At 73.1% G+C, this 57,022-nt stretch carries 49 protein-coding genes and 3 tRNA genes (1 of these 52 cut by a window edge); 25 read left to right on the forward strand and 27 right to left on the reverse strand.

The window, feature by feature from the left end:
- Positions 1-585: 585 nt before the first annotated feature.
- From ACZ514_RS23020 to ACZ514_RS23050, 7 genes are read right to left on the reverse strand one after another with little or no spacing between them, the layout of a single operon-like run.
- On the reverse strand, positions 586-1,398 hold the full coding sequence (locus ACZ514_RS23020) for an HpcH/HpaI aldolase/citrate lyase family protein (RefSeq protein ID WP_468166992.1): 813 nt from the start codon (positions 1,396-1,398) through the stop codon (positions 586-588).
- Complete coding sequence (locus ACZ514_RS23025; RefSeq protein ID WP_468166994.1) at positions 1,395-2,639, reverse strand: CaiB/BaiF CoA transferase family protein; 1,245 nt, start codon at positions 2,637-2,639, stop codon at positions 1,395-1,397. The genes ACZ514_RS23020 and ACZ514_RS23025 overlap by 4 nt, the downstream gene beginning before the upstream one ends.
- Positions 2,636-3,577, reverse strand: a complete 942-nt coding sequence (gene rbsK, locus ACZ514_RS23030) for a ribokinase (protein WP_469125536.1) — start codon at positions 3,575-3,577, stop codon at positions 2,636-2,638. Before rbsK ends, ACZ514_RS23025 begins: the two co-directional genes overlap by 4 nt.
- Positions 3,574-5,115 (reverse strand): ADP-ribosylglycohydrolase family protein, encoded by a 1,542-nt coding sequence (locus ACZ514_RS23035; RefSeq protein WP_469125537.1) that lies wholly within the window; start codon positions 5,113-5,115, stop codon positions 3,574-3,576. The genes rbsK and ACZ514_RS23035 overlap by 4 nt, the downstream gene beginning before the upstream one ends.
- On the reverse strand, positions 5,112-6,257 hold the full coding sequence (locus tag ACZ514_RS23040) for an ADP-ribosylglycohydrolase family protein (RefSeq protein ID WP_468167000.1): 1,146 nt from the start codon (positions 6,255-6,257) through the stop codon (positions 5,112-5,114). Before ACZ514_RS23040 ends, ACZ514_RS23035 begins: the two co-directional genes overlap by 4 nt.
- A 7-nt stretch (positions 6,258-6,264) precedes the next feature.
- Positions 6,265-7,944, reverse strand: coding sequence for an ADP-ribosylglycohydrolase family protein (locus ACZ514_RS23045; protein WP_469125538.1), 1,680 nt, complete (start codon positions 7,942-7,944; stop codon positions 6,265-6,267).
- On the reverse strand, positions 7,941-8,927 hold the full coding sequence (locus ACZ514_RS23050) for an ADP-ribosylglycohydrolase family protein (RefSeq protein ID WP_468167002.1): 987 nt from the start codon (positions 8,925-8,927) through the stop codon (positions 7,941-7,943). Before ACZ514_RS23050 ends, ACZ514_RS23045 begins: the two co-directional genes overlap by 4 nt.
- A gap of 282 nt (positions 8,928-9,209) precedes the next feature.
- Here ACZ514_RS23050 and ACZ514_RS23055 point away from each other — a divergent pair, with 282 nt between their 5' ends.
- The 3 genes from ACZ514_RS23055 (at position 9,210) to ACZ514_RS23065 (ending at position 16,387) form a co-directional block, all read left to right on the forward strand.
- A complete protein-coding gene (locus ACZ514_RS23055) occupies positions 9,210-9,941 on the forward strand; it encodes a VIT1/CCC1 transporter family protein (protein ID WP_468697744.1) in 732 nt (243 codons plus the stop codon).
- Between the two features lie 427 nt (positions 9,942-10,368).
- Complete coding sequence (gene gltB, locus ACZ514_RS23060; RefSeq protein ID WP_469125618.1) at positions 10,369-14,934, forward strand: glutamate synthase large subunit; 4,566 nt, start codon at positions 10,369-10,371, stop codon at positions 14,932-14,934.
- Positions 14,927-16,387 (forward strand): glutamate synthase subunit beta, encoded by a 1,461-nt coding sequence (locus ACZ514_RS23065; RefSeq protein WP_468167008.1) that lies wholly within the window; start codon positions 14,927-14,929, stop codon positions 16,385-16,387. Before gltB ends, ACZ514_RS23065 begins: the two co-directional genes overlap by 8 nt.
- Positions 16,388-16,609: 222 nt before the next feature.
- Here the strand turns inward: ACZ514_RS23065 and ACZ514_RS23070 are convergent, their stop codons facing one another.
- The 3 genes from ACZ514_RS23070 to ACZ514_RS23080 all read right to left on the reverse strand — a co-directional run bounded on the left by ACZ514_RS23070 (position 16,610) and on the right by ACZ514_RS23080 (position 18,194).
- Positions 16,610-16,840 (reverse strand): hypothetical protein, encoded by a 231-nt coding sequence (locus tag ACZ514_RS23070; protein WP_469125539.1) that lies wholly within the window; start codon positions 16,838-16,840, stop codon positions 16,610-16,612.
- A 72-nt stretch (positions 16,841-16,912) separates the two neighbouring features.
- Positions 16,913-17,425, reverse strand: coding sequence for a pyridoxamine 5'-phosphate oxidase family protein (locus ACZ514_RS23075; protein ID WP_468167012.1), 513 nt, complete (start codon positions 17,423-17,425; stop codon positions 16,913-16,915).
- A gap of 130 nt (positions 17,426-17,555) precedes the next feature.
- Positions 17,556-18,194 (reverse strand): PadR family transcriptional regulator, encoded by a 639-nt coding sequence (locus ACZ514_RS23080; protein ID WP_469125540.1) that lies wholly within the window; start codon positions 18,192-18,194, stop codon positions 17,556-17,558.
- Positions 18,195-18,321: 127 nt separating this feature from the next.
- Here ACZ514_RS23080 and ACZ514_RS23085 point away from each other — a divergent pair, with 127 nt between their 5' ends.
- A complete protein-coding gene (locus tag ACZ514_RS23085; protein WP_469125541.1) occupies positions 18,322-18,495 on the forward strand; it encodes a hypothetical protein in 174 nt (57 codons plus the stop codon).
- Between the two features lie 8 nt (positions 18,496-18,503).
- On the opposite strand, the gene ACZ514_RS23090 is transcribed toward ACZ514_RS23085, so the two are convergent.
- Positions 18,504-18,578 (reverse strand) — tRNA-Ala (locus ACZ514_RS23090).
- A 65-nt stretch (positions 18,579-18,643) separates the two neighbouring features.
- Here ACZ514_RS23090 and ACZ514_RS23095 point away from each other — a divergent pair.
- Both ACZ514_RS23095 and ACZ514_RS23100 read left to right on the forward strand, forming a co-directional pair.
- Positions 18,644-19,015 carry a hypothetical protein gene (locus tag ACZ514_RS23095; RefSeq protein ID WP_468167018.1) on the forward strand — a complete coding sequence of 124 codons (372 nt, stop codon included), beginning with the start codon at positions 18,644-18,646 and terminating at the stop codon, positions 19,013-19,015.
- Between the two features lie 51 nt (positions 19,016-19,066).
- Positions 19,067-19,140, forward strand: a tRNA-Lys gene (locus ACZ514_RS23100).
- 78 nt (positions 19,141-19,218) lie between these two features.
- Here the strand turns inward: ACZ514_RS23100 and ACZ514_RS23105 are convergent.
- Together ACZ514_RS23105 and ACZ514_RS23110 are read right to left on the reverse strand one after the other, a co-directional pair.
- Positions 19,219-20,190 (reverse strand): acyl-CoA dehydrogenase family protein, encoded by a 972-nt coding sequence (locus tag ACZ514_RS23105; RefSeq protein WP_468167020.1) that lies wholly within the window; start codon positions 20,188-20,190, stop codon positions 19,219-19,221.
- Complete coding sequence (locus tag ACZ514_RS23110; protein ID WP_468167022.1) at positions 20,190-21,332, reverse strand: acyl-CoA dehydrogenase family protein; 1,143 nt, start codon at positions 21,330-21,332, stop codon at positions 20,190-20,192. The genes ACZ514_RS23105 and ACZ514_RS23110 overlap by 1 nt, the downstream gene beginning before the upstream one ends.
- A 154-nt stretch (positions 21,333-21,486) precedes the next feature.
- Here ACZ514_RS23110 and ACZ514_RS23115 point away from each other — a divergent pair, with 154 nt between their 5' ends.
- From ACZ514_RS23115 to ACZ514_RS23135, 5 genes are all read left to right on the forward strand, one after another.
- Complete coding sequence (locus ACZ514_RS23115) at positions 21,487-22,269, forward strand: SDR family oxidoreductase (RefSeq protein WP_468167024.1); 783 nt, start codon at positions 21,487-21,489, stop codon at positions 22,267-22,269.
- Between the two features lie 11 nt (positions 22,270-22,280).
- On the forward strand, positions 22,281-22,931 hold the full coding sequence (locus ACZ514_RS23120) for a TetR/AcrR family transcriptional regulator (RefSeq protein ID WP_468167026.1): 651 nt from the start codon (positions 22,281-22,283) through the stop codon (positions 22,929-22,931).
- A 16-nt stretch (positions 22,932-22,947) separates the two neighbouring features.
- The gene (locus tag ACZ514_RS23125; protein WP_468167028.1) at positions 22,948-24,105 is read left to right on the forward strand and encodes an acetyl-CoA C-acetyltransferase; all 1,158 of its coding nucleotides are present in this window, start codon (positions 22,948-22,950) and stop codon (positions 24,103-24,105) included.
- A gap of 267 nt (positions 24,106-24,372) precedes the next feature.
- Positions 24,373-24,576: a cold-shock protein gene (locus tag ACZ514_RS23130; RefSeq protein ID WP_007263537.1), complete on the forward strand. Its 204-nt coding sequence runs from the start codon at positions 24,373-24,375 to the stop codon at positions 24,574-24,576.
- Positions 24,577-24,678: 102 nt separating this feature from the next.
- Positions 24,679-26,352 carry a DEAD/DEAH box helicase gene (locus ACZ514_RS23135; protein ID WP_469125542.1) on the forward strand — a complete coding sequence of 558 codons (1,674 nt, stop codon included), beginning with the start codon at positions 24,679-24,681 and terminating at the stop codon, positions 26,350-26,352.
- 108 nt (positions 26,353-26,460) lie between these two features.
- Here ACZ514_RS23135 and ACZ514_RS23140 read toward each other — a convergent pair whose 3' ends face one another.
- The 5 genes from ACZ514_RS23140 to ACZ514_RS23160 form a co-directional block, all read right to left on the reverse strand.
- Entirely contained in the window at positions 26,461-27,411 is a 951-nt protein-coding gene (locus tag ACZ514_RS23140) for a tyrosine-protein phosphatase (RefSeq protein WP_468697729.1), read from the reverse strand.
- Positions 27,412-27,440: 29 nt separating this feature from the next.
- The gene (locus ACZ514_RS23145; RefSeq protein WP_469125619.1) at positions 27,441-28,508 is read right to left on the reverse strand and encodes an NAD(P)H-dependent flavin oxidoreductase; all 1,068 of its coding nucleotides are present in this window, start codon (positions 28,506-28,508) and stop codon (positions 27,441-27,443) included.
- Between the two features lie 79 nt (positions 28,509-28,587).
- Positions 28,588-29,322 carry a CoA-transferase subunit beta gene (locus ACZ514_RS23150; RefSeq protein ID WP_469125543.1) on the reverse strand — a complete coding sequence of 245 codons (735 nt, stop codon included), beginning with the start codon at positions 29,320-29,322 and terminating at the stop codon, positions 28,588-28,590.
- On the reverse strand, positions 29,319-30,170 hold the full coding sequence (locus tag ACZ514_RS23155) for a CoA transferase subunit A (RefSeq protein WP_468697725.1): 852 nt from the start codon (positions 30,168-30,170) through the stop codon (positions 29,319-29,321). Before ACZ514_RS23155 ends, ACZ514_RS23150 begins: the two co-directional genes overlap by 4 nt.
- Positions 30,167-30,940 (reverse strand): enoyl-CoA hydratase family protein, encoded by a 774-nt coding sequence (locus ACZ514_RS23160; protein WP_468167038.1) that lies wholly within the window; start codon positions 30,938-30,940, stop codon positions 30,167-30,169. The genes ACZ514_RS23155 and ACZ514_RS23160 overlap by 4 nt, the downstream gene beginning before the upstream one ends.
- Before the next feature lie 56 nt (positions 30,941-30,996).
- On the opposite strand from ACZ514_RS23160, the gene ACZ514_RS23165 reads away from it, so the two are divergent.
- The 4 genes from ACZ514_RS23165 to ACZ514_RS23180 all read left to right on the forward strand — a co-directional run bounded on the left by ACZ514_RS23165 (position 30,997) and on the right by ACZ514_RS23180 (position 35,048).
- The gene (locus ACZ514_RS23165) at positions 30,997-31,800 is read left to right on the forward strand and encodes an SDR family oxidoreductase (RefSeq protein WP_469125544.1); all 804 of its coding nucleotides are present in this window, start codon (positions 30,997-30,999) and stop codon (positions 31,798-31,800) included.
- A 1-nt stretch (position 31,801) separates the two neighbouring features.
- Positions 31,802-32,710, forward strand: a complete 909-nt coding sequence (locus tag ACZ514_RS23170; RefSeq protein WP_469125545.1) for an SDR family oxidoreductase — start codon at positions 31,802-31,804, stop codon at positions 32,708-32,710.
- Between the two features lie 922 nt (positions 32,711-33,632).
- Entirely contained in the window at positions 33,633-34,286 is a 654-nt protein-coding gene (locus ACZ514_RS23175) for a DUF4360 domain-containing protein (protein WP_468167044.1), read from the forward strand.
- 42 nt (positions 34,287-34,328) lie between these two features.
- Complete coding sequence (locus tag ACZ514_RS23180) at positions 34,329-35,048, forward strand: DUF4360 domain-containing protein (RefSeq protein ID WP_469125546.1); 720 nt, start codon at positions 34,329-34,331, stop codon at positions 35,046-35,048.
- A 200-nt stretch (positions 35,049-35,248) separates the two neighbouring features.
- Here ACZ514_RS23180 and ACZ514_RS23185 read toward each other — a convergent pair whose 3' ends face one another.
- Entirely contained in the window at positions 35,249-35,917 is a 669-nt protein-coding gene (locus ACZ514_RS23185; protein ID WP_468167048.1) for an HAD family acid phosphatase, read from the reverse strand.
- 205 nt (positions 35,918-36,122) lie between these two features.
- On the opposite strand from ACZ514_RS23185, the gene ACZ514_RS23190 reads away from it, so the two are divergent.
- From ACZ514_RS23190 to ACZ514_RS23220, 7 genes are all read left to right on the forward strand, one after another.
- Positions 36,123-36,941: a serine protease gene (locus ACZ514_RS23190; protein ID WP_468167050.1), complete on the forward strand. Its 819-nt coding sequence runs from the start codon at positions 36,123-36,125 to the stop codon at positions 36,939-36,941.
- 260 nt (positions 36,942-37,201) lie between these two features.
- Positions 37,202-37,522 carry a chorismate mutase gene (locus ACZ514_RS23195; RefSeq protein ID WP_125817182.1) on the forward strand — a complete coding sequence of 107 codons (321 nt, stop codon included), beginning with the start codon at positions 37,202-37,204 and terminating at the stop codon, positions 37,520-37,522.
- Between the two features lie 153 nt (positions 37,523-37,675).
- The gene (gene pepN / locus ACZ514_RS23200) at positions 37,676-40,189 is read left to right on the forward strand and encodes an aminopeptidase N (RefSeq protein ID WP_469125547.1); all 2,514 of its coding nucleotides are present in this window, start codon (positions 37,676-37,678) and stop codon (positions 40,187-40,189) included.
- A gap of 78 nt (positions 40,190-40,267) precedes the next feature.
- Positions 40,268-41,224: a GlxA family transcriptional regulator gene (locus ACZ514_RS23205; RefSeq protein ID WP_469125548.1), complete on the forward strand. Its 957-nt coding sequence runs from the start codon at positions 40,268-40,270 to the stop codon at positions 41,222-41,224.
- A 122-nt stretch (positions 41,225-41,346) separates the two neighbouring features.
- Entirely contained in the window at positions 41,347-42,345 is a 999-nt protein-coding gene (gap, locus tag ACZ514_RS23210; protein WP_469125549.1) for a type I glyceraldehyde-3-phosphate dehydrogenase, read from the forward strand.
- Between the two features lie 424 nt (positions 42,346-42,769).
- The gene (locus ACZ514_RS23215; RefSeq protein ID WP_469125550.1) at positions 42,770-44,167 is read left to right on the forward strand and encodes a pyridoxal phosphate-dependent decarboxylase family protein; all 1,398 of its coding nucleotides are present in this window, start codon (positions 42,770-42,772) and stop codon (positions 44,165-44,167) included.
- A complete protein-coding gene (locus tag ACZ514_RS23220) occupies positions 44,164-45,567 on the forward strand; it encodes a lysine N(6)-hydroxylase/L-ornithine N(5)-oxygenase family protein (protein WP_468167060.1) in 1,404 nt (467 codons plus the stop codon). The genes ACZ514_RS23215 and ACZ514_RS23220 overlap by 4 nt, the downstream gene beginning before the upstream one ends.
- A 64-nt stretch (positions 45,568-45,631) precedes the next feature.
- On the opposite strand, the gene ACZ514_RS23225 is transcribed toward ACZ514_RS23220, so the two are convergent.
- Positions 45,632-47,428: a bifunctional metallophosphatase/5'-nucleotidase gene (locus ACZ514_RS23225; protein ID WP_469125551.1), complete on the reverse strand. Its 1,797-nt coding sequence runs from the start codon at positions 47,426-47,428 to the stop codon at positions 45,632-45,634.
- A 141-nt stretch (positions 47,429-47,569) separates the two neighbouring features.
- Here ACZ514_RS23225 and ACZ514_RS23230 point away from each other — a divergent pair, with 141 nt between their 5' ends.
- Entirely contained in the window at positions 47,570-48,280 is a 711-nt protein-coding gene (locus ACZ514_RS23230) for an SIMPL domain-containing protein (protein ID WP_468167064.1), read from the forward strand.
- Positions 48,281-48,414: 134 nt separating this feature from the next.
- Positions 48,415-49,842 carry a pyruvate kinase gene (gene pyk / locus ACZ514_RS23235; protein ID WP_468167066.1) on the forward strand — a complete coding sequence of 476 codons (1,428 nt, stop codon included), beginning with the start codon at positions 48,415-48,417 and terminating at the stop codon, positions 49,840-49,842.
- A gap of 193 nt (positions 49,843-50,035) precedes the next feature.
- On the opposite strand, the gene ACZ514_RS23240 is transcribed toward pyk, so the two are convergent.
- Both ACZ514_RS23240 and ACZ514_RS23245 read right to left on the reverse strand, forming a co-directional pair.
- Entirely contained in the window at positions 50,036-50,785 is a 750-nt protein-coding gene (locus ACZ514_RS23240) for a helix-turn-helix domain-containing protein (protein WP_469125552.1), read from the reverse strand.
- 110 nt (positions 50,786-50,895) lie between these two features.
- Positions 50,896-50,970: transfer RNA gene (locus ACZ514_RS23245), tRNA-Leu, on the reverse strand.
- A 99-nt stretch (positions 50,971-51,069) separates the two neighbouring features.
- Here ACZ514_RS23245 and ACZ514_RS23250 point away from each other — a divergent pair.
- On the forward strand, positions 51,070-51,723 hold the full coding sequence (locus ACZ514_RS23250) for an ANTAR domain-containing response regulator (protein ID WP_467888238.1): 654 nt from the start codon (positions 51,070-51,072) through the stop codon (positions 51,721-51,723).
- An 85-nt stretch (positions 51,724-51,808) separates the two neighbouring features.
- Here ACZ514_RS23250 and ACZ514_RS23255 read toward each other — a convergent pair whose 3' ends face one another.
- From ACZ514_RS23255 to ACZ514_RS23275, 5 genes are all read right to left on the reverse strand, one after another.
- Complete coding sequence (locus tag ACZ514_RS23255) at positions 51,809-52,525, reverse strand: ABC transporter ATP-binding protein (protein WP_468167070.1); 717 nt, start codon at positions 52,523-52,525, stop codon at positions 51,809-51,811.
- Complete coding sequence (locus ACZ514_RS23260) at positions 52,522-53,457, reverse strand: ABC transporter ATP-binding protein (RefSeq protein WP_468697697.1); 936 nt, start codon at positions 53,455-53,457, stop codon at positions 52,522-52,524. Before ACZ514_RS23260 ends, ACZ514_RS23255 begins: the two co-directional genes overlap by 4 nt.
- 3 nt (positions 53,458-53,460) lie before the next feature.
- A complete protein-coding gene (locus ACZ514_RS23265) occupies positions 53,461-55,275 on the reverse strand; it encodes a branched-chain amino acid ABC transporter permease (protein ID WP_468697695.1) in 1,815 nt (604 codons plus the stop codon).
- A gap of 5 nt (positions 55,276-55,280) precedes the next feature.
- Positions 55,281-56,210: a branched-chain amino acid ABC transporter permease gene (locus ACZ514_RS23270; RefSeq protein ID WP_468167076.1), complete on the reverse strand. Its 930-nt coding sequence runs from the start codon at positions 56,208-56,210 to the stop codon at positions 55,281-55,283.
- A gap of 107 nt (positions 56,211-56,317) precedes the next feature.
- Positions 56,318-57,022 carry the 3' portion of a branched-chain amino acid ABC transporter substrate-binding protein gene (locus ACZ514_RS23275; RefSeq protein ID WP_468697691.1) on the reverse strand. The gene runs 528 nt beyond the window's last position, so only the last 705 of its 1,233 coding nucleotides appear in the window; its start codon lies off the right edge, out of view — the gene reads right to left on this strand; it ends in the stop codon at positions 56,318-56,320.

Consider the following 57,022-nt stretch of genomic DNA (forward strand, 5'->3'; position numbering starts at 1 on the left):
TCGCCACCCGCTACGACAAACGCGCCTACGTTTTCCACGGCACCATCACCACCGCAGCCATCAGACTCTGGCTCCGCGAATGATCCGCCGGACACAACCTAGTGACCTGAGTCGGAGATCCACCAGCAGATCTCCGACTCAGGTCACTAGGCCCCGGACCCCGCGCCCCGAACGCCGGCGGGGCTGGACGTGCCGACACGCACCCGCCAACCCCGTACGCTGCCCCGCACCCGCGGCGCGCCGTGCGGCAGCCCGCGCTGTGTGGTGGCCCGCGCTCGCGGTGTCCCGGCGGTGCCCCGCGCCTGAGGTGGTCGGGGTCGGTGGGGGCCGCGCTGGGCGGTGTCCCGCGCTTGCGGTGGCTCGCGTCGGTAGTGGGACGTGCCTGCGGTAAGCCGCGCCTGCGGTGAGGGGTGCTGGGCGGTGGCTTGCGCCTGAGTGGGCCGCGTCGGGGGTGGGGCGCGGCGGCGGCTGAGGCGGGGACGGGTGAAAGGGCGGGGTGGGGCGGGCTCCGTGCGGCGGCGCGCGTGGTGCGTCTGGAGGGGCGTGGCCGCAGGCGTGGGTCCCGTCACGGGTTCCGTGGCCGTGTCAGGAAGGGGTGCGCTGGGACAGCGCCAGGGTCCGGTGGGCGGCGGCCACCACTGCCGGGTCCACGAAGCGGCCGTCCGGGAGGGCCAGGGCACCCGGCGTGGCGCGGGCGGCGGTGACGACCTCCTCGGCGGCGGTGACCTCCTCCGGCCCGGGGAGGTAGGCCCGCTCGATCACCGGGAGCTGGCGGGGGTGGATGGCCGCCCGGCCGAGGAAACCCAGCGCCCGGCCCCGCGCGCACGACGCGGCCAGCGCCTCCAGGTCCCGGATGTCCGGGAACACCGACTGCGCGGGCGGCGCCAGCCCCGCCGCGCGGGCCGCGACGACCACCCGGGAGCGCGGCCAGTCGAGCCCGCTCTCCGCGCGGACGCCGAGGTCGGCGCAGAGGTCCGCCTCGCCCAGCGTCAGCCCGTGCAGGCAGGGGTGGGCGCGGGCGATCTCGTACGCCCTCTCCACCCCCAGCGCGGACTCCAGCAGCGCGTACAGCGCCACCCCTCCGGTGCGCTCCGCGACCCGGGTGACCTGTTCCGGCGCGTCGATCTTCGGCAGCCGCAGCCCCGCGAGCCCGGGCAGCCCGGCCAGCGCGGTGAGGTCGGCGCCCGACCAGGGCGAGCCGAGGGCGTTGACGCGGACGTGGACGGGGAGCGGCGGCCGTTCCGTCAGGAGTTCGGCGGTGGCCGCGCGGGCGTACTCCTTGCGCGAGGCCGATACCGAGTCCTCCAGGTCGACGATGACGGCGTCGGCCCCGCTGCGCAGGGCCTTCGCCACCACCTGGGGGCGGTCTCCGGGCGCGTACAGCCAGGTCAGGATCACAGGGCCCCCTCCAGGCGGAGAGCGGAGATCTCAGCCCCGGTGAGGCCGAGCTCCGTCAGGACGGATTCGGTGTCGGCGCCGTGCGGGCGGCCGGCCCAGCGGATCCCGCCGGGGGTCCCGGACAGCCGGAAGAGGACGTTCTGCATGCGGAGCGGGCCGAGTTCGGGGTCCTCGACGCCGGTGACCGTGCCGAGGGCCGCGAACTGCGGATCGGCCATCACGTCCCGGACGTCGTACACCAGGGCGACGGCGGCCTCGGCCTCCTCGAACGCGGCGACGACGTCGTCGGCCTTGTGGCGGGCGACCCAGCCGCCGACCGCCCCGTCGATGACCTCGGTGTGGGCGGCCCGCCCGGAACCGGTCGCGAACCACGGCTCGGTGATCAGCTCCGGGCGGCCGACGAGCCGCATCACGCGCTCGGCGACCGACTGGGCCGAGGCGGACACCGCCAGCCAGCGGCCGTCCGCGCTGCGGTAGGTGTTGCGGGGGGCGTTGTGGGCGGAACGGTTGCCGGTGCGGGGCTGGACGTAGCCCAGCTGGTCGTACCAGAGCGGGTGCGGGCCCAGCACGGTGAGGATCGGTTCGACGATCGCGAGGTCGACGACCTGCCCCCGCCCCGTGCGGTCCCGCCCCGCGAGGGCGGTCATCACCGCGTACGCACAGGTCAGGGCGGCGATGGAGTCCGCGAGGCCGAATGGCGGCAGGGTCGGCGGCCCGTCCGGCTCCCCGGTGATCGCGGCGAACCCGCTCATGGCCTCGGCGAGGGTGCCGAAGCCCGGGCGGTGGGCGTACGGGCCGTGCTGGCCGAAGGCCGTGACGCGGGCCAGGACGAGGCGGGGGTTGGCGGCGGACAGGGCCTCCCAGCCCAGGCCCCACCGCTCCAGGGTGCCGGGGCGGAAGTTCTCCACGACCACGTCGGCGGTGGCGGCCAGCCGCAGCAGGGTGTCCCGGCCGCCGGGCGCGGACAGGTCGAGGGTCATCGTCCGCTTGTTCCGCCCGAGCAGCTTCCACCACAGCCCGACGCCGTCCTTGGCCGGCCCGTGTCCGCGCGAGGGGTCGGGCCGCCGCGGGTGCTCGACCTTGACCACCTCGGCGCCGAAGTCCCCGAGCAGGGTCGCCGCCAGCGGCCCGGCGAACAGGGTGGCCAGGTCCAGCACCCGCAGCCCGGCCAGCGGGCCGCCGCCGGGCGCGGGGCCCGCGTCCGCGTGCGGTGTCCGGGGCTCCGTGCCGGGGGGCGTCATGCGCCGGCCCCGTCGAGCGGCGCGGCCGGCGGGCCGGGCTCCGGTGCGGCCGCGGCGAAGGCGTCCGTCTCCGCCCGCGTGGGCATGGAGTCCTGCGCACCGGGCCGCTGGACGGACAGCGCCGCCGCCCCGCAGGCCCAGCGCAGCGCCTCCGGCATGGCGCGGCCCTCCCCGAGGGCCACCGCGAGCGCCCCGACGAAGGTGTCCCCGGCGGCGGTGGTGTCCACCGCCCGGACCCGGGGGGCCGCCACCACGAGGGGCTCGCACCCCCGGGCCGCGTACAGGCAGCCGGCTCCGCCCAGGGTGACCACCACCTCCGGGACCTCGCGCAGCAGCGCCTCGGCGGCCCGGTGCGGGTCGGTGAGCCCGGTCAGGGCGGCGGCCTCGTGCTCGTTCGGGACGAGCAGGTCGGTGGCGGCGAGCAGCCCCGCCGGGAGCGGCTGGGCGGGGGCCGGGGTGAGGACCGTACGGACCCCCTGCGCGCGGGCGGCCCGCGCCCCGGCGAGGACGGCTTCCAGGGGCAGTTCCAGCTGGAGCAGCAGGCAGTCGGCGGCGCCGATCCGCGACGCGTCGCCCGCCTCCAGGCCGGTGACGCGGGCGTTGGCGCCGGGGATGACGATGATGCTGTTGCCGCCCTCGTCGTCGACGGTGATGTGCGCGGTGCCACTGGCGCCCTCGACGGTGCGCAGGGCCGCGGTCTCGACCCCGGCCGAGGCGAGTGCGGCCCGCAGCCGTACGCCGAACTGGTCCGCCCCGACCGCGCCGATCATCACCACCTCCCCGCCGAGGCGGGCGGCGGCCACCGCCTGGTTGGCGCCCTTGCCGCCGGGGACCGTGCGGAACTCCCGCCCGGTGACGGTCTCCCCGAGGCGGGGGGCCTTGGGCACGTAGGCGACGAGGTCCATGTTGGTACTGCCGAGCACGGCGATGGCCGTCATGGTCGGGATGCCTCCTGGGCGGTGAGGTGGGCGAGGGTGTCGAAGCCGACGCCGTCGAAGCCGGCGACGGTGGTGGCGAGACGGTTCTTGAGCGGGGCGGTCCAGCGTTCCGGGATCCGGTCGGGGGATCCGGCCAGGAGTCCGGCGACCGACCCGGCGGTGGCGCCGTTGGAGTCGGTGTCCCAGCCGCCGGACACCGCCCGGCACACGGAGTGCGTGAAGTCCCCGTCGGCATGGGTGAGGGCGGCGGCGATCAGGGCGGTGTTGGGGACGGCGTGCACCCAGTGGTAGTGGCCGTAGCGGGCGTGCAGCCGGTCCACGACCCGGTCGAAGCGGGCCTCCTCGCCGGCCGCGCGGATACCGAAGCGGACGGCCTCGGCGAGGCGCGAGCTGGGGGGTACGACGGCCAGCCCGGCCCGGAGCGCGGCGTGCACGTCGGCCCGGCCGCCGGCGGCCTCGGCGATGGCGGCGGCGGCGAAGAGGGCGGCGTAGACCCCGTTGGCGGTGTGGGTGAGCGTGGCGTCCCGCCAGGCCTGCTCGGCCGCGGCGGCCGGGTCGCCGGGATGGGTCCAGCCGTGGACGTCGGCGCGGATGAGGGCCCCGATCCACTCCCGGAAGGGGTTGTGGTGGGTGGCGGTGAGCGGGGGTTCCAGCCCCTGGAGGAGGTTGCGGTAGGCGACGCGCTCGGCGGTGAAGGTGCGGCCGGCGGGGAGCTCGTCGAGCCACAGGCGGGCCAGGTCGGCGGTGGCGAAGCCCTTGCCGTGGCGCTGGAGCAGCAGCAGGCCGAGGAGGGGGTGGTCGAGGTCGTCGTCCTCGGGCGTGCCGTCGATGTTCTCGGCGAGGGAGGTGGCGGCGGAGCGGCGGTTCCACGGGTACGCGGCCAGCAGCCCGGCGGGGACGCCGCGTGCGGTGAACCAGTCGTCCAGCGGCCAGTTCCCGGCGGCGCGGGCGAGGGCCCGGATCCCGTCCAGGGGGAGCTTCTCCACGGGTTTGCCGAGCACGCAGCCGACGGCCCGGCCGGTCCAGGCGGCCTCCAGCCTGCGCCGCAGCCCGGGGTCCACGGGGCCGGGCGCGGTGGTCGGGCCGGCCGGTCCGCGGGTGTCCGGGCCGGGGTGCGGCCCGCCGGCCGGGGTCCGGCTGCCCGAGGCCGTCGCGGGCGCCCGCCGCGTCTCCCGGGCCGCGGCCGCGGGCTCCCGGCCCGCGGCTCGCGGCGGCGGTGCGGGCCAGGTGGCGCGCAGGGCCGGCCAGGCGGTGGGCTCCGCGGCCGCGGAGGGGACGGGGAGGTCCGCGAGCCCGGCCAGCAGGCGGGTGGCGAGCGCGCGCAGCTCCGGCGCGGCCGGGGCGGGGGAGGCCCCGGCCCGGGCGGGGGCGGGACGGCCGCCCGCCGCGAGCCAGGCGCGCCGGGCCGGGCCGGGGTCCCGGCCGTCCTCCTCGGCCTGGCGCAGCTCGTGGCCGACCAGGTCCTCGGGCTGGACCCAGGTGAGCCGTACGCGGTCCGGGGCGGCGGGCTCCGGGCCTGCGGCGCGGGGGCCCGTCACCGCGGGGAGGCCATCGCGGCGAAGGCGTCCTCGTGGGCGCGCCGGCGGGACAGGTCCCGGTCGAAGACCTCCCGGGCCACGGCGGCCAGCGCGGCCGCCGGGGCGCGCAGGTCGAGCCGGCTGGCCTCCGCGACCCGCTTCGCCCACTCGGCCGGCACGGCGGACTCCCCGCCCAGGGCGCCCGCGACCGCCCCGGCCATGGTGGCGATGGAGTCGCAGTCACGGCCGTAGTTGACGGCGCCGAGCACCGAGGTCTCGTACCGGCCGTCCGCGACCAGCAGCATCCCGAGGGCGATCGGGAGTTCCTCGACGGAGTGCAGGCGCGAGGGGCGGCGGGCGCCGAGCGAGGGCGCCCGGTAGTCCGGTCCGACCGAGTCGTACGGGGCCACGGCGGCCCGCAGCGGCGCGAGCGCGGATTCGAAGTCCCGGTGCCGCAGGGCGGCTTCGCGGACCGCCGCGATGGCCGCGCGGGTGCCGTCCTTGGCCAGGGCCAGCGCGCTGTCCACCACCGACGCGGCCGTGGCCCCCGGAGCACACGCCGCCGCGACCGCGGCCGCGAAGACCCCGGCCGCCTCCCGCCCGTACGAGGACTGGTGCGCGCCCGCGACGTCCAGCGCCTCGGCGTACGCGGCGGCCGGGTTGCCCGCGTTGACGAGGCCGACGGGTGCCATGTACATCGCCGCACCGCAGTTGACGATGTTGCCGGTGCCCGCCTCGCGCGGGTCCGCGTGCGCGTAGTGCAGCCGGGTCACGATCCACTTCTCGGCGAGGAAGATCCGCTGGAGGGGCAGCGCCTCGGCCTCCAGCTCCGGGATCCAGCGGGGGGTGCCCATCAGGTCCGGCACGAGGTGCTCGGCGACCGCGTACGCGTCCAGGTGGTCGCGTACGGCGGTGTAGACGCGTACCAGCGCGTGCGTCATGAGGGTGTCGTCGGTGACGTGCCCGTCGCCCTTGTGGTACGGCGCGATGGGGCGGGCGGTCCGCCAGTCCTCGTACCAGGGGCCGACGATGCCGTGCACGCGGCCGCCGTGCCGCTCGGCGATCTGCTCCGGGGACCAGCCCTCCACCGGGCCGCCGAGGGCGTCGCCCACGGCGGCGCCGACGAGGGCGCCCGAGAACCGGTCCTCCAGTGTGAGGGTCATGCCCGAATCATCCCTTCGGTGAGGTGAGTTCCGTACGCGAGAGCAGCGCGGCGAGTTCGACGAGGTCGGTTCCGGCCAGCCGGGGCAGGGCGCAGCCGGAGAGGGTGCGGCAGGCCTCGCGCCAGGCGGCGGGCAGGGAACCGCCGCCGCCGAGGGCGCCGGTGAGGGCGCCCGCGAGGGCGGGGGCCGAGTCGGCGACGCGGGAGAGGCAGGCGGCGGCCGGGACGGCCCCGCAGACGTCGCCGCGGGCGGCGGTGGTGAGGGCGAGGGCCACCGGGACGGTCTCGGCGGCGGCGATGCCGTAGCTGTAGACGTGGTCGACGATCTGGTGCTCCAGCAGGGGCACGAGGGCGAAGGCCCCTTCCCCCTCCGCGCCTTGACGGGCCCGGGCCAGTCCGACGGCGTGCCGGGCGTTGCGGCCGATCTCGGTGGCGGCGGGCAGCTGGGCCAGCGCGGCGTCGACGGCGGTGTCGGCGTCCGCCCCGGCGAGGGCAGCGGCGACGGCGGCGGCCATGGCCCGGGCGCCGTGGACCCCGTCGCCGTCCTGGGTGTAGCGGGCGTCGAACTCGGCGAGGTCCGCGGCCGCCCGGGGGTCGCCGGGGTGCACGACGGCGAGGACGCAGGCACGGACGCAGGCGGCGTCGTCGAAGTAGTGCGGGTTGTCGTGGCCGGTGGCGGGCGGGCGCAGGCCCGCGGCCAGGTTGCCGAGCCCGGCGCGTACGGAGATCCGGGCGCGCATCGGCAGCACCGCGGACTCGACCTCGGGGGCGCGTTCGGCGGCGGCGGCGACCTCGCTCGCCAGGGCGTTCCAGGCGAGGTCGATGGCGGCGCGCATGCGGCGGGACCGGGACAGGTCGCTGAGCAGGGCCCCGGCGGCGGTGAGTACGGACTCGGCGGCGAAGGCGGCCCACTCGGCGTCGTCGGAGGGGCCGAGGCGCAGGGGCTCGGGCGGCTGGTTGAGGGCGATGGGCACGGGGAGGGTGGTGGTGGCGTTCTGCTCCGCGAAGGTGTCGAGCTCGCGGGTGAGGCGGCGGGTCCACTCCGGCATGCGGCTCGCCCGGTGCCGGGCGGCGGGCCAGCCGGCGGCGTCGCCCGCCGCGAGCCCGAGGAGCAGCCCCTCGATCCGCCGGCCCGCTTCTGCCGGCGGGGCGGGAGTACGGGGCTCCGCGCGGGGCGTGGGCCACGGCCTTCCGGGGACGCGGCCCGGGCCGGGGGTTTCCCCCGCCGCGCCCCTCCCCGCAGCCCGGGGCGGCCTCCCGGCCCCCGGGGCCGCGTCCCGGCCCGGGCCGGCCGGGACGGGCGCGGTGGTGGCCCCGCCCGGCGGGGCGGTGAGCACGGCCGCCGGTCCGGGTACGCCGGCCGGGGGCGGCCCGCCGGGTCCGGCGGCCGGACCCCGGGCCGGTGCTGTGGCTCCCGGCCAGGGGTGCGCGGTCCAGGTCACCGCCGGGGCGGCGGGTCCGGGCGCGGGCCCGCCGGCGGGGGCCGGGTCCCCCGCGGCGGCGGCCGTGCCCCCGCGGGCGGTCCCGGCTCCCGGGCCGGGCTCCCGGCCCGGCGGGGGAGGGGACCCCGGGGCGGCCGGGCCGTCGGGGACCGAGGGAGCGGGGGGTGCCGGGGTGGTGGCCCGGGGGAGGTCCGGTGCGGGGGCGCGGTCCGGCGCGGCGCGGCCGGTGAGGGAGTCGGGGGTCATCGGGCGGGCTCGGTTTCGGGGGTGAGGAGGTCCGCGACGTCCAGGACGTGGTAGCCGCGCATCGAGGGGAGGCAGCTGCCCCGGACCGGGCCGATCGCCGAGGCCCAGGCGGCGGGGATGGCCGCGGCCCCCGACAGGGCGCCGGCCAGGGCGCCCGCCACCGCCGCGGTGGTGTCGGCGTCCCGGCCCATGTTGACGGCGGTCAGGACGGAGCCGGGGAAGTCGCCCGCGCAGGCGGCGAAGGCACCGAACGCCAGGCCCACCGCCTCCGGCGCCAGATCCGTCCAGGGATAGCCGCCGATGACCACCGCCGAGCGCACCGCCCGCTCCCCGCGCGGGGCGGCGGTCACCGCGCGGCGCAGCGAGCGCGCCGTCCAGGAGTCGGACGGGATCACGGACAGCGCCGCCGAGACCACCGAGACGGGCGAGCCGCCGGCCATGGCGGCGGCGACGCCGGCCGCCACCGCCTGGCCGCCGTAGATGCCCTCCCCGTCATGGCTGACGGAGCCGTCGATCGCGACCAGGCGGGCCGCCTCCGCCGGCCGGCCGGCGGCGAAGACCCCGAACGGGGCCGCGCGCATCGCCAGGCCGTCCGACCAGGCGTGCCGGTGCTGCGCGGAGATGGGCGCCGCCAGGCCCCGGCGGAGGTTCTCCAGCGTTCCGCGCTCCGAGAAGCCCGCACCGCGGAAGGGCCCCTCGTCCAGGTCCGCGATCCAGTGGTGCCAGGCCCGTTCCACGTGCGCGACGGTGAGGGCGGAGCCGTGCCGGGCCAGCAGCAGGCCCGAGAAGATCGCGTACTCCGTGTCGTCCGTGCCCGCCGGGTCGTCCGAGACGAAGCCCTCGATCCGGCCCCACTTCGCCCGGATCTCCGACGGCTTCATGTTCTCCGCGGGGGCGCCCAGCGCGTCACCCACCGCGAGGCCGAGAAGTGCGCCCCTGGCCCGTTCGAGGAGGACCTGCGGACCGCATGTGGTCAGCTCCATGGCGCGCCTCTCCACTTGGTGGGGGGCTCATCATGAGCCCTTGGGGGATTTGTGCCACGGCATGAGGTTTGCCGGTCGCCGCGAAACGCCCCACGCGCACCCCCGTCACCCGGTCGCCGACCCGCGAAAGCCCAGGTAAGTACGGCCTTCCTTGCTGGCGGGAGCCCGAAATCGTGCGTACTTTCGAGGTGTTGAGGGGGAGTGTCCCGTGCCGGGGCACAGCTGCGCGTCGCTCGCGCGTACCCACCCGTACCCACTCGCACAGAAGGGGAGATACGCCGCATGTCCATCATCGACGTCGAAGCGCCGCTGCACACCGCGCACCGCGACAACCACACCCACCGCGACGTCAACGGCGGCTGGCTGCGGCCGGCCGTCTTCGGTGCCATGGACGGGCTCGTCTCCAACCTCGCCCTGATGACCGGCGTGGCCGGCGGCGCCGTCGCCCCGCACACCGTCGTGATCACCGGTCTCGCCGGTCTCGCGGCCGGCGCGTTCTCGATGGCGGCCGGCGAGTACACCTCCGTCGCCTCGCAGCGCGAGCTGGTCCTCGCCGAGCTGGACGTGGAGCGCCAGCAGCTGCGCAAGCACCCCGTCGACGAGATGGAGGAGCTGGCCGAGCTCTACGTCTCGCGCGGCGTCGAGCCCGCCCTGGCCCGCGAGGTCGCGATGCAGCTCTCGCGCGACCCCGACCAGGCGCTGGAGATCCACGCCCGCGAGGAGCTCGGGATCGACCCCGACGACCTGCCCTCGCCGCTCGTCGCCGCGGTGTCGTCCTTCGGCAGCTTCGCGCTGGGCGCGCTGCTGCCCGTACTGCCCTACCTGCTCGGCGCGACCGCCCTGTGGCCGGCCGTGCTGCTGGCGCTCGCCGGGCTCTTCGCCTGCGGTGCGGTGGTCGCGCGGGTCACGGCCCGGTCCTGGTGGTACAGCGGCCTGCGCCAGCTCGCCCTGGGTGGCGCCGCCGCGGGTGTGACGTACATCCTGGGAACCTGGCTGGGCAGCGCCATAGGCTAACGGCCGCGGGAGTGAGACACTATGCAGAGCGCAACATAAGTAGTCCGTTACCCGGTGGTTTCGATTCCGAGACCGCTGGGCATCACCCCAGGGCGCCGGGCAACGATGCCCGTTTCGCGCGCCGGGACCTTCGCCCCGTGCCGTACCCAGCGGAAGCCTCCGCGGACGTCCCTGCAGAGCCGCAGCAGTCCTCGTAGAAGCCTCCGCGACACCTTGAAGGTCCCTTCTTCTGCCTCGCGCAGTGTCCGCATGCTGGAATGTGATATCCGGTTCTCGGGATTGCCGTCATCATGTAACCTGCACGAAATTTCGCAGAGGGCCAACGTCGTCCCTCGGCCAGCACATTGCCACGACGACGACGGGAGAGCCGATGCGTTCCGCATCCACGCACTCCGCGACCGGCCCCAGCAACACCGCCTGGTCGCCCATGGACGGTCGCCCCGCCCAGCAGGGCATGTACGACCCCCGCAACGAGAAGGACGCCTGTGGCGTCGGATTCGTGGCGAACCTCACCGGCGAGGCCACCCACACTCTCGTTGAGCAGGCCCTGACCGTCCTGCGGAACCTCGAGCACCGCGGCGCCACCGGCTCCGAGCCGGACTCCGGCGACGGCGCGGGCATCCTGTCCCAGGTGCCGGACGCCTTCCTGCGCGAGGTCGCGGGCTTCGAGCTGCCCGAGGCCGGCGCGTACGCCGTCGGCATCGCCTTCCTCCCCGCCGACGGCACCGCACAGGCCGTCGCGGCGGAGCGGATCGAGGCCATCGCCGCCGAGGAGGACCTCACGGTCCTCGGCTGGCGCGAGGTCCCGGTCACCCCCGACCTGCTCGGCAACGGCGCGCGCGCCACCATGCCGGCCTTCCGCCAGCTCTTCGTGAGTGGGGGCATCTCCCGGACGGAGTCCGGGGCAGGACGCAGCGGGATCGAGCTGGACCGCAGGGCGTTCGTGCTGCGCAAGCGCGCCGAGCGCGAGGCCGGCGTCTACTTCCCGTCGCTCTCCGCCCGCACCATCGTCTACAAGGGCATGCTGACCACCGGCCAGCTCGAGCCCTTCTTCCCGGACCTCTCCGACCGCCGCTTCGCCTCGGCGCTGGCGCTGGTCCACTCCCGGTTCTCGACGAACACCTTCCCGTCCTGGCCGCTCGCCCACCCGTACCGCTTCGTCGCGCACAACGGCGAGATCAACACGGTCAAGGGCAACCGGAACTGGATGAAGGCCCGCGAGTCCCAGCTGGCGACCAGCGCCTTCGGCGAGGGCGCCCTGGACCGCATCTTCCCGATCTGCACCCCGGACGCCTCCGACTCGGCCTCCTTCGACGAGGTCCTCGAGCTGCTCCACCTCGGCGGCCGGTCGCTGCCGCACAGCGTGCTGATGATGATCCCCGAGGCGTGGGAGAACCACGCCTCCATGGACCCGGCCCGCCGCGCGTTCTACCAGTACCACTCCACGCTGATGGAGCCCTGGGACGGCCCGGCCTGCGTCACCTTCACCGACGGCACCCAGGTCGGCGCGGTCCTCGACCGCAACGGCCTGCGCCCCGGCCGCTACTGGGTCACCGACGACGGCCTCGTCGTCCTCGGCTCCGAGGTCGGCGTCCTCGACATCGACCCGGCCAAGGTCGTCCGCAAGGGCCGCCTCCAGCCCGGCAAGATGTTCCTCGTCGACACCGCCCAGAAGCGGATCGTCGAGGACGACGAGATCAAGGACGAGCTGGCCGCCGCCGCCCCCTACGCCGAATGGCTGGAGACGGGCGAGATCGAGCTGACGGACCTCCCCGAGCGCGAGCACATCGTCCACACCCACGCCTCGGTCACCCGCCGCCAGCAGACCTTCGGCTACACCGAGGAAGAGCTGCGCGTCATCCTCGCGCCCATGGCCCGCACCGGCGGCGAGGCCCTCGGCTCCATGGGCACGGACTCGCCCATCGCGGCCCTGTCCGAGCGCCCCCGGCTGCTCTTCGACTACTTCACCCAGCTCTTCGCGCAGGTCACTAACCCGCCGCTGGACGCCATCCGCGAGGAGCTCGTCACCTCGCTGCTGTCCTCGATCGGCCCGCAGTCCAACCTGCTGGAGCCGACCGCCGCGTCCTGCCGCAGCGTCACCCTTCCCTTCCCGGTGATCGACAACGACGAGCTGGCCAAGCTCATCCACATCAACGCCGACGGCGACATGCCCGGCATGAAGGCCGCGACCCTCTCCGGCCTCTACCGGGTCTCCGGCGGCGGCGAGGCCCTCGCCGCCCGGATCGAGGAGATCCGCGCCGAGGCCGACGCGGCCATCGCGGCCGGCGCCCGCCTGATCGTCCTCTCCGACCGCCACTCGGACGCCGAGCACGCGCCGATCCCGTCGCTGCTGCTCACCTCCGCCGTGCACCACCACCTCATCGCCACCAAGCAGCGCACCCAGGTGGGCCTGCTCGTCGAGGCCGGCGACGTCCGCGAGGTCCACCACGTCGCCCTGCTCATCGGCTACGGCGCGGCGGCCGTCAACCCGTACCTGGCCATGGAGTCCGTCGAGGACCTGCTGCGCGCCGGCACCTTCCTGTCCGGCCTGGAGCCGGAGCAGGCCATCAGGAACCTGATCTACGCCCTCGGCAAGGGCGTCCTGAAGGTCATGTCGAAGATGGGCATCTCCACCGTCGCCTCCTACCGCGGCGCCCAGGTCTTCGAGGCCGTCGGCCTGAACGAGGAGTTCGTCGGCACGTACTTCGCCGGCACCGCCACCAAGATCGGCGGCGCCGGCCTGGACGTCATCGCCACGGAGGTGGCCGCCCGCCACGCCAAGGCGTACCCCGCCACCGGCATCGCCGCCACGCACCGCGCGCTGGAGATCGGCGGCGAATACCAGTGGCGCCGCGAGGGCGAGCCGCACCTGTTCGACCCGGAGACGGTCTTCCGCCTCCAGCACGCGACCCGCAACCGCCGGTACGACATCTTCCGCACGTACACGGACCGCGTGAACGAGCAGTCCGAGCGCCTGATGACGCTCCGCGGCCTGTTCGGCTTCAGGTCCGACCGCCCCTCGATCCCCCTCGACGAGGTCGAGCCGGTCTCCGAGATCGTCAAGCGCTTCTCCACCGGCGCCATGTCGTACGGCTCCATCTCCAAGGAGGCGCACGAGACCCTCGCCATCGCCATGAACCAGCTGGGCGCCAAGTCCAACACCGGTGAGGGCGGCGAGGACCCGGACCGCCTGTACGACCCGGCGCGCCGCTCCTCCATCAAGCAGGTCGCCTCCGGCCGCTTCGGCGTCACGAGCGAGTACCTGGTCAACGCGGACGACATCCAGATCAAGATGGCGCAGGGCGCCAAGCCCGGCGAGGGCGGCCAGCTGCCCGGCCACAAGGTCTACCCGTGGGTCGCCAAGACCCGGCACTCCACCCCGGGCGTCGGTCTGATCTCCCCGCCGCCGCACCACGACATCTACTCCATCGAGGACCTGGCCCAGCTGATCCACGACCTCAAGAACGCCAACCCGGCGGCCCGCATCCACGTGAAGCTGGTCTCCGAGGTCGGCGTCGGCACGGTCGCGGCCGGTGTCTCCAAGGCCCACGCGGACGTCGTCCTCATCTCCGGCCACGACGGCGGAACGGGCGCCTCCCCGCTCACCTCGCTCAAGCACGCGGGCGGCCCCTGGGAGCTCGGCCTCGCCGAGACCCAGCAGACCCTGCTGCTCAACGGCCTGCGCGACCGCATCGTGGTCCAGACGGACGGCCAGCTCAAGACCGGCCGCGACGTGGTCATCGCCGCGCTGCTCGGCGCCGAGGAGTTCGGTTTCGCGACCGCGCCGCTCGTCGTCTCCGGCTGCGTCATGATGCGCGTCTGCCACCTGGACACCTGCCCCGTCGGCATCGCCACCCAGAACCCGGTCCTGCGCGACCGCTTCTCCGGCAAGCCCGAATTCGTCGTCAACTTCTTCGAGTTCATCGCGGAGGAGGTGCGCGAGATCCTCGCCGAGCTGGGCTTCCGCACGATCGAGGAGGCCGTCGGCCACGCCGAACTCCTCGACACCAGCAAGGCCGTCACGCACTGGAAGGCACAGGGCCTCGACCTCGAGCCCCTCTTCCACGTGCCTGAACTGCCCGAGGGCGCGGTCCGCCACGCCCTGATCGAGCAGGACCACGGTCTGGAGAAGGCCCTCGACAACGAGCTCATCGAGCTCGCGGCCGACGCGCTGAACGCCGAATCCGCCGAGAGCGCCCAGCCGGTCCGGGCCCAGGTCGCGATCCGCAACATCAACCGGACCGTCGGCACCATGCTCGGCCACCACGTCACCAAGAAGTTCGGCGGCGCGGGCCTGCCCGACAACACGATCGACCTGACCTTCACCGGTTCGGCCGGCCAGTCCTTCGGCGCGTTCCTGCCCCGCGGCGTGACCCTGCGCCTGGAGGGCGACGCCAACGACTACGTCGGCAAGGGCCTCTCCGGCGGCCGGATCGTGGTCCGCCCGGACCGCGCCGCCGACCACCTCGCCGAGTACTCCACCATCGCCGGCAACACCATCGGCTACGGAGCCACCGGCGGCGAGATGTTCCTGCGCGGCCGCACCGGCGAACGCTTCTGCGTCCGCAACTCCGGCGCCCTGGTCGTCTCGGAGGGCGTGGGCGACCACGGCTGCGAGTACATGACCGGCGGAACGGCCGTCGTCCTCGGCGAGACCGGCCGCAACTTCGCGGCCGGCATGTCGGGCGGTGTCGCGTACGTCATCGACCTCGACCCCCGCCAGGTCAACGTCGGCAACAAGGAGGCCATCGAGGCCCCCTCCGAGGCCGACAAGCTGTGGCTGCACGATGTGGTGCGCCGCCACGAGGAGGAGACCGGCTCGACGGTGGCCGCGAAGCTCCTGGCTGACTGGGACGCCGCCGCGGCCCGCTTCAGCAAGATCATCCCGACCACGTACAAGGCAGTGCTCGCCGCCAAGGACGCCGCTGAGCTGGCCGGACTCTCCGAGTCCGAGACCACCGAGAAGATGATGGAGGCGGCGACCCATGGCTGACCCGAAGGGCTTCCTCACCACCCCGCGCGAGACCGCCTGCACCCGTCCCGTCGCCGAACGCGTCAAGGACTGGAACGAGGTCTACGTCCCGGGCTCGCTGCTCCCGATCATCAGCAAGCAGGCCGGCCGCTGCATGGACTGCGGCATCCCGTTCTGCCACAACGGCTGCCCCCTCGGGAACCTGATCCCGGAGTGGAACGACTACGCGTACCGCGAGGACTGGACGGCGGCGTCGGAGCGCCTCCACGCCACGAACAACTTCCCGGAGTTCACCGGCCGCCTCTGCCCCGCCCCGTGCGAGTCGGCGTGCGTCCTCGGCATCAACCAGCCGGCCGTCACGATCAAGAACGTCGAAGTCTCGATCATCGACCAGGCCTGGGACAACGGCGACGTCACCCCGCAGCCGCCCGAGCGCCTGTCCGGCAAGACCGTGGCCGTCATCGGCTCCGGCCCGGCCGGCCTGGCCGCCGCCCAGCAGCTGACCCGGGCCGGCCACACCGTGGTGGTGTACGAGCGCGCCGACCGCATCGGCGGCCTGCTGCGCTACGGCATCCCCGAGTTCAAGATGGAGAAGGTGCACATCAACCGCCGCATCGAGCAGATGCGCGCGGAGGGCACCAAGTTCCGCACCGGCATCGAGGTCGGCCGCGACATCACGGCCACCGACCTGCGCAAGCGCTTCGACGCGGTCGTCGTCGCCGCCGGCGCCACGGTCTCCCGCGACCTGCCGGTCCCGGGGCGCGACCTCAAGGGCATCCACTTCGCGATGGAGTACCTGCCCCTCGCGAACAAGGTCCAGGAGGGCGACTTCCTGGCCCCGCCGATCACCGCCGAGGGCAAGCACGTCGTCGTCATCGGCGGCGGCGACACCGGCGCGGACTGCGTCGGCACCGCCCACCGCCAGGGCGCCCTCTCGGTGACCCAGCTGGAGATCATGCCGCGCCCGTCGGAGGACCGCCCCGCGTCCATGCCGTGGCCGACCTTCCCGATGCTGTACAAGGTCACCTCGGCCCACGAGGAGGGCGGCGAGCGGATCTACTCCGTCTCCACCACCCACTTCGAGGGCGACGAGGACGGCAACGTGCAGTCCCTGCACCTGGTCGAGGTCGAGTTCGTCGACGGCAAGCTGGTGCAGAAGCCGGGCACCGAGCGGGTCATCCCGGCCCAGCTGGTCACCCTGGCGATGGGCTTCACCGGCACGGACCAGGCCAACGGTCTGGTCGAGCAGTTCGGCGTGGAGCTGGACGAGCGGGGCAACATCGCCCGCGACGCCTCGTACGCCACCAACGCCGACGGCGTCTTCGTCGCCGGTGACGCGGGCCGCGGCCAGTCGCTCATCGTGTGGGCCATCGCGGAAGGCCGCTCGGCCGCCCGCGGCGTGGACCGCTACCTGACGGGCACCAGCACCCTCCCGTACCCGGTCAAGCCGACGGACCGCTCGCTGATGGTGTAGCGCCGGGGCGGTACCCCTCCCCCGGGAGGACCCCTCATACGGTCCGTACAACGGCGTACGGAAACCCGACGCAGCGCCCGCCACGGCTCCTTTGGGATGCCGGGCTCGCACCGCTCGGCCGCAGGCGGTCTCCCGGGCTTCGCCCGGCTGCGCCGGCCTCCGGCCGTCGGTGCACGGCCCGTGTCCCCGGTAGTACCCCCGCCGTGTGAACGGTGGGTCCCCTCATACGGTCCGTACAACGGCGTACGGAAACCCGACGCAGCGCCCGCCATGTCCCCGACCAGGGATGGCGGGCGCTGTGGCGTGCTGGAGTCGTACCGCCTGGATGGCGCGGTCCGCCGCGTCGTACGTGGTGCGGGCGAGTTGCCGTACCGGTTCGTCCGCGCCGAGGCGCACCTGCTCGCGTTCACCGTCGTCGGCCGCCCGGGCGGTCACGTCCTCGACGATCCGCACACCGGTGTGCCCGCTGCGATGTCCGCCGGGTAGTAGCGTCCGTCAACTCGGTGGGCCCGCCGGGTTCCCGCTTCAGCCGACCGGGTCCTCGCGCGGGGGTTCGTCGTCGTTGCCGCGGCGGAGGGTGCGTGTTCCGTGGGACGGGGTCCAGGAGCGGATCACCAGGTCGTCGCCGTCGACGGCGATGTGGACCACCTCGGTCAGGTCGGCGTGGAAGAGGTGGAAGGGGTGCGCCGGGGCGTCGGTCTCCTCCGCGTACCGGTGCAGTTCCGGCGGCTCCACGACCTCCACCGCGCGCCCCGAGACGCGTACGTCGCCGTCGGGCATGGTGTCGTCCCCGCCCGGGTTGGTGTGCAGGGCGAAGCGCGGGTCGCGCTGGAGGTCCCTGGCCTTCATCGAGCCCGCCATCATGCCGAGCCACAGTTCCCCGCCCCGGAACTCGACGTTGATCCCCGCCACCCGGGGCGACCCGTCCTTGCGCAGGGTGGCCAGGACGTGGTGCGGGTACCGGGCGAAGCGGGCCCGCACGGCCGCCGCGAATTCCGGCTCCGCCTTCTCGAACGCCGCCCAGTTGTTCGTCGTCATCTCGGTCTCCTCGCGTGATGTCGCAGGCCGGGCCCCCTCGTGGGGCGTGGGGACATCTTCCGTGAAGCGGGCGCTCGGATTTCGCTTCTGGGCCGCGGAGGCGCGGACGCGCGGCGGGGGCCCGGTACCCCTACGGGCGTTCGTCCGCGCCTTCGGAGGCGGCGCGCGCCGCCTCCAGGGTGTCGATGTCCTCCAGCATCGCGGCCGCCAGGTCCCGCTCGGAGGTGTAGTACCGCTCGGCCCACCGGAGGGTGAGCGCCGGGTACGCCCAGGCGGCCTCCGCCTGGGCGCCCTCCGCGTCGGCCTCCGCGCGGCGGCGCATGCCCTCCGCGAACTCCTGGTGGGCGAGGAGCACTTCGCGCATTTGCCGCGGCTCCAGCAGATGACCCAGCCACAGCCGCAGCATCGGTCCGTGCTTGAGGACCGGAGGGTCGACCGGCGCCTCGCGCGCCCACGCGCGTACGGCGGCCATGCCCTCGTCGGTGATGCGGTACACGCGCTTGTCCCGGGTGCCGGACTCCTGGGAGATCATCCGCGAGGTCGCGTAGCCGGCCTTCTCCAGGCGCTTCAGCTCGCTGTAGATCTGGCTGAAGGAGGGGCTCCAGTAGAAGAAGCGCAGCGACAGGTCCGACCACTTCTTCAGGTCGTAGCCGGAGAGCTCCTCGCCGAAGGAGAGCAGTCCGAGGACCGCCCAGCTGGTCGCGGGGAGGGTGCGCGGCCGCGCTCCCGCCGACGTGTCGTCTGCCGTCTCGGCCGTGTCGTCTGCCACGCAGCGCAGTCTACGACCGGTCGTGCGAGACCCTTCCCGTGCTGCGTATGACTGCTAGAAGTATTTCTGTTCGTCATGTCGCCGTGCTCACGCGTCTTTTGCCGATCCCCCGTCGGAGGGACCTGCCGTGAAGTTCCAGGAAACGCCCGACGTCCGCGAGGAGGAGGGCAGGGCCGTCGCCGCCGAGCTGGGCGCCGGCCGGGGCCTGGCCGGGGTCTTCCACGGCTTCCTGGGCCTGCCGCTGCCGGCCGCGGAGGCGGCCGTCGCGGGAGCGGCGGCCTGGCCGGCGGGCACCGGCTGAGGGAGAGGGGCGGGGCGGCCGGATTCGAACCGGCGTCCTCCTCCATGCTGTGTAGGCGCACTGCCTCTGTGCTACGACCCCGCTTGCGAGTGATCTTAGCCGCCGCCGTACGGGCCCCGCACCCGGGTATTCCCGACATGATGTGTCCATGCCTGGTTTCCTGCTGCGCGCCTGCCTGCTCCTCGCCGTGGAGGCCGGAGCCGCCGCGCTGCTGCGCGGTCCCGGGACGCCGTGGATCCCCGTACTGCTGGCGGTGTTCGTGGCCGGTTCGGCGGTACCGCACGGTACCGAGGCGGAGTTCGCGGGCCGCTTCCTCGTCGCGCTCACGGCGGTGGGCGCCGCCCGGCTGGGGGCCACGGTCTGGGAGGCGCACGGCCCGCCGGCCGCGGTGGGCCTCGGGGCGCTGCTGCTCCTCCAGACGGTCATGCTGCTGCGGCTGTCGCTGCGCGGGCGCCGCCGCACGGGGGGCCGGCGCACCGGGGGCCGGCGCGCCCCGGCGGGCGGCCGCGGGCGCCGGTGACCCCGGACGATTTGGCGCACCGGGGCGGACCGGGTATTTTCCTGTCGGAAGGCGCCGCTAGCTCAGTTGGTTAGAGCAGCTGACTCTTAATCAGCGGGTCCGGGGTTCGAGTCCCTGGCGGCGCACCTGATCTTCGGGCGGTTCCCGGTTCACCGGGAACCGCCCGAAGTGCATTCCGGCCCGGCCCTGACCGCCGGCCACCCCTACGCCAGCACCTCCGCCCGGCACCGCGACGGGCCGCCCCACGCGTCGCGCAGCGGGCGGGCCTTCAGCAGCCACAGCGACAGGTCCAGCTCCCGGGTGTAGCCGACCGCCCCGTGCAGCTGGAGGGCGGTGAGCGCGGCCCCGTACGCCGCCTCCCCGGCGCTCAGCTTCGCCGCCGCCACGTCCCGGCGCGACAGGGACAGCGCGGCCGCCCACACCAGCGGCCGGGCGAACTCCAGCGCCAGCAGGGTGTCCGCCAGCCGGTGCTTGACCGCCTGGAAACCGCCGATCGGCATCCCGAACTGGGTGCGCCCCTTCGCGTACTCCACCGTCCGCGCCAGCAGCGCCTCGCCGACGCCCAGGCACTGGGCCGCCGTCAGCAGCCGCGCCCAGCGCAGGGCCGCCCCGGCCGCCGCCGTCACCGCGGGGCCCGCCGCCAGCAGCTCCCCGGCGGCGGCCGGCCGGTACAGCCGCCGCGCCGGGTCGGTCGAGGCCAGCGGCTCCCCGGGCCCGCCGGCCAGCCACAGCTCGCCCGCCGCCGTCACCGTGAACCGGTGCGTCACCGCGTCCGCGTCCAGGGCGTACGGGGACCCGCCCGGCAGCACCAGCGTCGCCGAGGACCCGCCCGAGGCCAGCCCCGGCAGGAACCGCTCCGCCGGCTTCCCGTCGTCCAGCCCGGCCAGGAGCACCGCGGCCGCCGCCGTCTCCACCACCGGCCCCGGAACGCACGCCCGCCCCAGCTCCACGAAGCCGAGGGCCAGCTCCACCGGCAGAGGGCCCGCCCCCTCGTACGCCTGCGGCACGGCCAGCGCGAACAGGCCCGTCCCGGCGAGCCGGGCCCACAGCGCCCGCCCGGGCCCGTGCTCCCCGGCCGCCCAGGCCCGGGCCGTCGCCGGGACCCCGGCCGCGGCCAGCAGGGAGCGCAGGGTGCGGGCGTACTCCGACTGTTCCGCGGTCGGCAGGAAGCGCATCAGCGGCGGCCCTTCGGGAGGCCGAGCAGCCGCTCGGCGATGATGTCGCGCTGGATCTCGTTCGTGCCCGCGTAGATCGGCCCGGCCAGCGAGAAGAGCCACGGCTCCGCCCACGCGCCGTCCGCGAGTTCCGCGTCCGCGCCCAGCAGGTCCAGGGCCGTCTCGTGCAGGGCGATGTCGTACTGCGACCAGAACACCTTGTTCAGGCTGGACTCGGCGCCGATCCGCTCGCCCGCCGCGGAGCGGGAGGCGCCCGCCCAGGTGAACAGCGCGTAGGCGCGGGCCCCGACCACCGCGTCCGCGACCCGGTCCCGCAGCGCCGTGTCGGCCGGGTCGCCCTGCGCGTGCCACAGCCCGAGCAGCCGGTCCGCGGCAGCCAGGAACCGGCCGGGGGAGCGCAGGGTCAGCCCCCGCTCGTCGCCGGTGGTGGACATCGCGATCCGCCAGCCCTGCCCGGGCTCGCCGATCACGTCCTCGTCGGGGACGAAGACCCGGTCCAGGAAGAGTTCCGCGAAGGCCGGCTTGCCGTCGAGGCGGCCGATGGGCCGTACCGTAACCCCCGGAGCCCGCAGGCCGAACATCAGGTACGTCAGCCCCCGGTGCGGCTCCGCGCCGGGGTCGGTGCGGAAGAGGCCGAAGGCCCGGTCGGCGAACGCGGCCCGCGAGGACCAGGTCTTCTGCCCGGACAGCAGCCAGCCGCCCTCCGTCCGTACGGCCTTCGAGCGCAGCGAGGCCAGGTCGGAGCCGGCCTCCGGCTCCGACCAGGCCTGGGCCCAGACCACCTCGCCGCCGGCCATGGGCGGCAGCAGGCGCGCCCGCTGTGCGGCCGTGGCGTGCTCGAAGAGGGTGGGGGCCAGCAGGCTGATGCCGTTCTGCGAGACCCGGCCGGGCGCGCCCGCCGCCCAGTACTCCTCCTCGAAGACCAGCCACCGCTCGAGGTCCGCGCCCCGGCCCCCGTACTCCTCGGGCCAGGACACCACCGACCAGCGGTCCGCGTGCAGCAGCGCCTCCCATTCCCGGTGCGCTGCGAAACCCCCGGCCGTCTCCAGGGAGGGCAGCGGGCGGGCCGGGACGTGGGCGCGGAGCCAGTCGCGGGCCTCGGCCCGGAAGGCCTCCACCCCGGCGGAGTGGTCGAGGTTCATGAGGCGGCACATCCTTCCCTAACAAGTGTTTGGTAGGTTAACGTACGGCCATGAGCAGAGTCGAGGAGTCGCGCACCGGAGCCCGCGCCCGGCTCCGCGCCCACCGCGCCACCGCCACCGCACGGCCCCCCGGTCCTCCCGAGGGGGTACGGGGATGAACGCGCCCCCCTACGTCCCGCCCCACGGGCTGCTCGGGGACCGCACCGCCGTCATCACCGCCGCCGCCGGAGCGGGCATCGGCGGCGCCACCGCCCGCCGCTTCCTGGAGGAGGGGGCGACCGTCCTGATCAGCGACGCCCACGCCCGCCGCCTGAAGGAGACCGAGGAAGCCCTCGCCACCGCCTTCGGGCCCGGCCGCGTCGCCTCCCTGCCCTGCGACGTCACCGACGGCCACCAGGTCGACGCCCTCTTCGCGCACGCCGAACGGCTCCACGGCGGCCTCGACGTCGTCGTCAACAACGCCGGCCTCGGCGGCACCGCCGAACTCGTGGACATGACCGACGACCAGTGGGACCGGGTCCTCGACGTCACCCTCAACGGCACCTTCCGCTGCACCCGCGCCGCGCTGCGTTCCCTGAAGGCCTCCGGACGCGGCGGAGTCGTCGTCAACAACGCCTCCGTCATCGGATGGCGCGCCCAGACCGGCCAGGCCCACTACGCCGCCGCCAAGGCCGGAGTGATGGCCCTGACCCGCTGCGCCGCCCTGGAGGCCGCCGGGTTCGGCGTACGCGTCAACGCGGTCGCCCCCAGCCTGGCCATGCACCCGCACCTGGCGAAGGTCACCAGCGAGGAACTGCTGCGCGAGCTGACGGCCCGCGAGGCCTTCGGCCGGTACGCCGAGCCCTGGGAGATCGCCAACGTCATCGTCTTCCTGGCCAGCGGCTACTCCTCGTACATGACGGGCGAGACGGTGTCGGTCAGCAGCCAGCACGCCTAGAGAATGGGCCCGTGCCAACGAACCAGCCGAACGCCCGGCCCGACGCCCAGCCGGGCGCCAAGAAGAAGACGCAGGCGAGCGCCCCGCCGGAACGCCGACGGGAACTCCTCGCCACCGCCGCCGAGGTCTTCGCCGCCCAGGGCTACAACGCCACCACCGTCCGCAAGATCGCCGACGCCGCCGGGATGCTCGCCGGCAGCCTCTACTACCACTTCGACTCCAAGGAATCGATGCTCGACGAGATCCTCTCGGCCTTCCTGACCGAGCTGTGGGCGGGGTACGACACCGTCCTCGCCGCCGGCCTCGGCCCCAGGGAGACCATCGAGGCCCTCGTCACCGAGTCCTTCCGGGAGATCGACCGGCACCGCGCCGCCGTCGCGATCTACCAGAAGGAGGCCCGCACCCTATCCGCGCAGCCCCGCTTCCACTACCTCTCCGCCTCGCAGGTCAAGTTCGAGAAGGCGTGGCTGGGGACGCTGGAGCGGGGAGTCGACGCCCAGGTCTTCCGTGCCGACCTCGACATCCGCCTCACCTACCGCTTCGTCCGCGACACGGTGTGGGTCGCGGCCTCCTGGTACCGGCCGGGCGGCCGGCACAGCCCCGAGGAGATCGCCCGCCAGTACCTGTCGATGGTGCTGGACGGGATCGCCGTACGCCCCTGACCCGGAGGAGCCCGCCATGCCCGAGGCCTACATCGTCGACGCCGTACGCACCCCCGTGGGGCGGCGCGGCGGCGGCCTGTCCGCCGTGCACCCCGCCGACCTGGGCGCCCACGTCCTGAAGGCGCTCGTCGAGCGGTCCGGGGTGGACCCGGCCGCCGTGGAGGACGTCGTCTTCGGCTGCCTGGACACCGTCGGGCCGCAGGCGGGCGACATCGCCCGCACCGCATGGCTGGCGGCGGGCCTCCCGGAGGAGGTGCCCGGGGTGACGGTGGACCGGCAGTGCGGGTCCTCGCAGCAGGCCGTGCACTTCGCCGCGCAGGGCGTCCTGTCGGGGACCCAGGACCTGGTCGTCGCGGGCGGCACCCAGAACATGTCGATGGTCCCCATCGCCTTCGCCTCCCGCCGGGCCGCCGAGCCGCTGGGCCTCACCGAGGGCCCCTACGCGGGATCGCGCGGCTGGCGCGCCCGGTACGGGGACGCCCCGGTCGACCAGTTCCACGGCGCGGAGCTCATCGCCGGGACATGGGGGATCACGCGGCAGGACATGGAGGAATTCGCCCTGCGCTCCCACCGGCGGGCCGTCCGCGCCATCGACGAGGGCCGCTTCCTGCGCGAGACCGTCGCCTACGGGGAGGTCCGGGTGGACGAGGGCCCGCGCCGGGACACCACCCGGGAGAAGATGGCCGCCCTGAAGCCGGTCGTCGAGGGCGGCACCATCACCGCGGCCGTCTCCTCCCAGGTCTCGGACGGCGCCGCCGCCCTGCTGATCGCCTCCGAACGGGCGGTCGCCGAGCACGGCCTCACCCCCCGCGCCCGCGTCCACCACCTGTCGGCCCGGGGCGAGGACCCCGTCCGCATGCTGTCGGCCCCGATCCCGGCGACCGCGTACGCCCTGAGGAAGAGCGGCCTCACCCTGGACGACATCGACCTGGTCGAGATCAACGAGGCCTTCGCGCCGGTGGTGCTGGCCTGGCTGAAGGAGACGGGCGCCGACCCGGACCGGGTCAACGTCAACGGCGGCGCCATCGCCCTCGGCCACCCGCTGGGGGCGACGGGCGCGAAGCTGATGACCACGCTGCTGCACGAGCTGGAACGCACGGGCGGCCGCTACGGGCTCCAGACCATGTGCGAGGGCGGCGGACAGGCGAACGTGACGGTCATCGAGCGGCTCTGACCCGGCCGCGACCCCGCTCTGACCAGGGCCCGAACCGGCTGCGACCCGGCTCCGGCCCGGCCTGATCCGGCTCCGGCCGGGGCCCGTCGCGGTTCGAGTGGCGCAGGTCGCAGCGGCGCGGGCCCGAGGTGTGCTAGCTTTGGGGCCGTTGCAGTTGTGGTACCCATGAACATTATGTGCGCCTGACGGGATTGCTCCGCAGGCGCTTTTATTGTTTTTCCCGGAATCTCCCGGATGGGGCCCTTGCCGCCTATTCAGGAGATCCAAATGGCTAACGGTACCGTGAAGTGGTTCAACTCGGAAAAGGGCTTCGGCTTCATCGAGCAGGACGGTGGCGGCCCGGACGTCTTCGCCCACTACTCGAACATCGCCACCCAGGGCTTCCGTGAGCTGACCGAGGGTCAGCGCGTGACGTTCGACGTCACCCAGGGCCAGAAGGGCCCCCAGGCGGAGAACATCCTCCCCGCCTAAGTTCTTCAGCATGCCGGGGTCCGCACCGCACGGTGCGGGCCCCGGCTTGTCTGCTGTCTCCACCGTTTGTTCGACCTGCCGGTTTCAGGAGGGCTTTTCCGCATGACCAGCTCCAGCTCCGCACGACCCAGCCGCCGCCCCACCCGGGGCCGAGGTGCGGCCCAGGGACGTCCGAAGGCTGGCGCGGGACGGCAGAAGTCCGCACCCGTCGCCCGGCCCCAGGAATTCACCATGCCCGAACCGCAGGCCCCGGCGCTCCCGCCGGTCGCCGCGTTCGAGGACATGGACATGCCCGAGGCGCTGCTGAAGACCCTCGCCGCCCAGGGCGTGACCGAACCCTTCCCGATCCAGGCCGCCACCCTGCCGAACTCGCTCGCCGGCCGCGACCTGCTCGGCCGCGGCCGCACCGGCTCCGGCAAGACCCTCGCCTTCGGCCTGGCCCTGCTCGCCCGCACCGCCGGCCGCCGCGCACAGCCCAAGGCGCCCCTCGCGATGGTCCTCGTACCGACCCGCGAGCTGGCCCAGCAGGTCACCGACGCCCTGAGCCCCTACGCCACGGCCGTCAACCTGCGCATCGCGACCGTCGTCGGCGGCATGTCGATCAACCGGCAGTCCGGCGCCCTGCGCCGCGGCGCCGAGGTGCTCGTCGCCACCCCCGGCCGCCTCAAGGACCTCATCGACCGCGGTGACGCCGACCTCTCGCAGGTCTCCGTCACCGTCCTCGACGAGGCCGACCAGATGACCGACATGGGCTTCATGCCGCAGGTCACCGCCCTGCTCAAGCAGGTCGAGCCCGGCGGCCAGACCATGCTGTTCTCCGCGACCCTCGACAAGAACATCGACAAGCTCGTCAAGATGTTCCTGACCGACCCGGTCGGCCACTCCGTCGACCCGTCGGCCGGCGCGGTCACCACCATGGAGCACCACGTCCTGTACGTCATGGACGAGACCGACAAGAAGGCCGTGGCGACCCGCATAGCGGCCCGCGACGGCCGGGTCATCATGTTCGTGGACACCAAGCGCGGCGTCGACCGCATGGTCAAGCGGCTGCTCGCCGACGGCGTCCGCGCCTCCGGCCTGCACGGAGGGCGCTCCCAGCCGCAGCGCAACCGGACCCTGGACTGGTTCAAGACCGGCGAGGTCACCGCGCTGATCGCCACCAACGTCGCCGCGCGCGGCATCCACATCGACGACCTCGACCTGGTCGTCAACGTGGACCCGCCGACCGACCACAAGGACTACCTGCACCGCGGTGGCCGCACCGCCCGCGCCGGCGAGTCCGGCAGCGTCGTCACCCTGGTCCTGCCCGACCAGAAGCGGGACATGACCCGCCTGATGTCGGACGCCGGGATCAGCCCGCGCACCGCGCAGGTCAAGTCCTCCGACCCGGAACTGTCCCGCCTCACCGGCGCCCGCGAGCCCTCCGGCATCCCCGTCGTACTGGAGGTGCCGCAGCCCCCGCAGCCCAAGCGCACCGCCTCGGGCTCCGGATCCGGCTCCTCGCGCCGCCGCTCCGGCGGCGCCCGCGGCGGCTCCGCCACCGGTTCCGCCCCCGCGGCCGGCGGTCGCGGCCGGCGCTCCGGCGGCGCCGCCTCCGGGCAGGCCCCCGCCTCCGGCTCGGGCCAGGCCCGCCGCGGCCAGGGCGGCGCCCAGGGCACCGGCGGCGCCCCCGCCCAGGGCCGCCGCTCCGGCGGCTCGGTGTCCGGCGGCGCCGCCGCGGCCTCCGCGCGCAGCCGCGTCGGCACCGGCGGCCAGGGCCGCCGCCGGGCGGTCTGACCCCGGCACGACGACGAGGACGCCGGGCGGCACGCAGCACGTGCCGCCCGGCGTCCGCACGTCCGGCCCCGGACGGCCGCCGCGTGGCTGCCGGCGGGCCGGCGGGCGCTACCGGACCAGCTTGTCCTGGAGCCTCACCAGCGTCCGCAGGTCCAGGCCCAGCCCGTCCGTCAGATAGCCGTAGAAGCTCCCGTAGTCGGCCTCCAGCTGTCCCGTCGCCGCGTCCAGGTAGTCCTGGCGGACCTCCTGCAGCGGGATCAGCAGGTCCGGGTTCTGCATCCGCCCCGACTGCTTGAGCACCGCGCGCACCTGGGCGTCGTACGCCGCCCGGAAGGTGTTCGAGGCCAGGTAGTCGCGCTCGGCCGTCTCCTGCGGCACGGCCAGCGCACGCAGCAGGACGTAACTCAGCCAGCCCGTCCGGTCCTTGCCGGACGTGCAGTGGTACAGCAGCGGCCCCTGGCTGCCGTCCGCGATCTCCCGCAGCGTCGTGGCCAGCTGCGCCCGGTTCTCGGGACCGCTCACGAAGGAGCGGTAGACGTCCCGCATGTACGCCTCGGCGCGCCCGCCGCCGAGCATCTGCTCCTGCTTGACCGGGTCACCCGTGGCTATCGCACCGACCAGCGTGCCGTACAGGCCCAGGTCGCTGACCGGACGGGAGGTGACGGAGAGCCCCGACGGCAGCCGGTCGGCGCCGTCGTACTGGAGCTCCAGCGGGATGCGGAAGTCGACGACCTTCGTCAGGCCGAGACCCGCGACGGCGGTGACGTCCGCCGCCGTCAGCCTGCTCAGCGCGTCGGAGCGGTACACCAGCCCCTGGCGGACCTGGCCGCCGGTGTAGGTGCGGTAGCCGCCGACGTCCCGGACGTTGACGGCGCCCTGGAGGGGGATCTGACGGATCGTCTCCGCCAGCGGGTCCAGGTGCCGCGCCGGATGGTGGCGCGGGTGACTGGCGGAAGCGGCGCCGTCCGCCGGCGCCGCGTACACGGAGGCGGGCAGGGCCCCGACGGCGAGGGCGACGGCCACCGCCGCGGTGGCCAGACGGGTTCGGGCACGGCTCATCGTGCGACTCCTGTAACGGAGAAGGGGGATCACCCTGGTGGTGGCAGGGTGCGGAGCGAGTGCAGTGCTTCCAGTACCTGCTGTGCTTCGGCCATGACGCCGGAGACGAGTTCCGCACAGGACGGCAGATCCTCGATCACCCCCGCGACCTGGCCCGATGCCATGACGCCGAGGTCCGTACGGCCCTCGACCATGGACGCCTTCAGGAGCATCGGAGCGTTCGCCGCCAGCAGGACCTGGCTCCAGGACAGGTCCTTGCCGTGCTTCATCGCCAGGCCGTCGCGCACCAGCCGCGCCCAGCTCAGACCCGACAGCCTCCGGAAACCCGCCGCGTGCCGGACCGCCCTGGCCAGCGCCGCCGCGCGGCCGGATCGCTCCAGGGACGCCACCAGCTCGGTGCGCAGCATCCGGTGCGGCAGCCCGTCCACGGCCGTGGTGACGGTGACGTCCTTGACCGTGGCCTTCAGGTACTCGGCCTTCACGGCGTCCGGGACCGTGGAATCCGAGGTCAGCAGGAACCGCGTGCCCATCGCGATGCCCGCCGCCCCGTACGCCAGGGCCGCGACCAGACCGCGGCCGTCACGGAAGCCGCCCGCCGCCACCACCGGGACGTCCACCGCGTCGACCACCTGCGGCAGCAGCACCGACGTGGCCACCTCCCCGGTGTGCCCGCCGCCCTCCCCGCCCTGCACGATCACCGCGTCCGCACCCCAGGCCGCGACCTTCTCGGCGTGCCGGCGCGCCCCGACCGAGGGGATCACCACCACCCCGGCGTCCTTCAGCCGGGCGATCAGGTCCCGGGAAGGCGCGAGCGCGAACGAGGCCACCCGCACGCCCTCGTCGATGACCAGACGCACCCGCTCCGCCGCGTCCCCGGCGTCCGCCCGCAGGTTCACCCCGAACGGCGCGTCCGTACGCGACCGGACCTCCCTCACCGCCGCCCGCAGCTGCGGCGTGGTCATCGTCGCCGACGCCAGGACGCCGAGTGCCCCCGCGTTCGCCGCCGCCGACACCAGCCGCGGCCCGGCCACCCAGCCCATGCCCGTCTGCACGATCGGGTACCGGACCCCGACCAGCCGGGTCAACGCCGTCTCCACCGTCCCCGCCACCGCCCTTCCACCGCTCCGCGCCCCGCCCCCGCCCGTCCCCGCCTCGTCCCCGCCCGTCCCCGGCGGCTCAGACCCGGACCTCCCCGTCGCGCAGGTTCCGGGGGTCGATCACCCCGCGGATCAGCCGCAGCTCCTCGGCGCTCGGGTCCCGCGTGAACGGGACCCCGTCCGCGACCGCCAGCTCGAACCCGGTCGCCGCGCGGACCTGCCCGACCGTGACGCCCGGGTGCACCGACACCAGCCGCATCGAGCGGCCCGGCCCGGCGAAGTCGAACACCCCGAGGTCGCTGACCACCCGGCGCAGCCGGTGGAAGCGGGTCACCCCCGCCGCCTCCGCCCGGTCGTGGCCCACCCCGCACACCATGTCGACGCGCTCGACGAAGACCCGGGGGGAGTGCCTAGGGATCCAGTAGCTCACCGGATTGTTCAGGGTGTTCACGGGCGCGCCGCGCACCCCGAGGAGCTGGCGGGAGGGCCGCTCCCAGTCACCGACGCAGGAGATGTTCTGGTTGCCGTACCGGTCGATCTGGCTGGCGCCCATCATCACGTGCCGCCGTCCGCCGGTGACCATCGTCAGGTGGCGCCGGTACGGCAACCAGCCCTCGGCCGTTCCGTCCAGGCCGACCAGCATGGCCTCGCCGTCGGTGAGCAGCAGGTCGGGGGCGAAGGTGCGCTTGGCGAGCCGGGCACCGAAGGAGGGGATCAGCCCCATCGGGCTGGCCAGCACCTCGCCGTCGTCCCGCCAGGCCTCGGCGCAGGCGATGACGCAGTACTCCGGCCGGGTGGCGGTCGCGGCGGTCAATGCTGCTCCTCGTGCCAGGTCCGGACGGCCGTCCGGTAGTCGTGCTCGCTCGCGCCGGCCAGGAAGCGGGCGGCGAACTCGGGCCAGGGGGTGGAGGCGTACAGCTTCTGGAAGGCCTCGTCGCGGTCGTGGTCGGGCGCGCAGGAGGTGAAGTGCGCGCCGTTCGGGGCCTCCACGACCCCGGTGACGGAGTGCCGGCTGACCAGGAGGGACTGCGGCGGCCCCGCCTTGATCAGCTCCGCGCTCTCCACGATCCGCTCGCAGGAGACGTACGCGGCGTCGGCGGCCTCGCAGAAGAGGTCGTCGAAGTAGGGGTCCGGACCCAGGTACTGGGCGTTGCCGAGCCGGTCGGCGCGGTTGAGGTGGACCAGGGCCGCGTCCATGCGCAGGGCGGGGACGGCGACGAACTCCTCGCCGTCGGCGTACGGGGAGGTGACGGTACGCAGTTCCGGGTTGACCCGCATCACGTCCGAGCCGAGGCCGGCCCGCACGGGCATGAAGGGCAGCCGGTTCGCGGCGGCGTGCAGCCCCCACATGAACATGGCCTCGTCGTACTCGGTGAGGGCGAGGGTCCCGCGCTCGCGGGCGGCCCGGAAGTGCGGTTCCAGGGCGATGGAGTCGAGGGTGGCGAAGGGGGCCACCAGTCTGCGGATCCGGCCGGCGGCGGCCAGCAGCCCGACGTCGGGGCCGCCGTACGAGACCACGGTGAGATCGGTGACCTCCGAGCGGAGCAGGGCCCGCACCAGGGCCATCGGCTTGCGCCGGGACCCCCAGCCGCCGATGCCGAGGGTCATCCCGCTGCGCAGCTGCCCGACGACCTCTTCGAGGGTCATGGTCTTGTCCGTCATGCGGTGCCTCCCCATTCCTTCCCGGGGGCGGAGCCCTTGCCGAACGTGTCGCGGACCCGGTCGGCGACCCCGCTGAGGTTGGCCTCGAAGGTGAAGCCCTGCTCGAAGCGGTAGCTGCGGCGCACGTCCACCGGGTCGATGCCGTTGAGGGCGGCCTTGGCCAGGCGGATCAGATAGCCGTCCTTCTTCGCGATCTCGGCCGCCAGCTCCAGGGCGGCGTCCCTCAGCCGCTCGGGCGGCACCACCTTCCAGACGGAGCCGTGCGCGTGCAGTTCGGCGGCCGTGACGGTGCGCGAGGTGTAGTAGAGGGCCCGCATCAGGTGCTGCGGGACCAGCCGGGCCAGGTGGGTGGCCGCCCCGAGGGCACCCCGGTCCAGCTCGGGCAGGCCGAAGACGGCGTCCTCGGCCGCCACGATCGCGTCGGCGTTGCCGACGAGGCCGATGCCGCCGCCCAGACAGAAGCCGTTCACGGCTGCGACCACCGGCACCTCGCACTCGTACACGGCGGCGAAGGCCTCGTAGCAGGCGCGGTTGGCGCCGAGCAGGGCGCCGTGCCCGGTGTCGCGCTGCATCTCCTTGATGTCGACCCCGGCGTTGAAACCCCGGCCCCGGGCGGCCAGCACCACGCAGCGCACCGCGGGGTCGCGGCCCGTCGTGCGCAGGGCGTCGGCGAGGTCGTACCAGCCCTGCACCGGCAGCGCGTTGACGGGCGGGAAGTCGGCCGTGACGACCGCGACGCCCTTGGCGGGGCCGGAGGTGGAGACACCCATGAGCGGATCAGCTACCTTTCCACCAAACATTTGTTAGGTGAGGAAGGTAGCAGCCGATGGAGCTCAAGGGGAGGGTCGTGGTCGTCACCGGCGGGACGCGGGGCGTGGGCGCCGGGATCGCGCGTTCGTTCCTCACGGCCGGGGCGGAGGTCGTCGTCTGCGCCCGGCGGGAGCCGCGGGAGCCGGTGGCGGCGGACGGACGGCGGGCCGCCTTCACCGCCGTGGACCTGCGCGACGGGACCGCCGTACGGGAGTTGTTCGACGCGGTCGCCGGCCGGTACGGGCGGCTCGACTGCCTGGTGAACAACGCGGGCGGCACCCCGTACCGGCTGCTGGGCGAGAACGGGGGCGGGGGTGAGGGCGGGGGTGAGGCGGAGCGGCACGCGCGGGTCGTCGAGCTCAACCTGGTGGCCCCGATGACGGCCTCGCTCGCCGCCTACCCGTGGCTGCGCGCGAGCCGGGGCTCGGTCGTCATGATCGGCAGCGTCAGCGGGACCCGCCCCTCGCCCGGTACGGCGGCCTACGGCGCGGCCAAGGCGGGCCTGGAGAACCTGGCCCGCTCGATGGCGGTGGAGTGGGCACCCCGGGTACGGGTCAACTCGCTGGTCCTGGGCATGGTGCGGACCGAGCTGGCGCACCTGCACTACGGGGACGAGGCGGGCGTCGCGGCGGTCGGCGCCACCGTGCCGCTGGGCCGGCTGGCCGAACCCTCCGACGTGGGGGAGGCGGCGGTGTTCCTGGCCTCGGACCGGGCGGCGTACGTGAGCGGCGCGAGCCTGCTGGTGCACGGCGGCGGGGAGCGCCCGGCGTTCCTGGACGCGGCGACGGTCAACAACGCGAGGGTCGGGGAGGCGAGCTGAGATGGGTATCGCGCAGGGACGCGTGGTGATCGTGACGGGCGCGGGACGGGGACTGGGCCGCGCCCACGCCCTGGCCTTCGCGGCGGAGGGCGCGCGGGTCGTCGTCAACGACCTCGGCGTGGGCCTCGACGGGCGGCCCGGGCCCGACAGCCCGGCGACGCTGGTCGCGGAGGAGATCCGGGCGCTGGGCGGGCAGGCGGTGGCGCACGGCGGGGACATCGCGTCGGAGGCGGGCGCGGCCTCGCTGGTGGACTGCGCCGTCTCCTCCTTCGGCGGGCTGGACACCCTGGTCAACAACGCCGGGTTCCTGCGGGACCGGATGCTGGTCAACCTGGGGGAGGCCGACTGGGACGCGGTGATGCGGGTGCACCTGAAGGGACACTTCCTGCCGCTGCGGTCGGCGGCCGCGTGGTGGCGGGCCGAGGCGAAGGCCGGGCGGGCGCGGGCCGCCCGGGTGGTCAACACCTCCTCGGGCGCGGGGCTGCTGGGTTCCGTCGGCCAGGGCAACTACAGCGCGGCCAAGGCGGGCGTCCTCGGCCTGACCCTGGTGGCGGCGGCAGAGATGGGCCGTTACGGGGTCCAGGTCAACGCCATCGCCCCGGCGGCGCGGACCCGGATGACCGAGGAGACCTTCGCCGAGTCGATGGCGGCGCCGGGGGAGGGCGCCTTCGACGCGATGGCCCCGGAGAACGTGTCCCCGCTGGTGGTGTGGCTCGGCTCGGACGCCTCCGCGGGGGTGACGGGGCGGGTGTTCGAGGCGGAGGGCGGCCGGATCACGGTGATGGAGGGCTGGCGCCCGGGCCCCACCACCGACCGCGGCGCCCGCTGGACCCCGTCGGAGGCGGGCGAGGCGGCGGCGAGACTCCTGGCGGAATCGCAGCCGCCGCTGCCGGTGTACGGAGCCCGGTAGGCCCTGCGGCGCGGGCCCGGGACGGGTGCCGGGCCCAGGGGCAGCACGGCCCGGGTCCGCGCGGCCCGGCGGCGGGCCCTGCGGAGCCTGATCCCGTCCGCCGGCCTGCGGCGGTCCGGCGCGGTGATTGCGGGGGCCGGCTCTGCGCGGGCCCGGCCGCGTCCGGGCGGGTACGGGTGGCACGGCGCGGTCCGGTCCGGTCCGGCGTGGTCCGGTCCGGTCCGGCGTGGTCCGGTCCGGGTCCGGCTCCACTGGGGCCGGCTTCGCCCGGTCCGCCGCTGTCCGGCCGTCCGGGCCCGGTCGCCTCCGCGGGGCCGGTCCCGGTGGGTGGGCTTCGGGGGGTCCGGCCTGGTGCGGGTTCGGCCCCCGGGGCTTCGGGTGGCCAGGCCTGCGTGGTCCGGTCGGGTTCCGGCTCCGCAGGGTTCGGCTTCGCCCGGCCCGGTCCGGTCCGGTCCGGTGGGTGTCGGGGCCGGGCTCGGCCGGGTTCGGGTGTCGGGCCTTTGCCCCTGGCTGGCGCGGTCGCTTGGTGCGGTCCGGTCTGCCGCGGACTCGCTTACGGGGCCGCGGACGGACCCTCCGGGGGTTCCGCGTCTCCGAGCCGCGTTCGAGGCGCCGGCGCGGAGTGTCCGTACGGGTTCGGGGCGGAGCCCCGGGGCCTCGGAGCCGGAACGCGCGGTAGCCCGCCGCGGTCCGGCCGGGCGGCGCATCAAAAGGGCCATCGTGCGGGCCGCGGCGGAGCAGCCCGTCCGCGGCCGCGCTGATGGGCGCCCCGGACCGGTCCCGTTCCGGCCAGGGAAGGGTCGCGGACCGCGCGACGGCGGCCTTGGCCGTATCCCGTCCTCCCCGCCCCGGCGGCAGCGTGATGGCATGTGCACGCCGAACCAGGCAAGCCCGTCCGTCCGCGTGAAAGGGAGAACCGAACATGCCGCTCCGCAGAATGGCCGTCGGTGCCGCCGTCGCGGTGCTGTCGGCCGTGGCCCTGCCCGCCCAGGCCCAGACCGGCCCGTCCTCCGTCCCGCCGCCCGGCCGCGTCACCGTCGACGTCGTCGGCGTCAACGGTTCGGGCTGCCCCCAGGGCACCGCCAACGTCGCCGCCGCCTCCGACAACACGGCCTTCACCGTCACCTACAGCAGCTACCTCGCGCAGACCGGAGGCGGCTCCGGCGGCACCGAGTTCCGCAAGAACTGCCAGCTGGCCCTGCGGGTCCACGTCCCCCAGGGGTACACGTACGCCATCGCCCGCGCCGACTACCGCGGCTTCGCCCACCTCCAGCGCGGGGCCTACGGGCAGGAGCGCGCGAACTACTACTTCCAGGGCGCACCGCAGACGGCCCGCACCACCCACCAGTTCAACGGTCCCCTCACGGACAACTGGCAGGCCGGCGACCGGACCGAGTACGCCGACCTGGTCTGGGCCCCCTGCGGGGAGGAGCGCAACCTCAACGTCAACACCGAACTGCGGGTCTACGCGGGCACGTCGAGCCCGCAGGCGCTGAGCTTCATGAGCATGGACTCGACGGACGGCAGCGTCAGCACCGTCTACCACTTTGAGTGGAAGGAATGCCCCGCCAGCTGACGCCAGCGCCCGAGACCGATCCGGAGGTCAGGAGTGACAACGATGTCTCACCCCCTGTCCCGCACCCGCACTCGCACGCGTACGCGCAACCGCACCCGTATCCGCACCCGCGTCCTGCTCGCCGGCGCCGCGGCCGCCGCCCTGGTCACCGCGTCCACCCCCGCCGTGGCCGCGGGCCCGATCACCGCACCGCCCGACAAGATCGTGATCGAACTCGCCACCGTCAACGGCTCCGGCTGCCGCGAAGGCACCGCCCAGGTCGCCGTCGCCCCCGACAACACGGCCTTCACCGTCACGTACAGCGACTACATGGCGCAGGTCGGCCCGGGTGCCCCGCCGACCGCCTTCCGCAAGAACTGCCAGCTCAACCTCCGTGTCCACGTGCCCTCCGGCTTCACCTACGCCATCGTGCAGGCCGACTACCGCGGCTTCGCGTTCCTCCAGCCCGGTGCCTCGGGCCAGGAGAGGGCGAGCTACTACTTCCAGGGCATGCCGCAGACGTCCCAGCGGACCCACCAGTTCACCGGCCCCCTCAACGACAACTGGCAGACGACCGACAAGACCGAGTACGCCGACCTCGTCTGGGCCCCGTGCGGCGAGAGGCGGAACTTCAACATCAACACCGAACTGCGGGTGAACGCCGGCACCTCCAACCCGCAGACCTCCACGAGCTTCATGGCCATGGACTCCACCGACGCCAGTGTCAGCACGCTCTACCACCTCGCCTGGCAGGTCTGCCCCGGCGGCCGCCCGAAGGCCTAGAGCCGCGGAAGGCCGCGGGCCCGGCCCCCTGGCGAGGGGTCGGGCCCGCGGCCTCACTCGTGCGTTGCCCTATGACTACCCGCTACGTCGGCGCGTTGAACCGCGGCCGGCCCACCATGTTGTCCGCCGGGCACGGCACCGTCGGCCGCGCCGCGCCGGGTCGCGCCGGGTCGCCCGCCGCGCCGCCCGCGCGGCGCCGGTCAGGACAGCTTGCCGCCGTAGTCGGGCAGCTTGACGGTGCGTTCGGCGTGGCCGCCGACGAGGTCGCTCTCGTTGTTCCCGATGTTGGCGATGATCGTGTAACCGCGCGCCTCGATCTCCGCGCGCTTGGCCGTCTTGTACGCGCTGACCTGCTCGAACAGCGCCGGCAGGTCCCGTACGTACAGCCCGTCGACCGGGTAGCCGACCGTCTTCAGGTTGTGCTCGGTCAGGGAGTACACGATCCCGGGCCGGGCGGTGACGAAGAAGATCGCCACGCCCCGGTCGGCCGCGTACCGGGTCAGCGCGCGCACCTTCTCGATGGCGGGCGTGGGGAAGGTCCAGAACCAGTGGAAGTCCGTCTCCAGGGAGGAGTTGTCGATGTCGAGGACGATCGCGGGCTTCTCGCCGGCCGGGGAGGCGGCGATGCGCTGCTCGATGGCGGGGCGCGCGGCGTCGATGACGGTGGCCACGTCGCGCTGCCAGGTGGCGTAGTCGATGCCGAGGATCGCCGCGTTGCCGCCGGGTGCGGAGGCGGTGACCGCGGCCGGGGCCGCGGCGGCGGGGGCCGCCTCGGCCGCGGTGGCCGGCAGCAGCGTCATCACGGCGGCGGCGACGGCCACGCCGGCGGCGGCGGTACGGGGCATGGGGATGCGGCGGGTGCTGCGCATGGGGGGCGCTCCTCGGTCACGGCTTGACATGTACTGACCAGGGTTGGCCAGAACCGCACCCATGTCTACTGGCCGGTAGGAAACTTTTCGTGGCCGCCCGATGAATGGTGTTCCGTCCCCCGGGCGGCGGGTCCGGAGCTTGTCCGAAAAGGCGCTCTTGATGGCGCCGTTCCCTCAGTTGTGTCATGGACGCGTCATTCACCCGATGGCACGCACAGCCCAACCCCCCACGAAAGGCAGTGTGTTGACCGTGACCACCCTTGGACGGATCGTCAAGCGCGCCCTCGCCGTCGGCGCCGTCACCCTCGCCGCCATCAGCCTCCAGCCCGCCGGCGCCAACGCCTCACCCACCCCCGTCGTCGGCGGAACCCGCGCCGCCCAGGGCGAGTTCCCCTTCATGGTGCGCCTCTCCATGGGCTGCGGCGGATCCCTCTACACCCAGCAGATCGTCCTCACCGCCGCCCACTGCGTCAGCGGCTCCGGCAACAACACCTCCATCACCGCCACCGCCGGCGTCGTCGACCTCAACAGCTCCAGCGCGATCAAGGTCAGGTCCACCAAGGTGCTCCAGGCCCCCGGCTACAACGGCAAGGGCAAGGACTGGGCCCTGATCAAGCTCGCCCAGCCCGTCAACCTGGCCACCCTCAAGATCGCCGACACCAAGGCCTACGACAACGGCACCTTCACCGTCGCCGGCTGGGGCGCCGCCCGCGAAGGCGGCAGCCAGCAGCGCTACCTCCTGAAGGCCCAGGTCCCCTTCGTCTCCGACGCCTCCTGCCAGAGCGCCTACGGCAACGACCTCGTCCCCAGCGAAGAGATCTGCGCCGGCTACGCCCAGGGCGGCGTCGACACCTGCCAGGGCGACTCCGGCGGCCCCATGTTCCGCCGCGACAGCAACAACGCCTGGATCCAGGTCGGCATCGTCAGCTGGGGCGAGGGCTGCGCCCGGGCCGGCTACCCCGGCGTGTACACCGAGGTGTCCACCTTCGCCGCCGACATCAAGGCCGCGGCGGCCACCCTCTAGCCCCGGTCCCCGCACTCGTCCTTCCGGCCGGACCGAACCGGCCGGAAGGACGGGCGCGACACCCCGGGGACCATCACCTCCCCGTCACCGGCGCCCGTCCCGAAGCCCTGATCCGCACCGCCGGACCGCCGTCCGCCCCGGCGGCTCCCCAGCGCCGGCCCCGCCCCACCGCCGGCCGCCGTGGGTCCCGGCCGCACCCGGCGTCTCACGGACCGACTGACAGAGGTGACGGCGACGCCCGCCACGTATTCTCGGGAACCATGAACAACAGCGACATCGACGAGATCGACGAGAACGTCACCGCCGAACTGTCCCGCCTGCGCGACAGCATCGACAACATCGACGCGGCCGTGGTCCACATGCTCGCCGAGCGCTTCAAGTGCACCCAGCAGGTCGGCCACCTCAAGGCCAAGCACCAGCTGCCCCCGGCCGACCCGGGCCGCGAGGCCAGCCAGATCGCCCGCCTGCGCCAGCTCGCCGAGAGCGCCAAACTCGACCCGGCCTTCGCCGAGAAACTCCTCAACTTCATCATCGCCGAGGTCATCCGCCACCACGAGACCATCGCCGCCGGCGAGGAGTGACACCCGCCGGGGCCGGCAGCCGGGCCGACACCCCGGCCCCGGCCGAGCCGGCCGCCTCCGGCCCCTGCCCTCGCGGGCCGCCCCCGGTCGAGCCCCGTCGCCCCGGCCCCGCCGGCCCTGGGAGCCGCCCCCGCCATCCGGCAGCATGGCCCCATGACCGCACTGACGCGCAACGAAGCGCAGCTCCGAGCCCAGCTCCTCGACGTCCACCACTACGTCGTCGGCCTCGACCTCACCACCGGCGACGAGACCTTCGAATCCGCCACCGTCATCCGGTTCACCGCCCGCACCGCCGCCGACACCTTCGTCGAGCTCAAGCCGGACGCACTGCACTCCGCCACCCTCGACGGAACCCCCCTCGACCCCGCCACCCTCACCGGCAACCGCCTCCCCCTCACCGGCCTCACCCCCGGCCCCCACGAGCTGCGCATCGACGCCCGCATGCGCTACTCCCGCACCGGCGAGGGACTCCACCGCTTCACCGACCCCGCCGACGGGGAGACGTACGTCTACTCCCAGATGTTCCTGGACGACGTCCAGCGCGTCTTCCCCGCCTTCGACCAGCCCGACCTGAAGGCCGTCTTCGAGTTCACCGTCGCCGCCCCCGCCCACTGGACCGTCCTCACCAACAGCGTCACCACCCGCCTCGCCGACCGCCCCGCCACCGGCGACACCGCCACCGCCGGCGTCTGGCAGTCCGCCGCCACCCCCCTCATCCCCACCTACCTCGCCGCCGTCGCCGCCGGCCCCTGGCACAGCGTCACCACCACCCACGCCGGACTGCCCTTCGGCATCCACTGCCGCCAGTCCCTCGCTCCCCACCTCGACGCCGACGCCGAAGAGATCTTCTCCGTCACCACCGCCTGCTTCGACCGCTACCACGAGAAGTTCACCGAGCCCTACCCCTTCGACTCCTACGACCAGGCCTTCGTGCCCGAATTCAACGCCGGCGCCATGGAGAACCCCGGGCTCGTCACCTTCCGCGACGAATTCGTCTTCCGCTCCGCCGTCACCGACACCGAACGCCAGCGCCGCGCCATGGTCATCGCCCACGAAATGGCCCACATGTGGTTCGGCGACCTCGTCACCCTCGCCTGGTTCGACGACATCTGGCTCAACGAATCCTTCGCCGAGTACATGGGCTACCAGACCCTCACCGAAGCCACCCGCTTCACCGGCACCTGGACCGAATTCGGCATGGAACGCAAGCCCTGGGGCTACGCCGCCGACCAACGCCCCTCCACCCACCCCGTCGCCCCCGGCCCCGACGACGTCCCCGACACCGCCTCCGCCCTCCTCAACTTCGACGGCATCTCCTACGCCAAGGGCGCCTCCGCCCTGCGCCAGCTCGTCGCCTGGCTCGGCGAGAAGGACTTCCTCGCCGGCATCAACACCCACTTCGCCCGCCACAAGTTCGCCAACGCCTCTCTCGCCGACTTCGTGGACTCCCTCGCCGCCCACACCGACCGCGACGTCCACACCTGGGCCGGCACCTGGCTGCGCACCACCGGCATCGACACCCTCACCCCCCGCATCGAGGAGAACACCGGCGGCTGGACCCTCACCGTCGACCGCCAGGGCAGCCGCCCCCACCGCATCACCGCCGGCACCTACGACCGCACCGCCGACGGCACCCTCGAACGCACCGCACTCGTCGACCTCGACGTCCCCACCGACGAGATCCTCTCCGTCTCCGGCCCCCGCCCCGCCCTCCTCGTCCTCAACGACGGCGACCTCGGCTACGCCAAGATCCGCCTCGACGACACCTCCCTCGAAACCGCCCTGCGCGCCCTCTCCCGCGTCCCCGACCCCCTCACCCGCGCCGTCGTCTGGGGCTCCCTGCGCGACATGGTCCGCGACGGCGAACTCGAACCCGCCGCCTACCTCGCCACCGCCGAAGCCCACCTCCCCGACGAAACCGACCTCGCCGTCGTCCAGGGCGTCCTCACCTTCGCCCGCGACCACGTCGCCGACGCCTACACCACCCCCGACCAGCGCACCACCGCCCTCACCACCCTCACCGGCATCGCCCGCGCCCTCCTGCGCCGCACCGAGGACGGCACCGACCCCGGCCTGCGCCTCGTCGCCGTACGCGCCCTCATCGACAGCGCCACCCAGCCCGACACCCTCACCGCCTGGCTCACCGACGGCACCGTCACCGGCGGCCCCGCACTCGACCCCGAACTGCGCTGGCGCGTCCTCGCCCGCCTCTGCGTACTCGGCGCCGCCGACGCCACCGCCATCGACGCCGCCATCGACGCCGACCCCAGCGCCACCGGCCGGCAGGGCGCCGCCCGCTGCCACGCCTCCCTGCCCACCCCGGAGGCCAAGGCCGCCGCCTGGCAGCGCCTCTTCCACGACGACACCCTGTCCAACCACCTCTTCACCGCCACCGCCCTCGGCTTCTGGCAGCCCGAACAGGCCGACCTCGTACGCGACTACCTGCCCCGCTACTACCCCGACGCCGTCGCCCTCGCCGCCCGCCGCGGCCCCGCCATCGCGGAAGCCGCCGGCCGCTGGGCCTTCCCCACCCACGCCGTCGACCGGGACAACCTCCGGGCCGGCCACACCTGCCTCGAGAACCCCGACGTCCTCCCCATGCTCCGCCGCGCCCTCGCCGACCAGCTCGACGACCTCGCCCGCGCCCTGCGGGTCCGCGGCACCTGACCCCGCCCCGGCCCCTCCCGTCGGGCGGCCACCGCACCGCGCCCCGCCCGGCGGGCCCACCCGCGTACCCTTTGTCCCGTGCCGTCCTCCCCCCTCCACCGCGTCGCCGTCCTCGTGCTCGAGGGCGCCAAACCCCTCGACGTCGGCATCCCCGCACAGGTCTTCACGACCCGCGCGAGCATGCCGTACGAGGTACGCGTCTGCGGAGCGGCACCCGGACTCGTCACCGGCGGCGACGGACTCTCGTACTACGTCACCCACGGCCTCGACGCACTCGCCTGGGCCGACATCGTCTTCGTCCCCGGCTACCGGTTCCCCGACCGCGACGACCCGCCCCGCCCCGTCCTCGACGCCCTCACCGACGCCCACCACCGGGGCGCACGGCTCGCCGCCATCTCCACCGGCGCCTTCGCCCTCGCCGCCACCGGCCTCCTCGACGGCAAACGGGCCACCACCCACTGGCACTACGCCCGCGCCCTCGCCGCCAAACACCCCCTCGTCCACGTCGACGAAAACGTCCTCTTCGTCGACGAGGGCAGCGTCCTCACGTCCGCCGGCGCCGCCTCCGGGATCGACCTGTGCCTGCACGTCCTGCGCCGCGACCTCGGCATCGCCGCCTCCAACCACGCCGCCCGCCGCCTCGTCGCCGCCCCCTACCGCAGCGGCGGCCAGGCCCAGTACGTCCCGCGCAGCGTCCCCGAACCGCTCGGCGAACGCTTCGCCGCCACCCGCGAATGGGCCCTGCACCGCCTCGGCGAACCCCTCACCCTCGAAGCCCTCGCCCAGCACGCCGCCGTGTCCCCCCGGACCTTCTCCCGCCGCTTCGTCGAGGACACCGGCTACACCCCCATGCAATGGGTCATGCGCGCCCGCATCGACCTCGCCCGCGAACTGCTCGAACGCTCCGGCCGCGGGGTCGAGCAGATCGCCGCCGACGTCGGCCTCGGCACCGGCGCCAACCTGCGCCTGCACTTCCAGCGCATCCTGGACACCACCCCCACCGAATACCGCCGCACCTTCACCCACGGCACCTGACCGGCCCCGCCCGAGGGACGGCGACCCGATGGCGAGATCCTTGCGAACCGTGGCGATCACGCCCCTGTCACCGCCGGCCGCCGAAGGCGAACCTGAGGGCGCGAACAGAAGGGACAGCTCACATGACTCGCATCGCCATCAACGGATTCGGCCGCATCGGACGCAACGTGCTGCGCGCGCTCCTCGAACGCGACAGCGACCTCGAGATCGTCGCCGTGAACGACCTCACCGAGCCCGCCACCCTCGCCCGGCTGCTCGCCTACGACACCACCTCCGGCCGCCTCGGCCGCCCGGTCACCGTCGACGGCAACGTCCTCGTCGTGGACGGCCACCGCATCACCGTCCTCGCCGAACGGGAACCGGCACAGCTGCCCTGGGCCGGCCTCGGCATCGACATCGTCCTCGAGGCCACCGGCCGCTTCACCTCCGCCGAGGCCGCCCGCGCCCACATCAAGGCCGGCGCCCGCAAGGTCCTCGTCAGCGCCCCCTCCGACGGCGCCGACGTCACCCTCGCCTACGGGGTCAACACCGACGCCTACGACCCGGCCGCGCACACGATCGTCTCGAACGCCTCCTGCACGACCAACGCCCTCGCGCCGCTGGCCGCCGTACTGGACCAGCTCGCCGGCATCGAGCACGGCTTCATGACCACGGTGCACGCCTACACCCAGGAGCAGAACCTCCAGGACGGCCCCCACCGCGACCCGCGCCGCGCCCGCGCCGCCGGCGTCAACATCGTGCCCACCTCGACGGGCGCCGCCAAGGCCATCGGCCTCGTCCTGCCGAACCTCGACGGCAAGCTGTCGGGCGACTCGATCCGCGTACCGGTGCCCGTGGGCTCGATCGTCGAGCTGAACACCACCGTCTCCCGCGACGTGACCCGCGAGCAGGTCCTCGAGGCCTACCGCACCGCGGCCGAGGGCCCGCTGGCCGGCGTACTCGAGTACTCGGACGACCCCCTGGTGTCCTCCGACATCACGGGCAACCCCGCCTCCTCGATCTTCGACTCCGAGCTCACCCGCGTCGAGGGCCGCCACATCAAGGTCGTCGCCTGGTACGACAACGAGTGGGGCTTCTCCAACCGCGTGATCGACACCCTCACCCTGCTCGCCACGAGCTGACCCGCCCGCCCCCTCGGGGGCTCCCGTACCGAGCGCCGCAGTTGGTTCTGACCTGGCAACTGCGGCGCTCACCCATGCCCGGACCCGGGCCGCGGAACGACGCCCCCGGGGGGAGGGAACGGCCCCGCGCAGCGGCCCGCGGCAACGGCGGCGCACGACGGGCCCGCCACCGGCGGCGACGGGCAGCCGCCGCCGGTGGCCGACGGCCACCCGCGACGCCCGACGGCCACCCGCGACGCCCGGCCGGCCATCCGCGATGCCCGGCGGCCACCGGGCACCGGCAACGGCCCCGCCCGCCACCGGCAACGACCGGCCCTCCACCGGTTACCCCATTCGGGGCTCCCTCGTTGTACCGGCAGGGTGTCCCGCCCACCCCCGGCCCCCGCACAGCGGATCCGCCGGTCCGCCCGCCCCGGAGGTCCCCATGACCGAGCCCGCGCCGGCCCCCGCGCCCCCGCTCGCCGGCGGAGCCCACGGTGCCGACGCCCTCCGGCCCCTCCTCGACACCGTCCTCACCGCCCTGCGCACCGGCGCCGCCGTACGCAACGGCCCCCTCCCCGCCGGCGGACCCGCCGCCACCACCGCCCGCGTCCACGCCGCCCTCGGCGACACCGGCCTCCTCCCCGCCCGCGGCACCGGCGACCACGAAGCCCTCGCCACCCTCGTCCACACCCTCGCCGCGGGCGCCGCCGACCCCGCCCACCCCCTCTGCGCCGCCCACCTGCACTGCCCGCCGCTCGCCGTCGCGGCCGCCGCCGACCTCGCCGTCAGCGCCCTCAACCCCTCACTTGACTCCTGGGACCAGGCCCCCGCCGCCTCCGCCATCGAAGCCGTCCTCACCCGCACCCTCGCCGCCGAGTTCTACGACACCCCCCGCGCCGACGCCCTCCTCACCACCGGCGCCACCGAAGCCAACCAGCTGGCCCTCCTCCTCGCCCGCGAACGCCACGGCCCCGGCCTCGCCGTCCTCCACGGAGCCAACGCCCACCACTCCATCCCCCGCGCCGCCTGGCTCCTCGGCCTCCCGCCCACCACCGTCCTGCCCACCCCCACCGGCACCCTCGACCCCGCCACCCTCGACGCCGCGCTCACCCGCACCCCCCGCCCCGCCCTCGTCACCGCCACCGCGGGCACCACCGACGCCGGCCTCATCGACCCCCTCGACGCCCTCGCCGACGTCTGCGCACGCCACCGCGCCGAACTCCACGTCGACGCCGCCTACGGCGGAGCCCTCGCCTTCAGCCCCCGCCACCGCCCCAAGCTGGCCGGCCTCCACCGCGCCCGCTCCCTCACCCTCGACCTGCACAAACTCGGCTGGCAACCCGTCGCCGCAGGCCTCCTCGCCGTCCCCGACACCACCCACCTGGCACCCCTCGCCCACCAGGCCGACTACCTCAACGCCACCGACGACACCGAAGCCGGCCTCCCCGACCTCCTCGGCCGCTCCCTGCGCACCACCCGCCGCCCCGACGCCTTCAAGATCGCCGCCACCCTCCGCTCACTCGGCCGCGACGGCCTCGCCCGGCTCATCGACCACACCTGCGCCACAGCCCACCGGCTCGCCGACCTCCTCGACGCACACCCCGGCTTCGAACTCCACGCGCGCCCCACCCTCACCACGGTCCTCTTCCGGCCCACCCCCACGGACGACGACCAGCTCCCCGCCCTGCGCCGCACCCTCCTCCACGACGGCACCGCCGTCCTCGGCCGCGCCACCGCCGACGGCCGCCCCTGGCTCAAGGCGACCCTGCTCAACCCCCACACCACCCCGCGGGACCTGGCCACCCTCGTCGCCCTCCTGGAAGGCAGCACCCACCGATGACCGCCCAGCTCGATGCACCCCACGACCTCGTCGGAATCGGCATCGGCCCCTTCAACCTGTCCCTCGCCGCCCTCGCCCACGGCCTCCCCCGACACGGCGCGCAGCCGCTCACCACCGCCTTCTACGACCAGCGCCGCGACTTCCGCTGGCACCCCGGACTCCTCCTCGACGGAGCCACCCTCCAAGTCCCCTTCCTCGCCGACCTCGTCACCCTCGCCGACCCCACCAGCCCCTGGACCTTCCTCAGCTACCTCAAGCACAAGGAACGCCTCTTCCCCTTCTACTTCGCCGAGCAGTTCCACATCCAGCGCGCCGAATACGACGCCTACTGCCGCTGGGTGGCCGGCCGCCTCCCCGGACTCCACTTCGGCCACCAGGTCGACGCCGTCCGCTGGAACCCCGAACGCGACCTCTTCGAAGTCGACTACACCCAGCTCGACCCCGACGGAGAAGCCGAAGCCCTCGGCCGCACCCACACCCGCAACCTCGTCCTCGGCATCGGCACCGCCCCCTACGTCCCCGAACCCCTGCGCCCCCTCGCCGACGCCCCCACCGTCCCCGTCATCCACTCCGCCGACTACCTCGACAACCGCACGCGCATCCTCGGAGCCGAACACGTCACCGTCATCGGATCCGGCCAGTCAGGAGCCGAGGTCTTCCTCGACCTCCTCCGCGCCCGCCCCGCCGGCCGCGAACGCCTCACCTGGCTCGCCCGCACCCCCTCCTTCGCCCCCATGGAGTACTCCAAGCTCGGCCTCGAACACTTCACCCCCGACTACACCCGCTACTTCCACGGCCTGCCCGAACCCGTCCGCGACCGGCTCGTCCCCGCCCAGTGGCAACTCCACAAAGGCATCGACGCCGCCACCATCGCCGCCATCCACGAAGAGCTCTACCGCCGCACCCTCCACGGCGGCTGGCCCGACACCGTCCTCACCCCCGGAGTCACCGTCCGCACCGCCGGCCGCGTCGCCACCACCAAAGTCGAACTCCACCTCGAACACACCCAGCAGGGCACCCGCTCCCGCCTCACCACCGACGCCGTCGTCCTCGCCACCGGCTACAAGGAACGCCCCCTCACCAGCCTCTTCGCCGGCCTCGACCCCTACATGCGCAAGGACTCCTCCGGCCGCCCCCGCATCGACGACCGCTACCGCATGATCCTCGACCCCTCCGTCAGCGGCAGCGTCTTCGTCCAGAACGGAGAACGCCACACCCACGGCGTCGGCACCCCCGACCTCGGCCTCGCCGCCTGGCGCAGCGCCGCCATCCTCAACACCCTCACCGGCACCGAGCCCTACCCCCAGCCCCACCGCACCGCCTTCACCACCTTCGGCCTCGAACAACGCACCCCCGCCCGCCCCCAGGTGGAACTCCGCCCCCTCGTCGAGCACCCCTGACGCGAACGGCCGGGACCCGCCACAGCAGGACCCGGCCGCACACCGCACGAGACGACCAGAACGCCTAGAACACCGGCACGCCCGCCCGCGTCAGCCGCCAGTCCACCGAAGCGAACCCCGCCGGATCCACCGTGCCCTTCGCCTTCACCCACTGGATGATCGTGTTGCGGATCTCGTCCGAGTTGGCCCACAACTGCTTCGCCTGCGCCACGTGCGGGAACGCCCCACCACCCGAAGCCCGGTAATTGTTCACGGCGAACACGAACCGCGCCGCCGGATCCACCGGCTTCCCCTCGAACGACAACCCCGTGATCCGCGAACCCACCGGCTGCGCGATGTCGATGTCGTACACCAGCCCGTACACCGCGTCGTAGTTGTAGTCCGGGATGCCCTCCGCGTTCGTCAGCTTCGCCGGATCCACCGCACCGCCCGCGGCCGTCCGCACGAAATACCGCGCCGAGTACTCCAGGTAGTCCTTCAGCTGCGCACCCGTGAGCAGCCGCGCCTCCAGCGTGTTCTCGAACGGGTACAGCCCCGCCGCGTCCCGGATCGTCACCTGGCCGGCCGGGATCGCCGCCGTCCGCGAGAAGCACGAGGCCTGCGACAGCACCGGCAGGGACGCCCACTCCGAACCGGCCAGGGCCGCCTTCACCGTCTCCGCCTGCACGTGGTTGATCAGATCGATGATCGCCACGTCCTTCACCGGCCCCTCGGCCGACGACATCGCCCGCGTCGACGTCCCGATCACCTGGTTGACGTACGCCACCACCTTGCGGTGCTCGTCCGACAGCAAGCCCGTGATCTTCGGGTCCTCGGCGGCCGTGTTCGAGTTCAGCACCCGCGCCGACACCTTCGCCACCGACCAGCGGCCCCGCTCCCACACCAGCTCGAAGTCGAACAGCGTCAGCCGCTGCCCCCACTTCAGCGGCTCCGACAACACCACGTCCTTGCCGGTCGCCTTGTTCCGCACCCGGTACTCCGGGATCTCCGTGTGCGCGTGCCCCACCAGGATCGCGTCGATCCCCGGCACCTGCTCCGCCACCAGACCCGCCGCGTTCTCCACGTACGGCAGCTGGTCACCGTACGAGGACGTACCGCTCGACCCCGAATGCGCCGACACGACGACCACGTCCGCACCCATCGACCGCAGCCGCGGCACGTACTTCGCCGCCTGCTCCTCCAGCCCCGGGAACGTCATCTTCCCCTGCACGTTCGCCTTGTCCCAGATCGCGATGCCCGGATTCGTCAGGCCCAGCACCGCCACCTTCACGTCCCGCCCGTGCGGCGTCCGCAGCCGGTGCATGCTGTACGGCGGGAACGCCGGCCGCAGCGTCTTCGCGTCCAGCGCGTTCGCCCCCAGCAGCGGGAAATCACACTGCTCCTCGAACTTGCGCAGCACCGGGATCCCGTAGTTGAACTCGTGGTTCCCCAGCGCCGCCGCGTCGTACCCGATCGCGTTCATCGCCTGCGCCATCGGATGCACCGGACCCCGCCGCGCGGTGATCGGATCCACCTTCGCGTAGTAGTACGACAGCTGCGTCCCCTGGATCGTGTCGCCCGCGTCGATCAGCAGCGTGTTGCCACGCCCCTTCTCCGCGCGGACCTGCTCCACCAGCGTCGAGATCTTGGCCAGACCGACGTCGTTGTGCGCCTTGTCGTCGAACTCCTTGTCCGTGAAGTAGTCCCAGTTGAAGACGTTCCCGTGCAGATCGGTCGTCCCCATCACGGTGAACGCGTACGTCTTCGGCCCCTTCGACGGCACGGCGGCGGCAGCGGCCGGAGAGCTCGTGGCCCCCGTCATCGCCACGGCGGCACCCGTGGCCGCCGAGGCCCCCATGAAAGTCCTACGGTCAAACGCCATGGCCATCTCCCCTTGTGAGGCGTGTATTGAGGCGTGAACAACGCGCGTAGATTCTGACCCACGAGTAACAAGCCGCAACACCCCCCACAGGTTGCGATCCGATGACCACACCAGGACCGACCCGGATGCAACAGTGAAACCATGACCCAGGAACCCGCCCGCACGACCCACCAGCCCTACGGAACCCCCGACGTCCCCCGCGTCGCCGTCCGCGGCGAAGCCCACCTCGAAGTCGACCCCGAAATCGCGCGCATCGGCATCACCGTCAACGCCCGGGGCACCGACCGCCGCACCGCCCTCGAAGACCTCACCCGCCGCAACAACACCGTCCTCGAACTCGTCAAGAGCTACGGCGAACCCGTCGAAAAACTCGAAACCGGCGCCTTCTCCATCACCCCCGAACTCACCCGCCACGGCCGCGGCGAACGCGTCCGCGCCTACCACGGCCGCGTCCACATCACCGCCGAACTCAACGACTTCACCACCCTCGGCGAACTCACCACCCGCCTCGCCGACCTCGAACTCACCCAGGTCGACGGCCCCTGGTGGGCCCTGCGCCCCACCTCACCCGCCCACGGCGAAGCCCGCCGCCAAGCCGTCCTCGAAGCCGTCCAACGCGCCCGCGAATACGCCCACGCCCTCGGCGCCGACCTCGCCTCCCTCGTCGAACTCGCCGACCTCGGAGCCGAAGACGCCACCCCCTACCCGCCCGGCGGCAGCGGAATGCGCACCATGGCCTTCGCCGCCCCCGCCGACGACGCCGGCGCCCCGCCCCTCGACCTCGAACCGCAGCGCCAGACCGTCCGCGCCCAGGTCAACGCCCGCTTCACCATGACCCCGCCGCGGCTCTGAAAGCACCCCGTGGGGGTGCTCATCAGAGCACCCCCACGCACATTCAATACATGTCAACAAGCCTTCCCCCAAAGCTCGTTGACGCGACACCGGCACCACATGCCCTACCCCCCGGTAGGGCATACCCTCGACCCATGCGCCGAGCGAAAATCGTATGTACCCTGGGCCCCGCCACCGACTCATACGACCAGATCAAAGCCCTGGTCGAAGCCGGAATGGACATCGCCCGACTCAACCTCAGCCACGGCACCTACGCCGAACACGAGGAGCGCTACCAACGCGTACGCAAGGCCTCCGACGAAACCGGCCGCAGCGTCGGCATCCTCGCCGACCTACAAGGCCCGAAGATCCGCCTCGGCCGCTTCCACGAAGGCCCCGTACTCCTTGAACGCGGCGACGAATTCACCATCACCACCGAACAGCACCCCGGCGACCGCCACACCTGCGGCACCACCTACACCGGCCTCGCCCAAGACGTCACCACCGGCGAACGCATCCTCGTCGACGACGGCCGCGTCACCCTCGAAGTCACCGCCGTCGACGGCCCCCGCGTCCACACCCGCGTCATCGAAGGCGGCATGGTCTCCGACCACAAAGGCCTCAACCTCCCCGGCGTCGCCGTCTCCGTCCCCGCCCTCTCCGACAAGGACATCGAAGACCTCCGCTGGGCCCTGCGCACCGGCGCCGACGTCATCGCCCTCTCCTTCGTCCGCACCGGCCGCGACATCGACGACGTCCACCGCATCATGGACGAAGAAGGCCGACGCCTACCCGTCATCGCCAAAATCGAAAAACCACAGGCCGTCGAGAACATCGACGACATCGTCGCCGCCTTCGACGGCATCATGGTCGCCCGGGGCGACCTCGGCGTCGAAATGCCCCTCGAGCAAGTCCCCATCGTCCAGAAGCGCGCCATCAAGCTCGCCAAACGCAACGCCAAACCCGTCATCGTCGCCACCCAGATGCTCGACTCGATGATCGACAACAGCCGTCCCACCCGCGCCGAAGCCTCCGACGTCGCCAACGCCGTCATCGACGGCACCGACGCCGTCATGCTCTCCGGCGAGACCAGCGTCGGCACATACCCCGTCGAAACCGTCCGCACCATGGCCCGCATCGTCGAAGCCGCCGAAGAAGACATCCTCGCCAAAGGCCTCCCCCCGCTCACCGACCGCAGCAAGCCCCGCACCCAAGGTGGAGCCGTCGCCCGCGCCGCCGCCGAAATGGGCGACTTCCTCCAGGCCAAGTTCCTCGTCGCCTTCACCCAGAGCGGCGACACCGTCCGCCGCCTCTCCCGCTACCGCAGCCCCATCCCCCTCCTCGCCTTCACCCCGGACCCCGCCACCCGCTCCCAACTCAACCTCACCTGGGGCGTCGAGACCTTCCTCGGCCCCCACGTCGACTCCACCGACGCCATGGTCGCCCAGGTCGAAGAAGAACTCCTGCGCATCGGACGCTGCGTCCCCGGAGACATCGTCGTCATCACCGCCGGCTCACCCCCCGGCGTCAGCGGCAAGACCAACCTCGTCCGCATCCACCACATCGGCGACCCCGTCCGCTGACACCCGGAAGAACACCCGCCGACACCACCGCCGGGCCGCCCCGAAGGACGGCCCGGCGACCTCCTCCAGACCCGACCCACGCCCCGCCACCAGCCGCAACACCGCCCGGCGCAACCGCAGCGCCCGGATCCGCACCTCCACCGCATCGGCCTGCACGGCGGCGACCTCCGCCACCGACAGCTCAGGGCCGGGTTCAGTACTTCGGCCCGACGTGGGCGTCCATGAGCGCGACGGATTCCTTCCGGGCGACGGACACGTTGTACGGATCGCTGCCCCGGGCCAGGACCGTCCACTGGACACCGACTTTGGTGAGGGTGTCCGTGCAGAGCCGCCGGATGTCGTCGGACCGGTTGGTGAAGAAATACCGGGGGTATTCGTACCGCTTGCCGTTCCGAACGGTCCAGTTGGTGGTCCGGCACCCGTCGGAGTGGATCAGGCCCCGGATGAGATCCCAGGGGTGCGCGTCGACGACGTCCTGCTGCCAGGGTTCGAGGGTGATCCGGCGGTCGTGTTTCCTGCCGGGCGCGTGCTGGGGGAAGAGGCACGTCCAGTGCCGTCCGTAACTGGTGACGGCCACACAGCCCTGCCGCTGCAGCACGTGGACCTTGTCCGTCGGCCGTACGGCCAGGATCGCCGCGCGGCACAGCTCGATGAGGCCGGGCCACGCGTCCGCGCACGCGATGCGCAGGCAGTGCCCGCCGCGGGGGTGCGGGCTGATGCAGCCGTCGCCGAGGTAGAGGCCGAGGAGGTAGGCGTAGGCGGCGGCGGCGACGGCCGGGACGGAACACGGCACCGACCGGTCCATGCGGGGGAGTGGGTCGACACGTGTCTGCCAGGCGCGGATGGCGGCGCGGGATATCCCGGTTTCCTTGCTGACCGAGTTCAGGCTCCGCCCCTGGGCGAGGAGCTGCAAGGCGTGGCGACGGGTGGCCATGTCGTACATGTGGACGAAGCTGCCGCGTGGAATTCGCTCACGTGCCGCAATTGGATACGCTTCGCTGAAACGAGTGAAGGTCACGCGATACTCGCGTGACCTTGGAAAAAAAGGAAAAGTGCCCCGGGTCGGACTCGAACCGACACTGTATGGGTTTTGAATCCATCGCCTGCTGCCAATTGGGCTACCGGGGCCCAACGAATCGAAGGTTACACCCGACCCGCTGCGTGTCCACCTTACCGCAGCTAGGTAGGCTCGGGGGAGCTTGTTATGCCCCGCAAAGAGGAGCCTCCGTGACCGCCGAGCACGAGTCGACGCCCACGCCCGACGCCGACCAGTCGCACGTTCCGCCGCTGACGACCCGCGTCGTCATCGCCGAGGACGAGGCGCTCATCCGTCTTGACCTGAAAGAGATGCTCGAAGAGGAGGGCTACTCCGTCGTCGGCGAGGCCGGGGACGGGCAGACGGCCGTCGAGCTCGCGCGGGAGCACCGGCCCGACCTGGTGATCCTCGACGTGAAGATGCCGGTCCTCGACGGGATCTCCGCCGCCGAGAAGATCGCGGGTGAGTCGATCGCCCCCGTGCTCATGCTCACCGCCTTCTCGCAGCGCGACCTCGTGGAGCGGGCGCGGGACGCCGGGGCCATGGCGTACCTGGTGAAGCCGTTCAGCAAGAGCGACGTCGTCCCGGCGATCGAGATGGCCGTGTCCCGCTTCGCGGAGCTGAAGGCGCTGGAGAAGGAGGTCGCGGACCTCTCCGCGCGTCTGGAGACCCGCAAGCTGGTCGACCGGGCCAAGAGCATCCTGCAGACGCAGTACGGGCTGAGCGAGCCGGCCGCGTTCCGCTGGATCCAGAAGACGTCCATGGACCGCCGCATGTCCATGCAGCAGGTCGCCGAGGCGGTCATCGAGGACGCCGAGGAGAAGAAGCAGAACGCCGGCAAGTAGGGCGTCGGCCGTCCGGAACGCGTGAGGCCCGTCTCCCCCCGAGGGGAGACGGGCCTCACGGCTTCACGGGGCCGGGCCGGCGGGACTAGTCCTCGCCGAGGTAGGCCTTGCGGACGTCCTCGTTGACGAGGAGTTCGCGGCCCGGGCCGGACAGGACGATCTTGCCGATCTCCATGACGTGGCCCTGGTCGGCCAGGGACAGCGCGGCCTGGGCGTTCTGCTCGACCAGCAGGATGGTGGTCCCGGCGGCCTTGAGCTCGGCGATCGTCGCCATGATCTTCTGCATCATGAGCGGGGAGAGGCCCATGGAGGGCTCGTCGAGCATGAGCAGCTTGGGCTGGGACATGAGCGCGCGGCCCATGGCGAGCATCTGCTGTTCGCCGCCGGAGAGGGTGCCGGCGGCCTGCTTGCGGCGCTCTCCCAGGATGGGGAAGAGGTCGTAGGCGCGCTGGACGTCCTTCTGGATGCCTTCCTTGTCGTTGCGGAGGAAGGCGCCGAGGAGGAGGTTGTCCTCGATCGACATGCGCGGGAAGATGTGCCGCCCCTCGGGGGAGTGGGCGAGTCCGAGCGAGACGATGTCGTGCGCCGGGACCTTCTTCAGCGACTTGCCCTGGAACTTGATCTGGCCGCCCTTGGGCTTGATGAGGCCGGAGAGGGTGCGCAGGGTGGTGGTCTTGCCGGCGCCGTTGGTGCCGATGAGGGTGACGATCTCGCCTTCGTCGACGGTGAAGGAGATGCCCTTGACGGCTTCGATCTTGCCGTAGGCGACGCGGAGGTCCTCGACCTCGAGGAGGGCGGTCACTTGGCTTCTCCGTCCGTGCTGGTGGTGCTGCCCTCGGCGGCCTCTTCCGCTGTGGCTTCGGGGGCGGCCTCGGCCTCGGCTTCGGCGGCGGCTTCGGCTTCGGCGGCTTCGACCTCGGCGGCTTCTTCGGCGCCGGGGGCGCCTTCGAAGGGTTCGCCGAGGTAGGCGGCGATGACGCGCTCGTCGCTCTGGACCTCGGTGGCGGTGCCTTCGATGAGCTTCTCGCCCTGGACGAGGCAGGCGACGCGGTCGCAGAGGTTGAAGATGAAGCGCATGTCGTGCTCGATGACGAGGACGGCGATGCCCTTGTCCCGGATGGCGAAGATGAGCTCTTCGGCGGCGCGGGTCTCCTGCGGGTTCATGCCGGCGGTGGGCTCGTCCAGGAGGATGAGGCCGGGGTCGCTGGCGAGGGCGCGGGCGATCTCGAGCTTGCGCTGTTCACCGTAGGGGAGGTTGCGGGCGAGGTGCTCGGCCTTGTGGTCGAGGCCGATGAACTCGAGGAGTTCCATGGCGCGCTCGCGGCTGGCCTGCTCTTCCCGGCCGAAGCTGGGGAGGCGGAGGAGGGCGGACCAGAGGCCTTCCTTGGTGCGGGTGTGGCGTCCGACGAGGACGTTTTCCAGGACCGTCATGTTGTTGAAGAGACGGATGTTCTGGAAGGTGCGGGCGATGCCGGCCGCGGTGACCTTGTAGGACTTGGGGGGCAGGACCGTGCCCTTGTACCGGACTTCGCCCTCGGTGGGGATGTAGAGCCCGGTGAGGCAGTTGAAGAAGGTGGTCTTGCCGGCACCGTTGGGGCCGATGAGGCCGACGATCTCGCCGCTGCGGACGGTGAGGTCGACGTTCTTGACGGCGGTGAGGCCGCCGAAGCGCATCGTGACGCCGCGGGCGTCGAGGACCGTTTCGGTCGCCGTTGCGGTCGTGGTGGTGGTCATGGATCAGGCCCCTGTCTTGCCGAGGACTGTGGGCGCTTCGAGGTCCTTGTGGAGTTCGAGCTGGTTGCGCCGGTTGGGGATGAGGCCTTCGGGGCGCAGGCGCATCAGGACGACGAGTGCGATGCCGAAGACGAGGAGCTGGTAGTCGCCCAGGAACTGGAGCTTGTTGGGGATCAGGTAGAGCAGGGCGCCGCCGACGAGGGGGCCGGAGATGGTGCCCATGCCGCCGAGGACGACTGCGGCGAGGAGGAACGCGGAGTTCGGGGGCGTGCTGTTGGCGAACTGGTACTGCTCCGGGGTGACCGTGTACTGGACGTGTGCCTGTACGGCGCCGGCGAGGCCGGCGAGGGTGGCTCCGAGGGCGAAGGCGATGAGCTTGACGCGGAAGCCGTTGATGCCCATGGCTTCGGCGGCGGTCTCGTCCTCGCGGATGGCGACCCAGGCGCGGCCGATGCGGGATTCGGCGCTGCGGCGGAAGACCATGACCACGATGAGGGTGATCAGGAGGAGGAGCAGGAAGTAGTTGGCGAAGCGGCCGATGGTGAATCCGGCGATGGTGTGGCTGGCGCCGAAGTCGAAGCCGAAGAGGTTGACGTTGGGGATGTTGGCGATGCCGTTGGGGCCGTTGGTGATGTCGGGGCCGGAGACACCGTCGAGGTTGTTCATGGTGATCTTGAAGATCTCACCGAAGCCGAGCGTCACGATGGCGAGGTAGTCGCCGCGCAGGCGGAGGGTGGGGGCGCCGATGAGGACGCCGAAGATCATGGAGGCGATGGCCCCGACGAGGAGTGCGGCCCAGAAGGGCAGGTGCACGCCGAAGGGGGAGTTGGGCGAGCCGGAGACCAGGGCCGCGGTGTAGGCGCCGACGCCGAGGAAGGCGACGTAACCGAGGTCGAGGAGGCCGGTGAGGCCGACGACGATGTTCAGGCCGAGGGCGACGGTGGCGAAGATGAGGATGTTGACGCCGAGGGTCGCGTACTGGTCGTCGGTCTGGGTGAGGGGGAAGGCCATGGCCGCGACGAAGGCGCCGACGAGGGCGACGTTGCGGTGCTTGGCGGTGAGGCCGGTGAAGCGGGCGATGAGGCCGCTCTTGTTGAGGGCGCCGAAGCCGAAGCCTGCGGCGATCAGGAAGCCGATGAAGAGTTCCTGGTAGGGGGTGGTGATGCCGTAGGTGAAGATGCCGAGGGTGACGGCGAGCACGGCGGTGATGAGGAGGATTTCGGCCCAGGCCGGGAGGGGCCGGGCGGGCGCGGGGGCGTGGTTGGCGAAGCCGGCCCTGATGGTCGTCCAGACGTTGCCCGCGTTGTGCTTGAAGGTCTCCCATTCGCTGTCGTCCGGGTCGGCCGCCTCGAGCGCCGGGCGCTTGAAGGGCAGGGCGAGGGCGCCGAGGACGGTGGCGAGGGAGGCGATGGCGACGATGAAGCCGCCGGGTTCGAGGTTGACGATGCCGCCGAGCTGGATGGTGATCGTGATGACCGTGTACCAGGCGGTGGCGAAGGCGGCGAGGGCGGAGAGCTTGATGGCGGCATCGGTCCCTGCCGGGGCGAGCCAGCCGAGGCCCTTGACGCCGTAGGAGGAGAGTCCGAAGGCCGTGGTGAGGGCTCCGCCCGCGAGGACGAGCCACTGGAGGCCGCCGGGGTAGCCGTAGACGGTGAGGTTTCCGGGGAAGGCTGCGGTCCAGGTCCAGGACAGGAAGCAGGAGATGACGGTGAGGAGGCCGCCGGCGGTGGCGAGGAGGCGGGCCGTCTTCTCGGGGATCGCGATGAAGCCGGTGTCGGCTGCGATGGTCTGCGGGGTGTCCGCGGTGATGGTCGTCATGGTTCTCACGCCCTGTCCGCCACGCGCTCGCCCAGCAGGCCCTGGGGCCGGAAGAGGAGCACGAGGATGAGGAGTACGAACGCCCAGGTGTTGCCCCAGGACTGGCCGCCGAGCTGGCTCATGCCGGGGACATCGGCGATGTAGGCGGTGGTCAGGGTCTCGGCGAGGCCGAGGACGATGCCGCCGATCATGGCGCCGTAGATGTTCCCGATGCCGCCGAGGACGGCGGCGGTGAAGGCCTTGAGGCCGAGGATGAAGCCCATGCGGTACTGGACTTCGCCGTACTTGAGGCCGTAGGCGACGGCTCCGACGGCGGCGAAGGCGGCGCCGAGGGCGAAGGCGACCGTGATGATGCGGTCGGTGTTGATGCCCATCAGCTTCGCGGTGTCCGGGTCCTGCGCGGTGGCCTGCATGCCGCGGCCGGTGCGGGTCTTCTTGACGAAGAAGCCGAGGAAGGCCATGGAGATGGGGGCGGCGAGCAGCAGGAAGACGTCACCGGTCTGGATGGTGATGTTGCCGAGGTGGAAGGGGCCGCCGGGGATCTCGGGGAACTTGACGGAGGACTTCGCGTCGGGGTACCAGGCCCATACCGCCTGCTGGAGGACGATGGAGAGGCCGATGGCGGTGATGAGCGGCGCGAGGCGCGGAGCGCTGCGCAGCGGCCGGTAGGCGAAGCGTTCGGCGCCGACGGCTATGAGGGTGGCGACGATGACCGCGCCTATGAGCATGAGCGGCAGCGCGACCCACATGGTGGTGCCGCCGGGGAGCATCAGCCAGACCGTGAGGGCTCCGAACCCGCCGGTCATGAAGATCTCGCCGTGGGCGAAGTTGATGAGCTGGACGATGCCATAAACCATCGTGTAGCCGATGGCGACGAGCCCGTACATGGATCCCAGTAGCAGGCCGTTGACCAGCTGTTGCGGCAGTTCGTGCACCGCAGGTCCTCCGAGTCTTTCGACGGATGTGACACCGCGCGGGGCGCAATGGTGCGCGCCCCGCGCGGCAAGTGAGGGGTGAGGCTAGGGGGTCAGCCGGTGGGAGGTCAGCCGGCGAGGGTGCCCGACTCGACGGACTTGAAGTCGTCGCCGTCGACCTTGTAGACGGTGAGCTGCTTGTTGGTGGCGTCGCCGAACTCGTCGAAGGAGACCTTGCCGGTCACGCCTTCGAAGTTGACGCCCTGGACGGCCTCGAGGACCTTGGCGCGGGCGTCGGAGGGCAGCTTGCCGTTGTTGGCCTCGACGACCTTCTTGACGGCCTCGATGACGGCCCAGGCGGAGTCGTACGAGTAGCCGCCGTAGGCGGAGTAGTCGTCCTTGTAGCCGGCCTTCTTGTAGTTGTCGACGAACTCCTTGGCGGAGGCCAGGCTCTCGACGGGGGCGCCGACGGAGGTGCAGAGGTCGCCCTGGGCGCTGGCGCCGGCGAGCTCGACGTACTTCTTGTCCTTCATGCCGTCGCCGCCGACGAGCGGGATGTTGGTGCCGGAGGCCTTGATCTGCTTGCTCAGGGGGCCGGCCGCGGGGTACTCGCCGCCGTAGTAGACGACGTCGGCGCCCGAGCTCTTGACCTGGGTCACGATCGCCGAGAAGTCCTTGGAGTCGGGGTCGATGTGGCCCTCGCCGGCGACGGCGCCGCCGAGCTTGGTGAACTCGCCCTTGAAGGTCGCGGCGAGGCCGGCGCCGTAGGTCTTCTTGTCATCGATGATGAAGACCTTCTTCTTGCCCGCCTTGTTGAAGAGGTACTGCGCCGC

It is taken from the genome of Streptomyces sp. NPDC034086 (assembly GCF_055575515.1).

Coding starts and splice junctions, on each gene's coding strand:
- ACZ514_RS23155 (WP_468697725.1), bottom strand. CDS start 30,170: ATGACGGACAAGACCATGACCCTCGAAGAGGTCGTCGGGCAGCTGCGC.
- ACZ514_RS23025 (WP_468166994.1), bottom strand. CDS start 2,639: ATGACGCCCCCCGGCACGGAGCCCCGGACACCGCACGCGGACGCGGGC.
- ACZ514_RS23180 (WP_469125546.1), top strand. CDS start 34,329: ATGTCTCACCCCCTGTCCCGCACCCGCACTCGCACGCGTACGCGCAAC.
- ACZ514_RS23115 (WP_468167024.1), top strand. CDS start 21,487: ATGAACGCGCCCCCCTACGTCCCGCCCCACGGGCTGCTCGGGGACCGC.
- ACZ514_RS23075 (WP_468167012.1), bottom strand. CDS start 17,425: ATGACGACGAACAACTGGGCGGCGTTCGAGAAGGCGGAGCCGGAATTC.
- ACZ514_RS23195 (WP_125817182.1), top strand. CDS start 37,202: ATGAACAACAGCGACATCGACGAGATCGACGAGAACGTCACCGCCGAA.
- ACZ514_RS23130 (WP_007263537.1), top strand. CDS start 24,373: ATGGCTAACGGTACCGTGAAGTGGTTCAACTCGGAAAAGGGCTTCGGC.
- ACZ514_RS23260 (WP_468697697.1), bottom strand. CDS start 53,457: ATGACCACCACCACGACCGCAACGGCGACCGAAACGGTCCTCGACGCC.
- ACZ514_RS23040 (WP_468167000.1), bottom strand. CDS start 6,257: ATGACCCTCACACTGGAGGACCGGTTCTCGGGCGCCCTCGTCGGCGCC.
- ACZ514_RS23165 (WP_469125544.1), top strand. CDS start 30,997: ATGGAGCTCAAGGGGAGGGTCGTGGTCGTCACCGGCGGGACGCGGGGC.
- rbsK (WP_469125536.1), bottom strand. CDS start 3,577: ATGACGGCCATCGCCGTGCTCGGCAGTACCAACATGGACCTCGTCGCC.
- ACZ514_RS23065 (WP_468167008.1), top strand. CDS start 14,927: ATGGCTGACCCGAAGGGCTTCCTCACCACCCCGCGCGAGACCGCCTGC.
- ACZ514_RS23105 (WP_468167020.1), bottom strand. CDS start 20,190: ATGCGCTTCCTGCCGACCGCGGAACAGTCGGAGTACGCCCGCACCCTG.
- ACZ514_RS23215 (WP_469125550.1), top strand. CDS start 42,770: ATGACCGAGCCCGCGCCGGCCCCCGCGCCCCCGCTCGCCGGCGGAGCC.
- ACZ514_RS23240 (WP_469125552.1), bottom strand. CDS start 50,785: ATGTACGACATGGCCACCCGTCGCCACGCCTTGCAGCTCCTCGCCCAG.
- ACZ514_RS23225 (WP_469125551.1), bottom strand. CDS start 47,428: ATGGCGTTTGACCGTAGGACTTTCATGGGGGCCTCGGCGGCCACGGGT.
- ACZ514_RS23220 (WP_468167060.1), top strand. CDS start 44,164: ATGACCGCCCAGCTCGATGCACCCCACGACCTCGTCGGAATCGGCATC.
- ACZ514_RS23140 (WP_468697729.1), bottom strand. CDS start 27,411: ATGAGCCGTGCCCGAACCCGTCTGGCCACCGCGGCGGTGGCCGTCGCC.
- gltB (WP_469125618.1), top strand. CDS start 10,369: ATGGACGGTCGCCCCGCCCAGCAGGGCATGTACGACCCCCGCAACGAG.
- ACZ514_RS23045 (WP_469125538.1), bottom strand. CDS start 7,944: ATGACCCCCGACTCCCTCACCGGCCGCGCCGCGCCGGACCGCGCCCCC.
- ACZ514_RS23050 (WP_468167002.1), bottom strand. CDS start 8,927: ATGGAGCTGACCACATGCGGTCCGCAGGTCCTCCTCGAACGGGCCAGG.
- ACZ514_RS23110 (WP_468167022.1), bottom strand. CDS start 21,332: ATGAACCTCGACCACTCCGCCGGGGTGGAGGCCTTCCGGGCCGAGGCC.
- ACZ514_RS23095 (WP_468167018.1), top strand. CDS start 18,644: ATGCCTGGTTTCCTGCTGCGCGCCTGCCTGCTCCTCGCCGTGGAGGCC.
- gap (WP_469125549.1), top strand. CDS start 41,347: ATGACTCGCATCGCCATCAACGGATTCGGCCGCATCGGACGCAACGTG.
- ACZ514_RS23125 (WP_468167028.1), top strand. CDS start 22,948: ATGCCCGAGGCCTACATCGTCGACGCCGTACGCACCCCCGTGGGGCGG.
- ACZ514_RS23185 (WP_468167048.1), bottom strand. CDS start 35,917: ATGCGCAGCACCCGCCGCATCCCCATGCCCCGTACCGCCGCCGCCGGC.
- ACZ514_RS23135 (WP_469125542.1), top strand. CDS start 24,679: ATGACCAGCTCCAGCTCCGCACGACCCAGCCGCCGCCCCACCCGGGGC.
- ACZ514_RS23170 (WP_469125545.1), top strand. CDS start 31,802: ATGGGTATCGCGCAGGGACGCGTGGTGATCGTGACGGGCGCGGGACGG.
- ACZ514_RS23175 (WP_468167044.1), top strand. CDS start 33,633: ATGCCGCTCCGCAGAATGGCCGTCGGTGCCGCCGTCGCGGTGCTGTCG.
- pepN (WP_469125547.1), top strand. CDS start 37,676: ATGACCGCACTGACGCGCAACGAAGCGCAGCTCCGAGCCCAGCTCCTC.
- ACZ514_RS23055 (WP_468697744.1), top strand. CDS start 9,210: ATGTCCATCATCGACGTCGAAGCGCCGCTGCACACCGCGCACCGCGAC.
- ACZ514_RS23190 (WP_468167050.1), top strand. CDS start 36,123: ATGGCACGCACAGCCCAACCCCCCACGAAAGGCAGTGTGTTGACCGTG.
- ACZ514_RS23160 (WP_468167038.1), bottom strand. CDS start 30,940: ATGGGTGTCTCCACCTCCGGCCCCGCCAAGGGCGTCGCGGTCGTCACG.
- ACZ514_RS23230 (WP_468167064.1), top strand. CDS start 47,570: ATGACCCAGGAACCCGCCCGCACGACCCACCAGCCCTACGGAACCCCC.
- ACZ514_RS23265 (WP_468697695.1), bottom strand. CDS start 55,275: ATGACGACCATCACCGCGGACACCCCGCAGACCATCGCAGCCGACACC.
- pyk (WP_468167066.1), top strand. CDS start 48,415: ATGCGCCGAGCGAAAATCGTATGTACCCTGGGCCCCGCCACCGACTCA.